Genomic DNA, 55,178 nt, shown 5'->3' with positions numbered 1-55,178 from the left:
GTCCCACAGGGACCAGAAGCGGTCCTGTCCAGGGGTACCGAAGACATACAGCGGCAGGCCCGACCGGATGGTGATGCGGCCGAAGTTCATGGCAACGGTCGTCGTGGTCTTCCGGTCGATGCCCTCGGTGTCGTCCACCGACTGGCCTGCTTCGCTGAGCAGTTCTCGGTGCGCAGGGGGCGGATCTCGCTGACCGCGCCGACCAGGGCGGCGGCGAGGCCAATAAGAACGGCGGCCCTGCAGGGGTGAGCACACTGTGGGTGAACGGGTTGGCCCGGTCCATCGCGCCACCGGCCGCTTGGTCCTGGATCGCCTGGAGCTCTTTCCGCACGGCCGCGTAAGCCCTGTCCCAGGCCCGCCCGGGGGCCGCGGCCATGGCCTTGCGGACGGGCTCGGCGGCCAGCGCCTTGTCTTCCGCCGCCTGTACGCCGCCGTACGCGCTTCACTCCTCAAGGCTGCGCCAGGCGGCTCGTTCGGGCCCGCGCAGGTCCGCGACCGCCGCTTCTGTCAGTGTGCGGCGGGTATCGACGGCTCCGGTGAACAGCCGGAGCCGCTCACCGTCCAGAGCGCCGGTCAGGCGTGCGCCGGCGAGGGCGGTGTTCTCGCGGGCCAGCATTTCGCCCGCCCTGGAGAATTTCGAGCAGCACGCGCGCGTGGGATCCCGGCCCGGCGTCCTGCATACCGCGTCCTGCATACCGGTGAGCGCACCGCCCGCTCCGAAGGCCTGCGAGATCCTCTTCGTGTATTGGCCGTACGTCGCGTCCCAGCCGGTGCTGCGGTTCAGCACGTCGCTCCGGAAGGAGGGCAGTTCCTCGGCTGCGGTCACGAACGCGTCGAGCCGGTCCGCCACGTGTTCCGGCAGGCCCGCACCATCGACGACGGTCCGGTCGTCGCCGAGGCGTAGTTCCACCACGCGCGGTCAGTTCGCACCGCCCGCTCTTCCAATGCCTCACCACGGTCGGCGCCAGGTTCGGTCGCGTAGCGCGCGGCGGCGACGCGTTCGGTCTGGAGCGAGGCGAGAGCCGCCTCGACAGGGACACGCACCTCGGCATGCACATGCTGCAAGTCACGCAGACGGGCCACGTCCTGTGCCGTGCTGACCGTCGCGTACCCCCAGAGCGCGAGCAAGGAGATGACCGGCACCATATGCAAGCACACGATCTTGGCGCGTACGGTGCCGGGCCGTATCCGCCACCGCCCCACGCGCGTGGGTGCCTCGTCCGTGAGCGGTTCGGTGAACTGCTGCTCCTCTTCGGGGCGTTCGTCGGCGGGTGGCCCGGCGTGGGCACGGCGGCCACGTGCCGGGGCGACGGTGCGGTGCCGTCGGCGGGACCTGGGGTGCGCAGCGCTCTCCACCGGTCGCTGGGCGGACGCGGAGGCCTCGCGCTCGCCCGCGGTGGGGAACAGCGCGACAAATGCCGAGGTCAGGAAGAGGTAGGGCCCGAGACCGGCGGCGAGGAGAGTCCGACGAGCACCGCGTCGTACCGGACGTCCCTGTGCAGGCCCAGCGGCGTGGTCCAGGTGTCCCATGGCCCAGGGACACCAGTCCGGCCAGCGGCGCACAGCAGGGGCGTATTTCGAAAGCTGATGGAATATGACAGAGGGAGGGCCCTGAACGATCGCGTCACGCTCGAACGAGTGCGCCCAACGTGCTGCGTTTCTTTGCGGGATCATGGGTCGCATGAGCGACGACCACACACAGGTCCAGGACTTCTTCACGGCTCGCGCGGCCGACTGGGACGCCCGATTCCCCGACGACGGGCCCGCCTATCAGGCCGCCGTCGCAGAGCTAGGACTCCGCGCGGGCTCCCGCGTCCTCGACGCGGGCTGCGGCACGGGGCGCGCCCTCCCGGCCCTCAGAGAGGCCGTGGGGCCCTCGGGAGTAGTAATCGGCGCCGATCTGACGCCCGCCATGCTGGAGGCCGCGAGGTGCGCGGGCAGGGACCGTGACGGGCAGCTCCTGCTCGCCGATGTGGCACGGTTGCCGCTGCCCGCCGAGTCACTGGATGCCGTCTTCGGTGCCGGTCTGATCGCGCATCTGCCGGACCCGGCTGACAACTTGCGGGAGTTGAGGCGGGTGGTGCGTCCCGGCGGGCTGTTGGCCCTCTTCCACCCCATCGGCCGGGCGGCGCTCGCGGCCCGGCAGGGGCGGCAGATCACACCGGGTGATCTGCGGGCGGAGGGCAATCTCGGCCCTCTCCTCGCCGGTTCCGGCTGGCGCATGACGTCGTACGTGGACGAGGATGCCCGCTTCCTGGCCCTGGCCGTACGCGAGGGCTGAGCGAGGCCGGCCCTCAGATGCCGGTCAGGGGCGGCCCGCGACCGCGGTGGCGAACGCGTCGGCGTTGTCGAACATGACGTTGTGCCCCGCGTCCGGCACGGTCACCACCCGAACTCCGGAGGCCTTCAAGGCGTCCTGCCCCGGGAGTTCACCGCTCGACGCGCCCTGCAAGTAGACGCGGTCCACGGTCAGCTCCATCAGCATCCGGCGCATCGTGGGCCGTGTCCCGGCCATGAGTCCGACCGCGCTTCGATGCAAGGCCCGGGGATCGGTGAGCCGCATGGTGGCCCCCCACGTGGGCCCCACTTTCTCCAGCACGCGCGCGTAGCCGCCGCCACCGACGAAGTCCTCCTCCTCGTATGTGGCGATGCCGCTGCTGCCCGCCGTCTCAGGTGGGTTCGGGTCGAGGTTGGCCTCTGTGAGGACCAGCCGCGACACCAGATCGGGACGTCGGTGCGCGAGCACGATGGCGACGGATCCGCCCATGCTGTGCGCGATGATCTCCGCGTCGGTGACCTGGGCCTTGGTGAGGACCGCGACCAGTGCGTCCGCGTGGTTCTCAAGCGTGTAGCCGAAGTCGGCGGGCCGGTCGCTGATGCCGTGCCCGGGGAGATCCACGAACAACGAGCGACGGCCGACAAGTTCCGGCCTGGCGGCGATGTGGGCGTGATACACGGTCGAGGCCGAGCCGAGACCGTGCACATACACCCTCGTCGGCTCGGCCCCGTCGACCTCTGTCCACCGCACGCGGCTTCCCCGCGCGTCGAACCGTGCCTCACGCATGGCCGTACCCCGTCCCTGTCGTCGTCATGCCCAGCGCCCGCCCGCTGCGATCCACCACTGAAGACGATACATCGTGCCCGATGTATAGCGTCTCAGATGTACCACTGAGAGCGACAACGAATGCGGCAGAATGCGGCCCATGCTCGAACTGGCCATCCTTGGTTTCCTCTACGATGCCGCCCTGCACGGCTATGAGCTGCGCAAGCGCATCACCGCACTGACCGGGCATGTACGACCTGTCGCGGAAAGCACGCTGTACCCCGCCATCAAGCGGCTGGAGAAGGCGGGACTGCTCGCCCGTGAGACGCAGCCAGGGGCCGTCGCGGCGCCGCGCCATGTCCTCACCCTCACACCGGACGGCAGGCAGGAGCTGCGCAAGCGCCTCGCGGAACCGGCACGGGGGGACATCACCGACGAGAACCGCTGGTTCACGCTTCTCGCGTTCCTGCGCCACCTGGACGACGAGGCGGCCCAGGCAGCGGTGCTGCGCAGGCGGCTGGCCTTTCTGGAGGAGCCCGCGAGCTTCTTCTACGACGGCGAACGGCCACTGCGCGCGGAGGAACTCGACGACCCCTTCCGGCGCGGCATCCTCACGATCGCTCGCGCGACGAGCCAAGCAGAACTCGTCTGGCTGCGCGACACCTTGGCGTCACTCGGTGGGAGCAGTCGCTGACCTGTCCTTGTGCGGCACCGGGCATCCTCGGACGCCGGGCACCGGGAAAGAGCCGAGTTCGGCGATCTCGTACCCGTCGGGGTATCCCTTGATCTCCCGGTTCTGCCGCGCGTGATGCGGCGTGCTCCGCGGCGGCATCAGGCGTACGGCGCGCCCCCGCAGTCGCACCGCGCCCCGGACCAGGGAGCGGGCGAGCGCACCTGGTTGTTCGTAGCGGAACGCGCGCAGCAAGGGCTCGTCGAGCAGGGCGAGGGTCGCGGAGCGCAACATGGGCGCCAGGGGGCGCGGATACCAGGACGCCATCAGGTCGAGCGTCGCGTCGGACACCTCGCGCGCGCCCTGGTCCCAGCCGAAGTTGGCCTCTTCGTAGTCGTCGAGGCAGCTTTCGAACTCTTCGTAGGAGCCGGGGATCTCCTTGATGCCCATGTGCTGCCCGAGGGTGCGGTAGTACACGGCAGCGGCGACCGTCTCGTGGCGCGAGAGCCTGCGCCAGCCGTAGGCGTCGATCCACCGCTTGGGCATGACCACGAACGTGCACAGCACGTAGCGCATGTCGTCGTTGCCGATGTCGTAACTGCGGTGCATCTGGTTGATGCGACGGATGGCTGTACGGCCCTCGTCGCTGCCGAATCCGTGCTCCACGACGGTGTCGAGGAGCAGAGCCGTGTCGTCGTACCTCTTCTGCGCACGGTCCGTCAGTTCGGCGGTGTCGGCGAGCAGTCGTCCGATACTGGGCACGGCATAGGTGCGGTAAAGGGCGAGTTCGAGCGCGCGCGTATAGTCCCAAGGGAATTCGAACGCCGCGGCGAGCCGGTAGATCTCGAGGAAGTCCCTCTCCGGGTCGAGGCGCCTGATCTGCTCGAGCCGCTCGAAACGCTTCACCGCGTAGTCCCCTTCTATGACCGAAGTACTAACTCTACGTTGGTGAGCAGTAGATGAGTGAACAGCGGCGGAAGCCATACCGGGGGAAGGTTGCTCACATGTTTGACAGGCTCCGCAAGTTCTGGCGCGCCGACAAGCGGGACGCGGACGAGCGCGCACAGGACGTCGACAAGCACAAGCGCACGCACAACCTCTTCGAAGCGGCCGCCGTCTATGTGGCTGCCTGCGCCGAGGACGATCAGGAGGCGATGGACGAAGCCAGGGGGTGGGTCTCTCCGGAGGCTCTCTCCTTCGGTGTCAATGAGCTGGCGTGCCGGGCTGTCATTGCCCTCGCGCGGGAACGCGACGAGTCGCCTCGTGACGTGGCTCGTACGCTCATGGGCCTGCCCGCCGCTTGAGCCGTCGGCCGCCCGTGGAAGCCGAGACGGGGCGGCCCCTTGGTCAACCACCCCTCGACGATCTCTCAGGCGACTGGTTAGGGTGCGCCGACGGATGAAGCGATGGGAGGCTGACATGGCCGGGACGGACGACGCTGTCGCCCTCGATGACGACGCGCTCTATGTGCTGACGGCTGTCCTCCTGACGCCCGCGAAGTTCCCCAGTGTGCTGGGCGACGACTATCCGGAGGCGTGTGCGGCGCTCGGCCTCGCGCCGCTCGCCGCCGGGTACGGGCTGGTGCTCGGCCAGGACAGCGAAGGCGCGCGCTGGACGGTCGTCGTCGACGACGTGTCACTCGTGGCGGTGGCGATCGCCTCCTGGGACTGCGGCATGGAGTACGACCTCTCCCCCGACGCGCGCACGGTCGTCGCCGCGCTGCCCGGCTGGCCCGTCGCGCTCGCTGTCGCGGCCCCCGGCGTGCCGGCTCCGCACGACCCGGAGCCGGACCACGAGGACAGCGACCGGCAGCCGCTCACCCCGCCGCAGTCGGACATCTGGGGGCCGGCTCAACGGAGGCTCGGCGCCGATGAGATAGCACTGCGGTGGGCGGCCTGGCGGGATCAGATCGACGACGCCGACTTCACGGCGGACGGCTCCCGGGACACCTCCCCGGCACAGTCCGAGGAGGCACCGCTGACCGGCGTCCGGCGTGTCCTCGCCGAAGCCCGTGCGTACCTGGAGACTCCCCCGCCCCTGGGCCGCGTACGGTCGGCCTTTGCGTCTGGGGACGTCCGTACTCTGCGTGCCGACGGTCCCGGCTGGTCCATGGTCGCCAGGACCGACGACATCGCGTTCGTACTCCTGGACGATGAGCCCGGCGAAGTGCTGCCGGTGGGCCGGGGGCCCGAGCTTCCCGCGCTCTTGGAGGCCCTCGACAAGATGGCGGTCCGTCCCTCCTGAGCCCAGTCGACGGCTCGCCGTGAGCTCCGTCCGTGGCCGGTCACCCGGCCGACTCAGCGGCAGGGCGGGCCTTCTCGACTCAGTGGCCGATCTCCTTGCGCGTGACGCGACGCAGCCTGCGCCGCTGGCCCGGATCGAGTGTCAGATAGGCCGCCGCGGGAACTCCCAGCACGATCAGGAGTGCGGCCCACCAGGGCAGCCAGATCAGCATGATGAGCCCGGCCGCCACACCTCCTGCGGCGATCTTCGCGTTCCTCGACATGTGTGTCGCCTCCTCTGCGGCTGGCGCCGCTCTCTGTCTGGGAAAACGGCGTCGAGCTTGCTGTGGTTCCTGATCGCGACCCTGAGAGACCCCTGAGTCGGCCCCCTACTGGTCTCCGATCGCCGTTCCGCCGGCTACTCGACTCGCAGAGGCTCACCGACTTCATACATGTGGCGCAGCACCTGGCGGTAGGAGTCGACGAACCCGGCTTCCGTGTAGGACATGCCCACCGCTGCGCAGTGGTCGCGCACGACGGGCTGGACGAGCCGAAGATGAGGGCGGGGCATGCTGGGAAACAGGTGGTGCTCGATCTGATAGTTGAGTCCGCCGAGGAACCAGTCGGTGAGCGGACCGCCGCGGATGTTGCGCGAAGTGAGGACTTGGCGGGGCAGGTGTCCCCAGCGCTCCCCGTCCGGGTCGGGCATCTCCATGCCCTTGTGGTTGGGCGCGAAGGCAAGTCCGAGGTGCAGACCGAACAGCGCCTGGTGGATGGCGGCGAACACGATCGCGTGGCCGAGGGGCATGGCGGCAAGCAGCAGCGTCACGTATCCCACGAGGTGGGCGACGAGGAGCGCTCCTTCTACGATCCGCTCACGCGGGGACTGCCGACGCAGGTCCTGGAAACCGTAGATCTTCATGGCGATGCCCTGGAGGAGCGTCAGCGGGAAGAAGAGCCAGGCCTGGTTGCGGGTGAGCATGCGCCGGAAGCCGACACGGAGCCTTGCCTGCTTGCTGGTCCACACGAGGACGTCCGCGGCGACATCGGGGTCCTTGTCGATGTGGTTGGGGTTGGCGTGGTGCCTGTTGTGCTTGTCGTTCCACCAGGCGGAGCTCATTCCGAGCAGGAGATTGCCGTGTATCAGGCCGATGGCGCGGCCGACGCTTCGGTTGCCGGTTATCTGCGAATGTCCCGCGTCATGGCCGAAGAACGCCGTTCGGGCGCACAGGACCGACAGGACGGGGGCGAGCAGCAGCACCCACCACGAGGCTCCGATGGAGAACATCCCGGCGCCCACCGCTACCAGCGCCAGGGCGTTGACCGCGATACTGCGGATGTACCACCCGGTGCGGCGGCCCAGGAGGCCCTGCTCCTTGACGGTGCGCAGGAGTGGAGCGAAGTCGCTTCCGGCGGGCTTGCCGACGCTGGCTGGGGGGCGTTCCGCGACTGCTGCTGCGGCCTGGGGCATGGGCGGGTCTCCGGTCTCCGTGACAACGGGGCTGACCTGACAAAACGTACGGATCAGTGACCTGGCGCGACCATGGCGCCACCACCCGTGTGCGGCCGGGGGTCAGCACCGCCTGACAGGGGGGTTGACTACACCCCCCTGCGGCGAAGTGATCGGCATCACCGTCGAGACCCATCCGGGAAACCCTTGATGTGATGTACTCTCGGCCGCTCCGGTCTCAGTAGTCAAATTTGAGGAACGCGTCATCGCTGTGCACAGGCTCCCTGTGGTCTCCCCCTCCGAGGTCTCCGAACTGTCGTGCTGTTCCATGCTCTTCGTGCCCGCCGATCCCGCGCGCGGGGGTCACATCGCCTTCTGGCGCCCCGACGGCACCGAGCCGCCTTCGATCGCCGGTGGCGCCTTCGAGGAACTGGCCGTCGCCGTCCCGGGTGACGACGGCGCCGAGCTCCGTTCCGTGCCTGCGGTCCTGCTTCCCGTACGCGCCGCGCTGCCGGTCCTCACGCGCGCGCGTGCCGTGTCCGGAGCCCACCCGACGGCTGCCTTCTGGGGCACGGCAGGGGTCCTCGCCCTGCAACTCGCGGCCCGCGGTCTGCTGTTGCCCGGACTGACGGCCACGGACCACGACTCCTGGCGGGCCGGCCCGCTGGGGGCGGAGGATCTGCAGCGACTGCGTGACCTCGCCGCAGCGATGCCGCCAGCCGCCCACGCCCTGCCGTTGGACGCCGACGTGCCGCTGCGACTGCCCGAGCCGGAAGTGCTGCTGCGCCAGTTCCTCGACGCCGTGGCCGATACGCTGCCGCGCTCCCCCGCCGCGGCGTCGGCAGCGGGCGGTCCTGTCTTCGCGTCGACGGAGCCGCAGCACGTTCCCGAGCAGCGGGCCTGGGCCGGCGACGTGGCAGCGGGACACGACGCGGGGGTCCGGATCTCGCTGCGCGTGGAGATCCCCGGCCTCGTCTCGGTCACCGAGGACGGCACCCGACTGCCCTTCCGTGCCGTTCTGCAACTGCACAGTGTCAGCGATCCCTCCCTCGTCGCCGACGCGGCCGAGGTATGGGCCGGGGCCGGCACGACGGGGCAGGCATTCGGGCCGCGGTCACGCATGGACGCTCTCCTCGCGCTGCGTCGCGCCACGCGCGCGTGGCCCCCGCTCGCCCCGCTGCTCTCGGCCACCGTGCCGGACGCGATCGAACTCGCCGACGAAGAAGTCTCCGAACTCCTCGGCGAGGGTGCCCGGATGCTCACTGTCGCGGGCGTGGACGTGCACTGGCCGAGGGAGTTGGCGCGCAACCTCACCGCGCGCGCGGTCATCGGTCCACCGGAGGACGGGCAGAACGGCGACGAGAAGGTCCCGGACAAGCTGTCGTCGGACGCGCCCTCGTTCCTCTCCGCCGACGCGCTGCTCGCCTTCAACTGGCGCTTCGCGCTGGGCGACCAGCAGTTGACGCGCGACGAGCTCGACCGCCTCGCCGAGGCGAACCGCCCCGTGGTGCGCCTGCGCGACCAGTGGGTGCTCATCGACCCCGAGGAGGCGCGCCGCGCCCGCGACCGGCAGGACCGCAAGGTCACACCGATCGACGCCCTCAGCGCCGCTCTGACCGGCACCACCGAGATCGGGGGCCAGCGCGTCGACGTGGAGCCGACGGGGTGGCTCGCCACGTTGCGTGAACGGCTCGCGGATCCGGAAGGAATGGACCCGGTCGGCCAGCCGGAGGCGCTCGCCGCGGAGCTTCGCGACTATCAGCTGCGCGGCCTGAACTGGCTGGCGCGGATGACGTCGCTCGGTCTCGGCGGCTGTCTGGCCGACGACATGGGTCTCGGCAAGACGATCACACTGATCTCGCTGCATCTGCACCGTCGGACCCAGGCGGACACGGCGGGCCCCACCCTGGTGGTCTGCCCGACATCGCTGATGGGCAACTGGCAGCGCGAGATCGAGAAGTTCGCGCCCGGCACGCGCGTACGCCGGTTCCACGGGGCCCAGCGCAACTTGGAGGGCCTGGAGGACGGCGAGTTCGTGCTGACGACCTACGGCACGATGCGGCTCGACACCGAGAGGCTGAACCAGACGCCTTGGGGCATGGTCGTCGCCGACGAGGCCCAGCACGTCAAGAATCCGTATTCGGCGACAGCCAAGCAGCTGCGCACCATCGGGGCACGCGCGCGTGTGGCGCTCACCGGCACTCCCGTGGAGAACAACCTCTCCGAGCTGTGGGCCATTCTCGACTGGACGACTCCGGGGCTGCTCGGCAAGCTCGGCACCTTCCGTACGCGTTACGCCCAGGCCGTGGAGGGCGGTGCGGACCCGGGCGCCGCCGAGCGTCTCGGGCAACTCGTGCGTCCCTTCCTGCTGCGTCGGCGCAAGTCGGACCCGGGAATCGCGCCCGAGCTGCCGCCGAAGACGGAGACCGATCGCGCCGTCTCGCTCAGCGCGGAGCAAACCGGTCTCTACGAAGCCGTGGTACGCGAGACGCTCGCGGAGATCTCCGGAGCCGACGGTTTCGCGCGCCGCGGGTTGATCGTCAAGCTCCTCACCGGCCTCAAGCAGATCTGCAACCATCCCGCGCAGTACCTCAAAGAGGACAAGCCCAAAATCCCCGGCCGGTCCGGAAAGTTGGAGCTGCTCGACGAATTGCTGGACACGATTCTCGCCGAGGGCGCGAGCGTGCTCGTCTTCACGCAGTACGTCCAGATGGCGCGGCTCATCGAGCGGCATCTGGCGGACCGCGGCGTCCCGTCGCAGTTCCTGCACGGTGGCACGCCCGTCGCGGCGCGCGAGGTGATGGTGCAGCGTTTCCAGGACGGCGAGGTTCCCGTCTTCCTGCTGTCCCTGAAGGCGGCGGGAACGGGGTTGAACCTGACTCGTGCCGAGCATGTCGTGCACTACGACCGCTGGTGGAACCCCGCCGTCGAGGCGCAGGCCACCGACCGTGCGTACCGCATCGGGCAGACGCAACCGGTGCAGGTGCACCGGCTGATCGCGGAGGGCACGATCGAGGACCGCATCGCCGACATGCTGCTGCGCAAGCAGAAGTTGGCGGATGCCGTCCTCGGTTCGGGCGAGGCCGGTCTGACGGAGTTGACCGACGCCGAACTGTCGGACCTGGTGGAGCTGCGAGGGGGCACGCGATGAGCGACATACACGACGAGGCGTACGGACCGGCGGACGGCCGCGCTGAAGGAGCTACGGAAGAGCGCACATTCGAGGCCGTACCGCCCGCGCATGGGCGGGGCTTCGCGGAGAGCTGGTGGGGCCAGGCGTGGCTGAAAGCGCTTGAGGACACGGCTCTGGACCTCGGCCAGCTCAAGGCGGGACGACGACTCGCGCGCGCGGGTGCTGTGGGCGCGGTCTCGGTGCGGCCCGGCCGCATCACAGCGGTCGTCCAGGGCCGTGACGGCACGCCGCACCGCTCCGACGTGCTGTTGCAGCAGCTGAGCCCTGAGGGGTGGGACCGCTTCCTTGGGATGGCCATCGAGCGGGCCGGACACATCGCGGCGCTCCTTGACCGTGACATGCCGCCGCACCTGGTGGAGGACTCCGCGGCAGCGGGCGTCGAACTGCTGCCGGGCATCGGCGACCTGGAGCCGGAGTGCGACTGCGACGCGTGGGACCACTGCGGGCACACGGCCGCGCTCTGCTACCAGGTGGCGCGGCTGCTGGACCAGGACCCCTTCGTGCTCCTGCTGATGCGTGGCCGCGGGGAGCGCGAGCTCCTCGACGAACTGCATATGCGCAGCATCGCGGGCGCCGATGCCCCGCAGCGCGGTGAAGAGGCCCAGGACGGCGCCCCAGAGGGCGTGAGCGCCGCGGAGGCGTACGCGGACGGTGCCATCCTGCCTCCGCTGCCGGCACTGCCCACGCTGCCCTCCGAGCCGGGTCTGCCGCCGACGCTCGACACGGAGGCGGAGCCCACGCAGGGCCTCGATGTGGCCGCGGTCGAGTTCCTGGCGGCGCAGGCGGCCGTCGAGGCGTACCGGCTGCTGGCCGACGCGCTCGCCCCCGGGCATGAAGGACATGCCGTCGAGGATGAGCTGACGGTGAGTGAGGATGCGGTACGCCTGGCCGCGGCGGCTCCGGGTCCGGCGGTCGAGGCCCGGCTGGCGGCGGCGTCCGAGCGCGGCCGTGACGGTCTCGCGCTCGCCGTGCGGGCCTGGCGGTACGGGGGGCGAGCCGCGCTCCGCGTACTCGACGAGGAGTGGACGCCCAAGGAAGATGTGCTGGCACGCGCGCGTGCCGCGCTGGAAGCGGCCTGGGACGAAGGCGAGCGCCCGCAGCTGCGGGCGGCCCGCAATCGGTGGACCGTGATCGGTGCGGACGTTCAGCTGCGCCACGGGCGTGACGGTCGATGGTGGCCCTACCGCAAGGAACGCGGCCGCTGGACCCCTGCAGGGCCGGCGGCGCACGATCCGGCGACGGCTCTGGTGATGGCGAGCGGCAACGAGTGACGAGGGCGCGTGCGGTCCGGCTCAGGGAGGCCTGGCCGCACGAGCCTTCCCGGGGCTGACCAGCAGGGCATCGTATGCGTTCTGTTCACCTGACAGCCCCTGCGTGTTCGTGGCGGCGGCGAAGTCTGGCCGCTGTCACCGAACTCGTGCCCCAAGAGGCCCCGATGTTCCCGCACGCTGTCCGTAAGCGCCGTGTCCGCCGCTCCATAGCCATCGGCATACCGCTCGCCGTGATCGCCTCGCTCGCGGCGGCCGGCACCGCGACGGGCAACCCTGCGAAAGAGGGCCGCAAGAAGGCGCGCATCATCAGAGCGGCCACTCTCGGAGACATCCCCTTGGCCACGTTCAGCAACACTCTGCTCCCGGGGACGGTGGGAGACGATCGCGGTGTGGATCTCGGTGGCATCGGCAGCGACCTGTATCCGGTCGGCCGCAAGGGCGAATTCTGGACGGTGACCGACCGGGGGCCCAACGGCCAGATCCAGGTGGACGGCAAGAAGCGCCGCACCTTTGCGGTTCCCGGCTTCGACCCGGCAATCGTGAAGATCAAGGTTTCCCGGGGCAAGGTGAAGGTCGTCTCCGCGCTGCCGCTCACCACCTCCTCCGGAAAGCCCGTCACGGGACTGCCCAACCAGGAGGGGCGCGATGAGGTGCCGTACTCCTATGACGCGAAGAAGCCGCTGTCGTACGACGCGAACGGGCTGGACACCGAGGGCATCGTGCGAGCCGCCGACGGAAGCTTCTGGCTGGTCGACGAGTACAGGCCTTCGCTCATCCACGTCTCCGCGCGCGGGAAGGTGCTCAAGCGCTACGTTCCACAGGGGCTGAAGCTGCGCGGCGCCGACTACCCGCTGGTCGAGGCGCTGCCCGGTGTCCTGCTGCACCGCAAGGCGAACCGCGGCTTCGAAGGGCTCGCCCAACTTCCCGGCGGGGACCTGGTGATGGCCGTGCAGAGTCCGCTGTCCCTGCCGGACGAGGAGGCGGGCGAAGGCTCGCGCACGGCGCGGCTGCTGCGCTTCTCACCGAAGAAGCAGATGGTCACCGCCGAGTACGTCTACCGGTTCGACGCGGTGGATGTCGTCGACCCCTCAGAGGACGACACCTCCGAGTTGAAGATCTCCTCCGTGGTGGCCGTCAGCCGTGACCGGCTGCTCGTGCAGGAGCGCACCGACAAGGCCGCCCGCCTTCAGACCGTCACCCTGAACCGTCGGGCGGACATCCTCGGCGGCAAGTGGGACAAGGCCACCACGCGGCCGTCTCTGGAACAGCTTGAGGATCCCGCCGCCTCCGGGGTGCCCGTCCTCGCCAAGCGTCTGGTGGTCGACTTGGGCGCCGTCGACGGCGTGCCCGACAAGGTCGAAGGCGTCGCCAGAGTGGACGGACGCACTCTGGCTCTCATCAACGACAACGACTTCGGGATGACGGACGGGGCGGAGGCGTTCGACAAGAACGGACGGCTGGTGGACAGCGGCGTGGAGACCTCGGTGACGTACGTGCGGCTGCCGCGGAAGTACTGACTTGGAGCGCCGCGCAAACCCTCAGCCGCGCGCGCCCAGCAGGTGATCCATGGCCAGCAGGTCGAGGTACTCGAAGGCCATCCCGCGCGCGGCGGCCGCTTCCACATCGAAGGCCTCGTAGGCGCCTCGGTCAGCGAGCAGCCCGGAGAGCCCGTCTTGGGCCGAGGGAAGCGCCAGCTCGTCCAGGCGTGAGGCGCTGAGGGTCTCACGCACCTCGGGATCGGCGCGGAAAGCGGCCGACCGTTCCCGCAGGATCAGGTAGTTGCGCATGCACCGGCGACCGAGGCCCAAACCCCTTCGTAGTCCTCCGTACGGGGCGGCTTGGAGTCGAAGTGACGCGGCCCGTCGTAACCACCCCTCTCCAGGAGGTCCACCAGCCAGAAGGCGCTGCGCAGGTCACCCGCGCCGAACCGCAGGTCCTGGTCGTACTTGATGCCGGTCTGGCCGTTGAGGTCGATGTGGAAGAGCTTGTCCGCCCATAGCGCTTGGGCGATGGAGTGCGGGAAGTTCAGTCCGGCCATCTGTTCATGACCCACTTCGGGGTTGACGCCGAACAGTTCGGGCCGCTCCAGGCGCTCGATGAAGGCGAGGGCGTGGCCGACGGTGGGCAGCAGGACGTCGCCGCGCGGCTCGTTCGGCTTCGGCTCGATCGCGAACCGCAGGTCGTAGCCCTGGGAGGCCACGTACTCGGCGAGCAGGTCGAAGGCCTCCTTCATCCGGTCGAGCGCGTCGCGTACGTCCTTCGCGGCGCCGGATTCCGCTCCTTCCCTGCCACCCCACGCGACGTAGGTGCGTGCGCCCAGTTCGACCGCGAGGTTGATGTTGCGGATCGTCTTGCGCAGCGCGTAACGACGTACGTCGCGGTCGTTGGCCGTGAATGCGCCGTCCTTGAAGACGGGGTGCGTGAACAGGTTCGTGGTGGCCATCGGCACGACCAGGCCCGTCGCGTCCAGCGCCTGCCGGAAGCACTTGATGTGGCCTTCACGTTCGGTGTCGGACGACCCCGAACGGGATCAGGTCGTCATCGTGGAAGGTCACTCCGTGGGCGCCCAGGTCGGCAAGACGGCGCACCGAGTCGACCGGGTCGAGTGCGCCTCGGGTGGCGTCGCCGAACGGGTCACGACCCTGCCACCCGACGGTCCACAGACCGAAGCTGAACTTGTCCTCAGGAGTGGGCTGATAGCTCATCTACGACTCCCAGACAGTTCGTCATGTGGCTTAACAAATTAGTATCCGACGGCTCCGCTGGGAAGATCGGGGGAGACTCCGGGGCGCACCCGGGCGAGCCGCAGGAACGGAGACCGGTATGTCATCAGCACCATCGGCCCAGGGGCCCCTTGTCGTCGGCGTGGACAGCTCCACTCAGTCCACCAAGGCCCTGGTCGTCGACGCGGCCACCGGCCAGGTCGTGGCGAGCGGTCAGGCAGCGCACCGGGTCAGCTCCGGCGAGGGACGCGAGAGCGATCCTCAGGAGTGGTGGGAAGCGCTGTGCGCCGCCCTGCGGCAGTGCGGTCCCGCCGCGCGAGAGGCCTCGGCGGTGTCGGTCGGCGGCCAACAGCACGGGTTGGTCGTGCTCGACAAGGAGGGCAAGGCGGTGCGGCCCGCACTCCTGTGGAACGACGTGCGCTCCGCAGCGCAGGCCCGGGACCTTCTGGAGCGGCTCGGCGGCCCCCAGGAGTGGGCCGATCGGGTCGGCAGTGTGCCGGGGCCCTCCTTCACCGTGACGAAGTGGGCCTGGCTCGCCGAGCACGAGCCGGCAGCCGCCCGCGCCACGGCCGCCGTGCGCCTGCCCCACGACTACCTCACGGAGCGCCTCACAGGGCTCGCCACGACCGACCGTGGCGACGCCTCCGGAACGGGGTGGTGGGCGTCGTCTTCGGAGGCGTACGACGAGGAAATCCTCGGCATGGTGGGTCTGGATCCGGCGTTGCTGCCCCGCGTGGCCCGGCCCGGCGAGGTCGTCGGCACCGTGCGCGGCGGTGGTGAACTGCCCCTCTCCAAAGGCACGCTGGTCGCTCCGGGCACCGGTGACAACGCCGCGGCCGCCATGGGGCTCGGCCTGCGCCCTGGTACCCCGGTGCTGAGCCTCGGCACCTCGGGCACGGTGTACGCGGTCTCGGAGCACCGCCCCGCGGACCCGACCGGCACGGTGGCGGGCTTCGCCGACGCGCGTGGCGCGTGGCTGCCCCTGGCCTGCACCCTCAACTGCACGCTGGCCGTCGACCGAGTGGCCGCGCTGCTGAACCTGGACCGTGAGGCGGTGGCACCGGGCGGCGCGGTCACACTCCTGCCCTACCTGGACGGCGAGCGCACGCCGGACCTCCCCCTCGCATCCGGGATGTTGCACGGCCTGCGGCACGACACGACACCCGGACAGCTGCTGCAGGCGGCATACGACGGGGCCGTGCACTCACTGCTCGGCGCTCTCGATCTCGTCCTGGACACGGACGCCGACAGGTCGTCCCCTCTGCTGCTCATCGGAGGCGGAGCGCGCGGTGCCGCTTGGCAGCAGACCGTACGTCGCCTCTCCGGCCGCCCCGTTCAGGTACCCGAGGCCCAGGAACTGGTCGCACTCGGTTCCGCCGCGCAGGCGGCGGGCCTCCTCACAGGTGAGGACCCGAGCGCGATCGCTCGGCGTTGGGGCACCGCTCAGGGGCCGGTGCTGGACCCGGTGGGGCGGGACGAAGCGACGCTGTCGCGGATCTCGCAGGTGCTCTCCGACGCTGCGCCGCTCCTGGACGCGGCGCCCCATGCAGAGTGAGGGCTGACCGAGGCGTGATGAGAAGGCGGTGACTCAGCGACCTTCCTGTCCCCCGTTCGGGTGGCCGAGATATCCACAATCACACGGCTGTGCACAGATGCGAGCCGCGCCCTTCCGACCCAACCGGCAAGCGCCGTAACGTGATTCACGCGAGGTGCCGCCGACCTGGTGACGGTGGTGTCCCCGCGGATCGGGGGATTCACGTGTCGCGCTGGTGGCCTGCCTCTTCACCGCGTCGTGCGGGGCCGAACTGGCCCGGCAGCCGCCCGCGGCGTTCCTCCTCCTGGCGACGATCATCGTCACCACGCGGCCTGTTCCATCCCCTACGACACCTGGTGTTCCCGCTGCTCGGCATCGTCGCCTTCGTGCCCGCTCTGCTGACGGCGGCGGGACGGCCAGTCTTCTACGCAGGCCCGATCGTCGGTGTGTGGATGGTGGCAGGAGTCGTCGTCCTTGCCATGCTGTTGCGGCGGCATCCGGAGCGCATAGCCGAAACCGGCCGCGTTCATCTCGCGACGTGCCCGAACCGATCCCCGGCCAATTCGACCAACCGACCGGGGCGCACCGAGCGCCCCGGGAGACCAGAGCAGCGCGAGCAACAAGAGCGACAAGAGCGACAAGAGCAACCGGAACGGCCCGCCCGGCCAGAGTGGAGCAGTGCAGCAATGAGCGACCCCCGGATCCTGACCGTGCGGCCCGAGCCGGGCGAGTACGCCTGGACGTTCGGCGGTGCCCCGCCCGTGGCGCGCATCGCGCCGGGCACGGTTCTCGACCTGTTCACAGAGGACTGCTTCGCCGGGAACGTGCGCTCGGAGAAGGACCTTGTCTCCGAAGTCTGCGAGTTTCCGTTCCTGAATCCCCAGACAGGGCCCTTCTATGTGGAGGGCGCGGAGCCCGGCGACACGGTGGCCGTGCACTTCGTGTCGATCGAGCCGGCCCGCGACTGGGCGGCCTCCACGACAGTCCCCCTCTTCGGCGCCCTCACGTCCACACACTCGACCGCCTCGCTCCAGGCTCCGCTGCCCGAGGTCGTGTGGATCTGGCAACTCGACCGTGCCCGCCGTACCGCGCAGTTCAGCGCGCGGGACAGTGACATCCAGATCGAGCTGCCCATGGATCCCATGCACGGCACGGTCGGTGTCGCCCCCGCCAACCTGGAGGTGCGCTCGGCGCTCGTGCCCGACGCCCACGGCGGCAACATGGACACACCCGAGATGCGGGCGGGAGTCACCTGCTACCTGGGGGTGAACGTGGAGGGTGCTCTGTTGAGCCTGGGTGATGGGCATGCGCGGCAGGGCGAGGGCGAGACGTGCGGGGTCGCCGTCGAGTGCGCCATGAACACCGTGGTGATTGTCGAACTGCTCAAGGGAGTAGCCACCCCCTGGCCCCGTCTGGAGTCCGACACGCACATCATCTCGACCGGGTCGGCGCGCCCTCTGGAGGACGCGTTCCGCATATCCCAGCTCGACCTCGTGCACTGGCTGGTGCGTGATTACGGCTTCAGCGAGTTGGACGCCTACCAGTTCGCGACGCAGACCGTCGAGTCGCCGCTCGCCAATGTCTGCGACACCAACTACACGTGCGTGGCGAAGCTCCGCAAGGAGTGGCTGCCCGCGCGCGAGACGCACCGCGGTCTGCACGCGCGGCTGCGTGAGATCGCGTCCGCGCTTCCCCACTGAACGGCTGTGTGCAGTGCGCCAGTCCAGCCGTTCCCCTCACCGAGAGGCAGGTCAGTCATGGATCGAACGAGACGCTTCCCGAGCCGGCGCCGGCTGCTGCAGGGCGCGGCCGCCGCCGTGCCCGCGGCGCTCCTGACCACCACCCGCGCCACCGCCGGGGCCCGCGCGGTCGACTACCCCCTGGCCGAGTGGGTGCCGGCCAGCACGTCCAATTACACGGCCGCCAACCGCCCCAGCACCTATCCCATCGACTACGTGGTCATCCACGTCACACAGGAGACGTACGCGGACACGCTCGCCATCTTCCAGAACCCGGCGAAGAAGGTTTCGGCCCATTACGTGGTGCGTTCCAAGGACGGTCACATCGCGCAGTGCGTCCGCGACCGCAACGTCGGCTGGCACGCGGGCAATTGGACTTACAACACGCGCAGTATCGGCATCGAGCACGAGGGGTGGGTCGACAAACCCCAGTACTTCACCAACGCGATGTACGAGCAGTCCGCCGCGCTGACCGCCGCCATCTGCTCGAAGTACGGCATCCCCAAGGACCGTGAGCACATCATCGGTCACCATCAAGTCCCCGGTTCGGACCATACGGACCCCGGCCCGTACTGGGACTGGACGCGCTACGTACGCCTCGTCAACTTCGCCTGACGGCGGACTCGGCACACCGTGTCTCAGGGCGAAGAGTCCCGTCCAGTGCGGCACGCTTGTCGGCCTCCGATCCTGGGGCGACGATGGCACCACCGCATCGCCGTCCCGGGAGGCCGAGTTGACCGATCCATGGGTGGCCCTGGAGCCGGGCGTCGATCCCGCCGAGCGGGTGCGGGTGCTGCGCCGGGCGCATGAGAGATTCACCGCGGCCGGGACGGTTGTGTGTCCGGTGCGCCCGGTGGTAGCCGACTCCTGGCGCAGATCTGCCCGGGCGCGCGTCAGTCCGGAGGGTGTCGGCGCGGCGGTGGAGCTGACCGACGGCGACCTGGGGGCGTATCGGGCGGAGCATCCGCTGGCGAGGGTGATGCCGTTGTTCCGTGAGTTGATGGGCACCTTCGCGATGGACGGGGAGCATCTTCTCGCCGTGTGTGACGCGCAGGGCAGGCTGTTGTGGGTCGAGGGCCATGCGGTGACGCGGCGGCAGGCGGGGCGGATGAACTTCGTGCCGGGTGCGCGGTGGGCGGAGTCCGCCATGGGGACCAATGCCCCGGGGACGGCGGTCGCCGTGGACCGGCCGGTGCAGGTCTTCGCCGCCGAGCACTTCATGCGGCGTGTACAGCCGTGGACGTGCGCGGCGGCTCCGGTGCACGATCCGCGTACCGGGAGGCTGATCGGGGCGGTCGACATCACCGGCGGGGATGGCCTCGCGCACCCGCACAGCCTCGCCTTCGTGCAGGCGGTCGCGAAGGCCGCGGAGTCCCAACTGGCGCTGCTCGCCCCACCGGCAGCGGCCGGGGATTCCGTCGAGCTCTCGGTGCTCGGCCGGGACGAAGCGCTGCTTCTGGCGGGTGGGCGAAAGGTGCGGCTCAGCCGCAGGCACAGCGAGATCGTGGTGCTGCTGGCCCGCCATCCGGAGGGCTTGAGCGGGGACGAGCTGCTGTATGCGCTGTACGAGGACGAGTCGGTGCCGCAGGTGACGTTGCGGGCGGAGATGGCTCGGCTGCGGCGTGTGCTCGGGGCGGAGCTGTTGCGATCGCGTCCGTACCGTCTGGCGGTGCCTGTCGAATGTGATGTCGACACGGTCGAGCGTCGGCTGGGAGCGGGTGCGGTGGCGGCGGCCGCCGCCGCGTACGCCGGGCCACTGCTACCGCAGTCGCAGGCGCCCGCGCTGGTCCGGCTCCGCCGCAGGCTCACCGACCAGTTGCGGGCGGCGCTGATCGACCGCAACGACCCGGATCTGCTGGCCGACTGGGCGCGCGCTCCGTGGGGCGAGGACGACCTGGCGGTGTGGCGGGCGCTGGCCGCGCTGCGTCCCACGCCTTCCGTCCTGGCCAACCTCCGCGACCTCGACGCTGAGCTGGCCTTGGCCGGACGGGGCCCGGAGCGGACGTACTGACGGGGCGGAGCTGACGTACTTCCGGGGCCGGAGCAGACGTACTAGAGGAGGCCTCCGCGCAAGTCGCGGCAGGAACCACCCCTCACCCACCACCGGCCTACCCACCACTCACCACCCACCACAGCATCGTGACGAAAGGACGCAACGTGGATGCAACGTCCGGGGTTCTAGCCTCCGGGCGAGAGCTGCCCAACGGCGGGCAGCCTTCCCCGGGAGGCCAGCCAAGATGACCCGTTACGCAGCGCCCGGCACCGAGGGTGCGATCGTCTCCTACCAGTCGCGCTACGACCACTTCATCGGCGGCGAGTACGTGGCTCCCGCCCGTGGCCAGTACTTCGACAACCCCAGCCCGGTCAACGGGAAGCCCTTCACCGAGATCGCCCGGGGCACCGCCGAGGACGTCGAGCGTGCGCTCGACGCGGCGCACGCGGCAGCGCCCGCTTGGGGTCGCGCCTCCGTCACCGAGCGCGCGGACGTGCTGCGGAAGATCGCCGACCGGATGGAGGCCAATCTCGAACAGCTCGCGGTCGCCGAGAGCTGGGAGAACGGCAAGCCGATCCGCGAGACGCTGGCGGCCGACATCCCGCTCGCGATCGACCACTTCCGCTACTTCGCGGGAGTCATCCGTGCGCAGGAGGGGTCGCTGAGCGAAGTCGACGAGGACACCATCGCGTACCACTTCCATGAGCCGCTCGGCGTCGTCGCGCAGATCATTCCGTGGAACTTCCCCATCCTCATGGCGACGTGGAAGCTGGCGCCGGCGCTCGCCGCCGGGAACGCAGTCGTCCTCAAGCCCGCCGAGCAGACGCCGGCCTCCATCCACTACTGGATGAGCCTGGTCGCCGATCTGCTGCCGCCGGGCGTCATCAACATCGTCAACGGCTTCGGGGTCGAGGCGGGTAAGCCGTTGGCCTCCAGCCCGCGCGTCTCGAAGGTCGCCTTCACCGGGGAGACCACCACGGGGCGGCTGATCATGCAGTACGCCTCCGAGAACATCAAGCCGGTGACGTTGGAGCTGGGCGGCAAGTCGCCGAACATCTTCTTCGACGACGTATGGGCTGCCAACGACGACTTCCGGGACAAGGCGCTGGAGGGCTTCACGATGTTCGCCCTCAACCAGGGCGAGGTCTGCACCTGTCCGTCGAGGGCGCTGGTGCAGCGCGGGCACTACAGCCAGTTCCTCGAAGCGGCGATCGCCCGTACCGAGCAGATCAAGGCCGGGCATCCGCTCGACACCGACACCATGATCGGCGCGCAGGCCTCCAACGATCAGCTGGAGAAGATCCTTTCCTACCTGGACATCGGTCAGCAGGAAGGCGCCAAGGTCCTGACGGGTGGACAGCGGGTCGAGTACGACGGCGAGTTGGCGGGCGGTTACTACGTCCAGCCGACGATCTTCGAGGGCGACAACCGGATGCGGATCTTCCAGGAGGAGATCTTCGGCCCGGTCGTCTCGGTCGCGTCGTTCAACGACTTCGACGACGCCATCAAGATCGCGAACGACACGCTCTACGGGCTGGGCGCCGGGGTGTGGACTCGGGACATCAACACCGCGTACCGGGCGGGCCGGGCGATCCAGGCGGGCCGTGTCTGGACGAACTGCTACCACGCCTATCCGGCGCACGCTGCGTTCGGCGGCTACAAGCAGTCGGGTATCGGCCGCGAGACGCACAAGATGATGCTGGAGCATTATCAGCAGACGAAGAACCTCCTGGTGTCGTACTCACCGAAGAAGCTCGGCTTCTTCTAGAGGCGCGAAAGAAGGCGCCTGACCTGCACTTTTGCCGGTCAGGCGCCTTCCGCTCGGCCCGCTCAGAGCAGGGCCCGGTTTGCGTCGTAACTCCCAGTTCCTCCCACCGCTATCCCGCTTCTGACCAGCTCTTCCGGACCAGTCACGGACCAAAACCCCGACTCACCCCGCAGGCGCCGAGCCCTGGCTGACGCGGTCCCACTCCTGCATGGACTGCTCAACCAGCCGGTTGGCCTGCTCCCTGACGCCGTCCAGGAACTTGGCGTAGTGCCGGAAGAGGACCTCGATGCTCTGGCCCGCGCGGCGAGCGCATTCGGCCGGGTCCACACCGGAGTACAACCAGAACGAGATTCCGGCGGCGCCGGAGATCGTAGGGCTGCTTGGCCAGCCCGGAGGCGAGTTCCGTGCGGGTCAGGACATGCTTCCGTGCACGCGCCCACGTAATGCCATACGCGGACGCGTCCACGTAGTTGCCGGCCTGGTTCCGGAACAGCCGACCGTCCGGCGCCACGCCGAACCGTTTGATGTGCGCCCGCAGGACGCGCACGAACTTCGGCGGGATAGGCACCGGCCGGGTCGCGGTAGCCGCACGGCGCTTGAGCGAGTGCACCTCGTGCACCGCGCCGTCGTCCGTCCACTCCTTGCCCGCGGTGATGACTCCGCCCGACAGGTTGAGCATCCCCCATCCGGTCTCGGGCAGATGGCACTGTTCGAGCCGGAGGTGAATGACCTCCGCCGGCCGCATGGCCGCGTAGTACATACAGCCGAAGAACGCCTCCAGGTGAGGGCCGCGCCCGCGCTGCTGAGCAACCGCCGCAAGCAGCCGGTCGACTTGGGCCGGATTGGGGACGGCAGCCGGGTCCACCTCCTCACTGACCGCCGGAGCGTTCCACCTGGGCCCGTTGAGGGGATTCTCCGCGAAGTAACCTTTCTCCACGGCAGTGTTGAGCACCTCGTTGAACGCAGCCCGCTTGCGCCGCGCTGTCTTGGCCGCAGCCGCTGTGCCGTCCAGCTTGCGACACAAAGCGTCCAGTGCCCGTCGCAGCACGTCGGCTTCCGCGAGAGCACTAACGGGCAGGGAGTTTCGCTTCAGCCAGTCCAGGGCTTTCCGCCACTCCTCGGTCGGCTCTTGGGTCCATGCGTTCTTGTTGAACGCCCACGAGTACAAGGCGCGCCGCAGCACCCGTGGCTCCGGATACGTCGCGCCAGGCTGCACCAGGGCAGGTGTGATGGTGGCGAATGCGTCGGCCAGGGTACGGCGGATGTTTCCCGGTGTACGGTCCCACCGTTGATCGATGTATTCATGAGCAAGGTCGTACCACGTCGTCCGCTGCTTGACGGCCCGCAGCTCGGACGCCGGCAGACCCGTGTGCTCATCGAACGGCTCGCCCTCGCGCGCCGCCGTCATCAGCTTCGCATGCCGGCTCTCGGCGAGTCCGACAGTGCTGAACGATTCCGCATTCTCCCACCCGTTGACCGTCCATCGCACCTGAAAACGACCGCGCCGACCAGGACGCTCGCGTATGTCCCAGAAACGGACGTGGTAACTCATCGCCAAGTGTCAAAATCTCTCTCGCACGCGTCCCACCAGGCATCGAGATCTGTGCGACGGCACCGGAGTTCGCCATTGGGCAGCTTGATCATGCGGGGGGCTTGCCCGCGGGCGCGCATGCGGTAGAACGCCGACGGACTCATGCGAATCTCCGCAAGAACCTCGGCCAGCTTTAGCGCAGGAGGACGAGCCATGCAGTTGCACCTTCGTATTGAGAAAAGCTTCATGTCAGAAATCCGGGCGCGCGTTGATACGCAGCACAGACCACACGTCTTGCAAGGTCATCCGTTTTGGACTGACCGATATGACACAGCGGGGCATCACGGATCGGCACAGTTGGGATGGCCCTCACGGCACGCAGGAAAGCGGCCAGGGAGGAGGTATGGCGGAGCGGGGAGCCAAAAAAGCCACGGCATGAAGACACGGTCATTGATATGACAGCAGGCGACAGCGCCCTATACCTCCTCGCGAATGTGTGCGGCACTGCCAACTGTGTCCGCTACGACTCCACCGCCAAGCACAGCCGTGTGCGAACACCATCAATGCTCTGCACGATCCCCGGTTTCGCTAACCGGGGATCGCCTGCTATGTATCGCGCAGCAAGAAAAGAGCACGCCCATGGGCACCCCTGTCGTCTCCGTCAGGACGACAGCCGGTAGGACCGGAGAGCGGGGGTCGCTCCATCCCTGACGAGCATCAGAAGCCGTCTTCGGTGAGTCGGCTGAGGCTACGGGCCACGACACGATCGGGGGCGCCAACGGCTCGGGCGACTTGTCGGGGTGCGGCTCCGGGGTCCACCGCGACGTGCGAGACAACCGCTCGATCACGACGGTAGCGCCGTTGCAGCAGGCCCCTCGAACAGCCGGACCACGCAGACACAGAGACACAGCGCCATGGAAAGCGCCATAGTCGTGCGTCTCCTGAGCAGTCCACGCTTCAGAACGCCGAGCGCCAAGAGGATGGGAGCAGTGAAGCGAGCGCATCGGAGAGCGAGATCGACAGACGGGCCTCCTTAGAACGGGTTTTGGCGGCGAGACCGAGCAGGGCGGGAGTACGGGCCCCCAAGGCGTCCGGCTTGCATGCCGGTCGTCCCAAAGCCCGCACCCCTTCACTGACCTGGTGTTTTCCGGGACGTTGTACGTTGACATGGTCTCGGAGGGGGTTCCAGCCCTTTGGGGTTCTTTCTCGTCTGCCGTGGGCGGATCTGCCCTTCGACGGCGAAGCCAGTCGCTCAGTCATCCAATCGAGGCGGTTGACAGCGAACCCAGCCGTTTCGGTTCTCTGACAGTGAATCTAGTCGTGAGGGGTAAGCAGGCTGGGGGTGTTGTATGGCCGTACCAGCTGGGGCGGACGGGTGCCGTGCCGTACGTCGAGGTGTCGTGTGTCGAGGGCAGGCGCGGGCGTCGACGGCATCCGTTGTTGGCTGCGTGTCGGCCAAATTCGATAACGCGGTTCCGGTACGGCCATTTCGATGGCCGCCGGATGGGCGTCACTTCCCGGGCTGGTATCGGCCAGCGACTGCCAGGCAGCAGCACGTCAGTTTGAGTCGTGGCTGGAGCGGGACCGTCTCGTGCCGTGCGTGTCAAGGTCGACCAGAACGGCATCGGCCACGGTGTGGTCAGCATGCTGGAGCGGTGGGCCGATACGGGCCGGCACCGCGCGTAGATCGTCGGCGTCATGGTGTCGGAGTCGCCGAGCCAGGACGACCGCGGCGCCGTCATGCGGCCCTGGCGCAAGCGGGACGAGATGTGGCTGGCGACCCGGAGCCTCCTCCAGCCGGACCCGTCCTCCGGCCGCGGGCGGCTGCGCCTCCACGTCGACAAGAAGGCCGCCGCACAGCTCTCCACCCCGAAGCTGCTGTCGAAAACGAACGGCTACACCGAGGCCAAGTCGAAAAGGGCGATGAGGGCCCGCGGCATGAAGTCACCGGACCGGGCCGAAGCCATCCTCTTGAGCCCTGTACGAGCCGGAGCCCCTGCACGAGCCGCGCTGCCGCGGCCTACTGAACTGAAGGACACCCCTGGCGCCGCCCACCCTGCGCACTTCCTGGCAGCCCACGCCGGACCGCGGCGTACCGGCCGAGGCCTCCACCACCGACACCGAACAGCTCCGCCTGGCCCTGCGCGACTACCGCGAGACGGCCGAGCGACTTTGCGGATCTGACAGCCCGACAGACGGAGCGGGGGTGCCAGGAACTGCGGTTCCCGGCACCCCCGCTCCGTGTGTGAAGCCGCAGGACGCTGGGCCGCCGCGGCGCGTCCGTTCACCCGGCCCGCAAAGAATCCGGCGAAGCGCCATGGTCTGCGCCCCGGCGGCCCCTACCGTGTACAGAACGCAGCGCTTCTCGTGCCGGGGCGGCGCCAAAGGGGGCTGGGCCATGTCCAAGGGAGAGTCCCCGCAGCGGTCCGCGCGGCCGCGCCGCCGCCCGATGGCGGTGGCGGTCGCCGTCGGTCTGGTGGTCGGCGCCGTGGGAGGCCTCGCCGCCCACCTGTGGTAGCCCGGCGAGGACGGCGAGTCTGAGCCGTCCGCCGCCGCACCGGCCGGTTCCCGGGCCGAGACCGTCCGCTCCGCGATGCTGGGCCAGCGGCGGGTCGGTGTCGACGTCCGCGCCCGCGAGCTTGGTGCCCCCGACTCGTTCCACGGCCAGGCCCGCCTCGACCTGGTCGACGCCGGCACCGCGAAGGCGGCGACCCATGTCGCCTATGACGGGGGCGAGGGCCACCCCTGGTATCCGCCGGAGGTGGTGCTGATCGGCGACCGCGCCGCCATCACGCCCCACGAGGCGGTGGCCGGACCCGGGTCCGGCCCGGACGGCGGATACCGCACCGAGCCCGACGCGACTGCGGCGGCCGAGGACGACGCCGACGTCCACGCCGCCCTGGAAACCCGCTGGCTGGCCCAGCCCGCCCACATCGAGGCGCTCCTCGACGGCGCCACCAGCGTGCGCACCGAACGGAACGGCGGCACCCGCACCCTCACCGGCAGCACCCCGCTGCGCGCCCTGGCCGCCGACCCGGCCGTCGGCGCCCTCTACCTCCCCTACGCGACCGACCGCCCTGGCTGCACCGTCCGCTTCACCCTGGTCGTTACCGCGCGCGACCTGCCCAAGAGCCTGAAGACCCGGGTGCCTTCGGCGGCCGACACGGCGGCCGGCGACGAGTCCTTCCAGGTGAAGTACCGCGATTGGGCCGAAGGCGAGCCGATCACCGCCCGCCCCGGCCCCACACCCGCACCCCAGTGGACCGCCACCGACTGAGGCGGGCCGACTCGTGCGGCTGCGAGCCGCAAGAGCAGGACGTCAGCTCGGCCGGCCAGCGGTTTTCGCGTGTGTCACCAACAGCGTCGACGCACCCGAACCCGGTGCTGGCCGTCGAGGACGTTGCCCTGCACGTCGACCTTGATGGCTTCGCCGTTGAGGGGCCAGGTGTTCGCCTGGATGTCGCGCGGTAGTCCTCGACTGTGGCGGCCCTCACGTTGCGGTTCTTGGTGTTGCGGCGCAGCACGCAGCTGGCCAGCTGGGATGAAGTTCGATGATGTGAGCGCTGGGGCCGTTGGGGTTCGCCAGCAAGCCGTCCAGCTCCCGGAGCGTCTTCGGTGCAGGGTAGAGCGGGGCGACAGTTGCAGCAGTCATCGGAGGGGCATCTCCTCGTATTGGAGCTGTACACGTGGCGGGGGCTCCCCAAGCGGAACCCCCGCGTCTATGTACCTGCCATCCGAGTATTTGTTACGCCACCCTCATCACCGCAGTTCAGGTGCTTGGTGCAATGATCTTGACTATCACAAGGGAGATGCGGGTACCGCCGGTCGTCACGAGCGGCCCCATCTCCAGCTACGGGCCGAGGAGGTGAGCCGAGTTGTCGTCGGGAAGGAGCCCGGCATCGACCAGCCCGTCCACGTACGCCTTGGCGGTCGGCGCCCAGTTCCCTGGATCGCGCTTCCGCTTGATGGGCCGCGGGTGCAGCACGTAGTACACGGCCGCCCGCTCCAGCCGTGGTAGGCGCCGGGCCCTCGCGGTCAGTGACGCCTCCTGCCGCAGCCGCTTCTTGAGCCGGTGCTCCGCCATGTGGTACAGCCTCTGATTGCTCGACGGGAGTCCCCGTACGGCATGAGCATCGTCCACGACCGCCGTGCCCCGGTAGAGCGGCAATGCTCACGCTCATATCGGGGGCGCCGGAATTGATGGCGGTCCGAGCCCGGAGGCGTCCGTACGGCGGCTACGCAGCTTCGCCGTAGTGCCCTATATCGGCACGGCCGTCCCGCCCGCAGGGCCGCGAACTCCTTCTCGGTCACTCGGACTGTCACGGTCGATCCCCTGATTCGCTGCCGGTCTGCCTCGGCGAGGGCTCTCCGCCGACTGGCAGGTTCACCGCTCGCTGGTCAGGGGAACGGCGCGGCGGGCTCCGGTGTGACAGTCCGGCGCAGGCGTCGCGAACGGGTGGTCGGGGCGGCCTTCTCCGGAGAGGGGAGGTCAGCGCTGCTGGTCTGCGATCACGAGCAACGTGTCCGCCGCGCGCGGCCCGTCGGGCTTTGCCGGAAGCACGTCGACGGCGACGTTGGTGAACCCGGCCTCGTCGAGGGCCTTCCCCCATACCTGCTCCTGGAGGACCCACCGGCGCAGCGAGGCCTTCTCGCCCTCGGGGGTCTTCGCGGGGATGTTGGCTGCCACCAGGTCCGGCTGGGCAGGAGCGCCATTCAGGTAGTGGGCCAGGGTGGAGAAGACCAGTCGCCCGCCCGGCTTCAGCGCAGCGGCGGCGGCCCGCAGGAGTGCGCGCGGATCAGTAAAGTCGACGGCCCCGAACACGCTGTACAGGACGTCGTAGACGCCTTTCGCCGCCTGGAGGTGGTGTACGGCGTCGGACAAGGTGATACGCAGGCGCGGAGCGAGGTGGGCGAACAGATCGGTGGCCATCTCGTACTGCGCGGCGGAGGCGTCGATGGCGACAATCTCGGCGGGCTCGTGGTGGACGGCCAGATGCGCGGCGTGCCGGGCGGCTCCGGCACCGAGGTCGCCGACCACTCGTCCCGTGAGATCGCCCAGCACTTCGCAGCCGGGGCCGCCGTCCTGACTCCAGATCCAGTGGAAAGCATCGGGGACGGCGCGGTCGCGCTCGGCACGGGTGCGGCCGTAGTGGTGCCAGAGGTCTGCCGTGGTTGTCATCCGCACCATGTTGGCGGGCGCGGGCTGGCGCCGGGGTGGGTTCCGGCGAAGCTCACCCGGCCGAATGCCGTGCCCCGGCCTGGGACGGTCGGGGCACGACTGTGTCGCTGGTCAGTGCGAGTCGTTGCCCGGGTGGCAGGGGCCGCACGGGGCAGCGTCCGCCCACAGCGGGAGGTCGACGTCCCACCCGTCGGCGGCGACGATGTGGGCCGTCCGCATCACCGAGCCGTCGTTCTTCATCTCGACTTCGGGCACGTGGTGCAGGAAGCTGCCGCCGTTGAAGCGCTCGCACAGTTCGGCGTACGCCACGGTGTCGAGGATGATCGTGTGGACGCCGATGTCGACGAGCTTGCTGGGCGCGAGCCCCAGCCCCTCGCCCTGGTGCCGCATCGCGGTCAGCAGGTAGGCGTAACCCTGTTCGAGAACCCGGGCCGCCATGATCGAGTCGTACGGGTAGTCACGCACGAGCAGCCCGACCTGCTTATCCCACAGACCGCTCGATACGACCTCCCGAGCAGAGCGGACCGGGCCGCTCATCGGGCCCGTGGCCAGAGGAGCTGCAACAGCCGTTGCCATGATGCCTCCGATGGACGTGCCCCGTGGTTCGAGGCGCTGCACCCAGCACACCGCACCGCCTCCTCCTACGGTGATCGCCAACCATGTCGTGCAAGGGCTTTGCACGTCGTGCAAACAGCCTCGACCGCGACAAGAACCGTCCGTACCGTTGAGGGCCCCGGTCGTGCGGCGTGGGAGGACCTGTGCCCGTTGACCCGTTCTGGAGCACCCCCAAGGCACGCGAGTTAGCCGAGCAGCGGCGCGCTGGCGCGCTCATCCGTCTCGGCCGTGAACATCTCTCCTGGACCCTCGCCGCCCTCGGCGACCGGATCGGCTGCGCACCCGCGACAATTTCCCGGCTGGAGCGGCGCCGCAGGGTCGTCGACCTGGACCTGGTCCACCGCGCCGCGCAAGAGGTCGGCGTTCCGCCACACATCCTGATGACTTCCCTGGCGCCACCCGCCCCGAAGGTGCCGACGGCCACTAGAGTGACGGCCAGTCCGCACGCCGAGGAGGACCCGATGCGCCGCCGTACGCTGCTCACCGCCACGGCTGCAGCCGGGCCAGTCGCCCTGATGATGGGGCTCGACGAGGCCCTGGCCGACACACCAGCCTCGACCGGGCAAGGCCCCCTGGATGGCCGGATGGCGGCCGCCCGCGAGTTGTACGACAAGGGCGCGCACTCCCGTCTCCTCGCCGCGCTGCCCGGCCTCATCGCTGACGGACATGCCGCGGCCTCCTCCCGTCGCGAACTCGATCAGGCCAGGCTCTCCTCCGTCTACAGCCTGGCCGCTGCGGTGCTGACCAAGCTCGGCTCCTACGGCCAGGCCCGGCTCACCGCGGACCGGGCCCGCACCTGGGCCGAGGTCGCCGGTTCTCCGCTCGCGTCCGCGGCCGCCGCCCGGGAGCTGGCCATCGTCCTGCGCCACCAGGACCGCGGCGCCGAAGCCCAGCGCCTCATGACGACAGCAGCCTCTGCCGTCGAGGCGACCGGCCTGCGCACCGATGCGACCGTGTCGGCCTATGCACAGATGCTCTGCACCCTGGCTTACACCGCTGCTCGGGGCGGCCACCGCGCCGAAGCCCTGTCGATGACCGAGGAAGCCCGCCGCGCCGCTCGTCGGCTGCCGGCCACCGCACCAGCGGGCAGACTGTTCCCCATCAGCCCGGCCGCCGTGGACTTGTACGCCGTCGGCGTGCACTGGGCGCTCGGAGATGCAGGAGGCGCCCTGGAAGCCGGGAAGAACCTCCACCCCGCCCAATTCCCCACGGCTGAACGCAAGGCACGCATGGGCACCGACATGGCACGCGCTTGGTGGGCCTGGGGACGGCCAGAGCAGACCGCCCGCTCCCTCCTGGACGCCTACCGAGCCAGCCCCGGCGAAGTCCGAGACCGCCCCGCGATCCGCAGCATCGTCGACCAGCTGGCACAACGCCACCCCCACACCAGCGGAGTCAAGGAACTCCATGCCGCTACCGCTCGGCAGGGACGCTAACTGGTGCGACTTCCCGCGAGCACAGATCACTGAAAACGTGCGGGGCCTTCGTCAGAGAATGCGCCAGCGCATGCCCAAGTCTTCACTCTCGAGGCCGTGTACGCGGCGCAGAACTTCGTGGACGCTTTCCGGCGCGTGGTGCATTTTGCGCGCATTTGTAGTGACCATGCGCAATTCGCGGAGGTCACGCAGGGTCGGATAACCGGCCAGCGTAGTGACGTCGTACCCATAGCCCGTGGCGAAGTCCTGGTAGTGCTCCGGGCCGTAACCGAAGCGTCGGCAGTGAACCTCGATGGTGACCAGGTCCCACTCCGGGTGGCCATACGCCACGGTGTCCCAGTCACACAGCACCGCTTCATCGCCATGATGCAGGGCGTTGCGGTGCTGAGGGTCGCCTTGCAACGGGCCGGTCGGCAAAGCGAAGTTCACTTCGGCGAGTTCGGCTTCGAGCCGGTCGACGCGTTCGGTGAGGAACCGGAGGGTCGCTGCGGGGAAGGCGGTGATCGCGGCGATGGACTTGCGGATGGCGCGGACGTTGTCGTGTTCTGGCAGCTCGACGGGTGGTGTGGGCAGGTTGTGGAGGTGGAAGAGGGGCTTGGCGATCTGTGCGGCGCTGACTGGGTGGTCTGGCTGCGGGAGGTAGGTCCAGATGGTGACGGCGTGTCCGTCCACCAGGAGAGGTTGTTCCGGTCCAGGGTGCAGCGGCACGGTGGGGAAGCCGCGGTCCATCAGCCAGCGCGTACGAAGCGGGTGGTGCGTTGCACGTTGCTGGCCGGGGTGCCGCGGCGGGCGACCTTGACCACTGCGGCGGCCTCGGGTAGCAGGATGACGGCGTTGGTGTGTCCGCGCAGGAGGCGTGCGTTCGACCCGTCGAGGTCTGCTACCTCGCAGGTGTGCTTGACGATGTGGCGCAGTTCGGATTCGTCGAAGCCGCCGGGTGCCGGTGCTGGAGCTGTCATGGGGTTCAGGCTGGCCGACGATCCCGGGCGCTGTCACGCGGGTCCCTTGGGCAGCGCGAGGATTTCGGTGAGTTCGCGTGCGGCGCGTCCTCGGCGTATTCCTGGTGGGAGCACTTCCAGGACGTCCCGGGCCCGCTCCTCCAGGATGTGAGTGCGGTGGCCGGCCGGTACCCGGAGGTAGGTGGTGCCGGCGAGTTGGCATGCCTCGGCTGGACTGCGGTCGTGTGCCAGGCAGATCGCCGCCTTCAATTGAAGGAGGGCAGGATCGATTCCCGTGCGGGCCGGGTACATGGCGAGTGCTTCTTCCTGCACTCGGCGGGCCTGGCTGCTCCGGCCCAGGGCGGTGAAGGCGCCGCTGAGGTACAGCAGCATCCGCCGCTCAGGGAAGCTGAAGGCATCGTCTTGGTCGCCGGGGTCACAGCGGTCGTACAAGCGCTGGGCAGCGGCGATGGCGGTTTCCGCTGCGGCGGCATTCCCTTGACGGGCCAGGGCTCGGGCTTCTGCCGCGGTCGCGAAGGCGGCTGTCGCGGTCTGTCGGCCTCGCGAGAGCAGACGGGCTTCCCGGCCCAGGGTGACGGCACCTTCCAGGGGCCCGTAGTAGTACGGCAGCATGGCGCGCTGGGCGCGGACCCGGGCCCTGAGTTCAATGTTGCCGCTGTCGTCAGCCGCGCTCTGCGCAGTGTCGTACCAGGCGCGAGACGGTGAGAGGCGCCCCAGCTTCATCAGGGCATCGGCGACCAGTGTGGCAAGCACCGCCGTCATCTCCGACAGCCGGACTTGCACCGCGGCAGGCTGCCGGTCCACCGCCAGGTTCTTGACTTCCTCCAACTCATCGAGGAGTTCGGTGAGCATCTTCGCGGGCGGGGCGTAGAGGTACTGCCGCCGGACATCGAGGATGCGTTCGTCGAGCAAGTCCATCTGCGCGGCGGTGACACTGCCCAGCGCCAGAGTCCGGTCCATGGAACGGCGGGCGGCCTCAATCCGGCCGTCGATCAGATCGACCGGTGCGCCAGCCCTCTCGGGCTGCTGTTCCGGCGTCCAGGCGCTCCCCGCCGGAACAGCGAAGCCCAGATCATGGGCCGAGCAGTCGTACAGGCGGCACAGCAAGGAGATCGCTCCCTGTCGTGGCTGGTGCATGCCCATCTCCCACAGCCGCAGTTGGTCGGCATCAGTACGTGGCGCGGTCAGCCCCAGGTCTTCCGCCAAGGCGCGTAAATGATCAACGGCTTCGGTCTGAGTCCACCCGCGCGCAAGCCGCTGGGCGCGGAGCAAACTGACGTGGCAGCACTGGTGAATCTCTAAGGCGATCTGGGACAGCCCGTATCCCGCCTCGGACCGTGTCTCGCGGATGCGTTTGGCGCACGAGGGGCTGTGCGATACCGAACGCTGGTTCATGAGCGGGCCCTTCTCCGTACGCGGTGACCCGCCACGAGCGTAGTGAGCAGACCGCAACGCTGCGTTGATAATCCGTGACTTCTTCACGGTCCCGAGGCGCGAAACCGTGAAACGGACGGCGCACCCGTAAAACGCCCTCGGGTCACGGTTGTTGCCGACTGCCCTCCTGACGACCCTTACACCCCCGAACCTCGCAGGCCGGACCACCAACGTCGGCGCTCAACCGTTACGTACGGATGCCGTTGGCGACCACAGCCACGGGAATCGGTGCAACACCTTGCAGGGTCCCCCGCACTGAGCAGATGGGAAGTTCCCCCATGACGCCCATCACCGACGTCACCTTCAAAGCCACGAAGCCGACGCTTCAGGAGTCGTGGATACCGGCCAACACGAGCACAGCGCCTCGTCCCTTGGGCACGCTGCCCGTGGGCGACGAGCACACCCATTCCGCACTACGCAGCGGCGATACAGCGGAACCCGGTGTCGTTGTCCTTCATGCTCGCGTTGGCGGCGTTCCGCAGCGAGGGTGTGCAGCGCTCGAACGGGCTGGTGAAGGCCGAGCCTTTCAGCTCGTACCGGCTGTTCCCCGCTGTTTCCTCGGTGGAGCACCACTCCCAGACGTTGCCGCACATGTCGAAGACACCGAACGGGGAGACGCCGGACTGGTAACGGGCGACAGGCGTGGTCGCGTCGATGCCGGCTTCGGCGACGTTCGCCTTCGCGGCAGTCGGTTCGTTGCCCCACGGGTAGATGCGTCCACGGGGCCCGCGGGCGGCTTTCTCCCACTGCCGGGCGGTGGGCAGCGCCTTACCGGCCCAGCGGGCGTAGGCGGCGGCGTCGTGCCAGCTCACCCACACCACCGGGTGAGTGGCCAGCGTGACGGGGCGGTTCCCTCCGGGCCAGTGCTGGGGCGGACGGTGTCCGGTGGCACGCACGAAGGTCGCGTAGTCCCCGTTGGTCGTCGGGTAGACGTCGATGAGGTAGGCGTCCAGCCACACCGAACGGTTGTCGGGGCCGGACAGGTAGATCCCTTCCTCAACGAGGGTCATGACCTTCCCGTCGATGGGGTGCCTGCGGGTGTGCGGGTCGTTGCGCAGCAATTCCTCGGCGCCCTCGTCGTGCTCGGCGGCGGCACGTTCGGTGAGGAGCGCGGCGAACCGCTGCTGCACGAGAGGGTCGGCCTGGGCAAGGAGCGTGTCCAGGGCCGCCTGGTTGTCGAGTCCGAGTTCGACGGTCTCCCCCCGGCCTTCCCACCGTGGGATCTGGCGGGGGTTCACGCCAACGAGGTCGGCAAACGCCTTACCCGTCTTACGCATGGCCTTGCGCAGCAGTCCGGCCTCGCGGCCGGTCCACATGGTCACCCCCGCCACGGTGCGCTACAGGGTCTCGCCGGGGATGGACAGGTACGCCTCCTGGAGCTGTCTCAAGACGGGGTGGTAGACGGGGAATTCGACGTCGTCGATCGCGGACAGCGGGCGGACGCCGATGCTGGTGTTCGTGGCAAAGGCCGCGGCCATGCCCTTCGCCTGTTCCAGGGTGACGGTGGCGATGCGGTGTTCGGCGTGCTGTTGGAGCAGGGCCATGGTGACCCCGGGCAGGACGGGGGCGTCTGGCCACACGACGGTGCCCTCCTGGTCGACGAAGGCGACGTTCCAGGTGCCGCCCTCGGATACGAGTCCATCCTTGCCGACGAAAAGGGCGTCGCCGAAGCCTGCTCGTTGGGCCGCACCGCGGGCGTGCAGGGCCCCGAAGAGGCCGACGTGCTTCACCTCGGGCAAGTCTCGCTCGTACACCACGCTTTGGGCCCGCAGCGGTTCGGGGGGGAAGGGTCCCGGCGCTGCGCACGGACACCAGGACATGGGGGTCCTCGGCGTCCGCGGGGCGGCCCATCCCGACCTTCGGGTCATAGATAGTGACGCGGACGACGCAGGGACGGCTCTGTCCCTCCAGGCCCTGGCGGACGTAGCCGCGGACGCGTTCAGGGTCCAGCTCCGCGCCCCACACGATCCTGCAGTCCCGCACGAGGCGTTCCATGTGCAACGTCAGGCCGCGGATGCTGCCGTCCGCAGAGACGCGCATGGACGTGAAGTGGCCTGTGTTCGTGAGCGCCAGGGCGAGCAAGTCGTCGGCAGACACGGGCTTGCCATCGAGAGTCACCATGCGGCCCAGCATGGCAGGAGCGCCCGCTCCGGCGGCACCCCAATCATAGTTACTGAGGGGTCAACGTCATCGCAAAGTCATTCCCAAGCCTTCCCCGGCAGGTGTTCGCTGGTCACCGACCGGACACGCCGAGTGACTGGCGGGACGGCCTGCCCTGCATTGCGTGACGGCGCAGAAGGCCCCCACGCTTCTCCCCACCGCCCACCCGGGAGACCCCCGATGAGCCCCATTCCAGCCGCTGCTGCAGGTACGAAGCCGATGCCGCAGAAGCCGTGGATACCGGCGCACAAGGAGGCGCCCCCTCACCCCGTGGGTGCCCAGCCCGTTGCCGACAGTGGAAATCCCCGAGGGCGGAAACTGATGAGCACCGTGACGGACCTTCTCGACGGCTACCTGCCACTGGACGCTAAGCGTGTGCTCGACGAGGAGAGCTTCACCATCCAGTTGGCACCCCGGGAACCGGGCGCCCCCGTACCCCCGCATGAGGAGGAATGGGTCGGACGCTTTCGCCGGATCACCGTGGCCAAGATGACCTATTGGGGAGTACCTACCGCCCTCATCGACGACGCAACACTCGTAGTCAGCGAGCTGTGCACCAACGCGCTGCGGTACGGCAACGTCCTTGGGTTCCGCCTGATCATCGCCACGGACAAGGTCGGGGTCGTGGTGACCGACGGCTCGGTCAGTACGCCGTACGTACGCAGGCCGTCTGCGGAGGAAGAGCACGGCCGCGGAATGCTCCTCGTCGAGACCTTCTCCAGCGACTGGGGGCTGCGCCCCGACGGCAAGGCGACCTGGTGCACTTTCACGATTCCGGCGAGGCAGTCGTGATGGCCGCGCCCAGAACCGTCCCGCGATGGGTACCGAAACATGACGCCGCCGCCCTGGCAGACATCCTGGCCAAGGCAAAGGCATGGCAGCCGCTCGTGGTCGCGGGCATCTTCGAGGACCTGGACCTCGCGCTGGAGAGCCCGCAACCGCCACCCGCTAAGGATCTGACCGCGCTTATCGGTCGTCTGCGCGAACACTTCAGACGGTTACGCGACATTGCGGTGGCTGATCCGAAGTTCCCGCCTTCCGACGAACTGGAAGCGGTCATCGAGCAAGGCACGCCGCTGTACGAGGCGGAGACGCCCGCGGGCTACCGGCCAGCTCTGGGCCTCGCCCGGCGCTTGGGCTACACGGTCCACGACCTGCTGGATGAGCTGATCACGACCCTCCAGGACACCGAATGATGGATTCCCCCACGACCTGCAAACACCCGCCTGTGGCTGTTGTCCTGATGTCTCCGTGGGAGGCGTACGACTTTGAGTACTACGCGCAGCGGATCGCAGAGCCGGATCTGCTGAGGGAGAGCTGGGCGGTGCGCATGATGCGCATGCCGCTGCTCGCGGCCCGAGTCGGAGGCACCCGCCGCGGCGGGTACTACCCCGTGCCCTGCCCTGACTTCGCGCTGGCCGTACGTGACGCGCTGCAAGGTCGGCCCGGCTACCCGCACCTGCGGATGCGGCGGTCTACCTGCCCCGACGAGAACTACGTCGTCGAGTGGGGCGAGATGCCACCGACGCTTTGGCCGGACGCCGACGATGACGACGTGGGGCGCTTCTACGGCTACAGCGAAGCCGCCATCAAGCAGTACACGGCGGCCCGGCTCACCCGCGTGCCGACTGAGCCCCCCGTCTCCTGCTCGGTGTTCCCGCCCGAGCGGCCCATTGTCTGAGCACGTCCGAGAGGAAGAGCACGATGTCTGTGTACAAGCCCTCCAGCACCGACTTCGACGCGGCCGACCACGAAGCTGGCAGGGGCCGCCCATGGGGACTACGTCCGCGGCTGCGTTTCGCTCTGCGACGGGGCACGGCCTTTCGACAGCTCCGGCGGCCCACTCCCCGTCGGGAGGTAAGCAGTCCCGCACCGGCTGGACCGCACGGCAGAAGCAGCAGCGGCGGCGGTACCACGCGGGCGCGGGCGCAGATCCCCTACATCACGGCCCGCGAGGGCGAGGTGGACGAGTCCTTCCCCGCCTTATGCGCCTCCTTCAGCAGTGCCGGGGGCAGCCGCATCAGCTACGCGGACGAAAGGTGGAGGGACCGAGACGTGCAGGGCGTCTTGTGGGCGCGGGTCTCGCAGTCACTCGACGAGCACGGGGTGCTGACTGGCGCGCCGCGCTGGAAGATGATCCACCCGGCCCGGCAGCGCGAGACGATGTCGCAGCTGTTGTGCCAGTTCTGCCGCGAACCGGCCAGGACGGACGAGGGGATCTTGTTCCTCCACAGCACCGAGGAAGGTTTGCCCGACCCCAGCATCTCGGTCCGCACCACCCAGCCGCCGTTCTGCCGCAAGCACGTGCGCATGGCGCCGAAAAGGTGCCCTCATCTGGCCAAGCACGGCGTCGCGCTGCTGGCGCAGAGCGCACCCCTGTACGGCGTCGTCGGCACACCTCACCGGTACACCACTGACCGCACTATCCAGGTCATGGCGTGCGACGGCGCCCCGGTTCCCTACGGCCATGCCGACCTGGACTGGATGGTGGCCGCCCAGCTCGTGCGCACCTTGCGAGCCTTCACGGTCGTCAATCTGGAAGACCTGTGACAGCGCGCGGCCACCACAGACCGCCGCTCGGTGAGCCGGAGACTTCGCGCCCGGCTCATCGAGTGGCCCTCAACCCGGTATCTGAAGAGAGGACTGACGTGTCCGCTGACACCACGACCGCCTCGTACACCCGCCGCGAGAAGCAGGTGGTGCAGGGCCTCGCCGAGGGCCTGACCGACCACGAGATCGCGCATCGTCTGAACCGTGAGGTGCGTACGGTCCGACACCACATCACCTGGGCGGCGAAAAAGGTGGGGGCGAAGGGGCAGGTAAGACTCGTCGACTGCTCCTACAGCCAGGGGCTGCTGACCCCGCCGGCCTCCGAAATCCACACGATTTACGTACCGGATCAGCTCCGGGAGCTGATTCCGTTGGTCGCGCGAGGGATGAAAGGGACGCGGATCGCGATCGAGACGAACAGGGCGCCGGTTCACAGCAACAGAGACATCCGGCAGCTGATGCAGATCCTCCGTGCTCGTACCCGGCCGCACCTCGTGACCCGGGCTCTCCAGTACGGCCTGTTGAAGACGGCGCCGCGCACCGTACGCACCTGACTTCCCAGACTGGGCTTCCTCCCGGTCTCGCTGGCCCACCGTGCCCCCGTGCGGGAGCGGCCCGAGACCACCGCGGGGAGGAAGCGGCGCTCCCGTAGGACCTGCGGGAGATGCCCCGGCCGCCGCCCTTCTGGGGTGCGAGGCGGCGGTCGGCCACCCCCATCTTTCTGCCGCACCCGTGCACGCTCCCCGATCCGATCTGACCCAGATAGGCCATACGATGTGCCAGCACAAGCCGCCATGCCCGAGCGCCGAGTCCCCCGACCGGGAAGCCGCTCTCGCCTTGACGAGCCACCCGGAGCAGGGCTGGAGCCTGCTGTGCAACGGCGTCCTGCTCTTTGAAGTTATGTCGATCTCTGGCGCGGATCAGGCCGCTGAACAGGCTCATTGCCAGATGGACATGTCCTCCTCGCGCGGTGGAAGCCGCCGTATGCCCGGACCAGATCCTGTGTCGAAGCCCCTGCCGGATCGCCTCGACGAGTGCAACGCCCGCAATAGCGAACAACCGTTGGGCCACCTAATCGGATCGGACAGCCCCCTCAACGAAGTAGTCCAGCTCTGGCTTGAACTCCAGCCGGGGGATGGCGGCCAGCACCTGAACTTGCAGGTCATGGGGCACTTTGTATGCCACGCAGGCAAGCCACTCGTCTGTCCCTGCCGGGGGCAGGCGGCGGTCGAAGAGGTCGCGGATGCGCAGGATCTCTTCCCGGCTGAGTTCGGTGACGTGAGCTGGGCGTTCGTCGGCATCCCACCCAGTCATTTCCCAGGTGAGTCGCTCGTAGGTCGTGTCGTTCACACCGGAACGATAGACGCGGGGGGAAGGGCCGAGAACGGCAGGTATTGGTGGAGGGCCCAGGACGCGGAGACGGCGGATTTCGCCGTGGGCGGTCTCCAGTTTCCGGGTGAGGTCAGCGACCTGGTCGCGGAGTTGCCGGTTGCGTTCGAGCACGGTCTCCAGCCTGCGTTGCAGGGAGGCGTCGCTGGCCGCGTGCCGAGGGCTGCCGTGGGGGGCCCGGACGCGCTGCTGGAGCTGGTTGATCGCGGTGATGAGGTCGGTCTGCGTGTATAGCCAGGATCTGGAAACACCAGCCGCGTTCGCGATGCCGACGACGGTGGGCCGTTCGTTGCGGCGGGCTGCCGTTCGGATGGCTTCTTCGGCGCGCTCGCGTGTCTGCCTGCTGCGGTTCTTCGACGCTTCGACGAGGAAATGGGCATTGTCAGCCGGTGACATCGAGATCGGTCACCTTCCCGCCGGCCACGATCTGCTCAGGCCCGGCCTGTTCGAGGGCATCAATGATGGTGTCGAGCTTGCCGAGCGTGCGGGTGTTCTTCTCGACGATGCGCGAGAGTCCGGCCTCCTCGGCATCTCCGATGAGCTTGCGGGTCTCGTCCCGTTGGCGTCTGTGCTGTTCGAGGAAGTCGCCGGTGGTGATGAAGAAGCGGCAGTCCAGGCCTGCATCCGGTGCCCCATGCTCCAGGTCAGCCCGCAGATGATCAGCCGACTTGACGACCTCGAAGCTGACCTCATCACCCGCCGAGCACGTGCCCAAGCCGAGGGCTGGGCCGGGGAGATCGAAGGGCTCGACCTAACCCTCCAACTCCTCCGCGCCAAACGCGACGACACCCACCGTCGGCCCCAACGCCCCACCGTCGACCTCGGGATCCCCACCCTACGAACCGCTCCCTCAAGCCTCTGATCGACGGGATTCTGCAGGCGAAATTCTGTCAGTCGAGCAACTGCCCACCGTGGTCATGGGGCGGGTGGCGCCGTGGTGGTCGTGTTGCCTTCGGTCGAGGGCCTGAGTCTCACGCCTTCTCGGGCAGGTAGGCGGCCAGCGCCCGCAAGCCCGCAAGCACCTCGTCGGCGGTGGGAGCGGACTCGGGGTCGGTGAGATGCTGCATCATCAGGCCACTGACGAGGGCGAGCTGCACCGAGCCGATGGTACGGATCGCTTCTTCGGAGAGCTCGGTCTCTACGGTTCCGGTGACCTCTCGTGCCATGCCGCTGCGCCCCTGCCGCAGCCCGGCGGCCACCTGCTCACGCAGTTCCGGATCGCGCTGCGCGCGCAGGACGGTCTCCAGATTGGCGGTCCAGAAGGTCTTGTTGGCAGAGAACGCCTCGATCAGCACGCGCCATAGTGCGCCGAGGTCGGTGTCGCCCGCCGACGGTCCGAAGAGCTGGTCTCCCGAGTCGAGTGCCTCGAAGAGCGCCTGGTTGAGCAGCGCCTCCTTCGAGCCGAAGTGATAGCCGATCGCCGCCATGCTGACGCCCGCCGCGGAGGCTAGGTCGCGGACCGTCGTGCGCTCGTAGCCCTTCGCGAAGAGGCACTGCCTGGCGGCCTCCAGCAGCTTCTCCCGATTTCCCATGACGCAGACCCTAGCAACGATCGGCACGTTTGCACCAGGCGAACGCCTCAGACGATCGACTTAGGCAAACGTCTTGCGCATTTGCCCAAATCCTGGCTACCGTTTCGGACATCGAAGATCACGCCGATCCTTGGAGCCCGGATGAACACCAGGAAGTCCCGCGTCGCAGCCCTTGCTGCGGCCACCGTCTCCGCGACGCTCGCTGTCACGGTGATCACGGGCGGCCTCGCCTCCGCGGACCCCGGCGCCCAAGTCGTCCCCACCCGGGTGACGACCGCCGAGGGCCCGGTGCAGGGCACGGCCGCCGGGGCGGTGCGCACGTTCCAGGGCATCCCCTACGCGGCCCCGCCGACCGGAGAACGCCGGTGGAAGGAGCCGCAGCCGGTGCGCCCCTGGTCATCGCCGCTGAACGCCCGGGCGCCGAAGAGCGCCTGCGCGCAGCCGACCGACCAGCCCATCTCGATCGAGGGCGGCGGGGAGGACTGCCTCTACCTGAACGTCACGACTCCGACCGGGCGGACGACGGGGCGTCTGCCGGTCATCGTCTGGATTCACGGCGGCAGCTTCACCTACGGCGACGGCGCCACCTACCGCGCGGCCAGGCTGGCCGCCGCGCGGCAAGGCGCGATGGTCGTGACGATCAACTACCGGCTCGGCGCGTTCGGCTTCCTCACCGCGCCCGGTCTGCGCGCACCGGCCAACCTCGGTCTTCTTGACCAGCAGGCCGCGCTGAAATGGGTCAACCGCAACGCCGGCGCCTTCGGCGGCGACCCCCGCAACGTCACGATCATGGGGCAGTCGGGCGGTGGCTACAGCGTCTGCGCCCAGCTCGTCTCGCCCGGAGCCCGCGGGCTCTTCAGCAAGGCAATCGTGCAGAGCGCGGGCTGCGTCGGACCGGACGGTTCGTTCACCCGCGAGCAGGCGGAGGCCAACGGGCTCGCCGTCGCTGAGGCCGCGGGCTGCGACGATCCACGCACCGCCGGCTCCTGCCTGCGGGGCAGGTCCAGCGCCGAGCTCATCGAGGCATCCGTCTCCGGGCACGACGGGTATCGACCCGTGGTGGACGGCAAGGTGCTGCCCGAGGCCCCGGCACGTGCGATCGCCGCGGGGCGGTTCGCCCGGGTGCCGGTACTGCACGGCTCCACTCACGACGAGATGAGCGCACTGGCCGGGCTCGACGAGATCATGACAGGGCAGCCGCTGACCGCCGAAGGCTACACCGAGAAGGTCACCGAGCAGTTCGGAAAGGACGCCTCCGCCGTCCTGGCCGAGTATCCGGCCGCGGACTACCCGGCACCCGGAGCGGCGCTGTCGGCCGTGCTGACCGACTCGGAGTGGTCGACCGTGGCACTCGACACCCAGCGTGCGCTGGCCCGCCACACCCCCCTCTACGCCTATGACTTCGCCGAGGCCGAGGCCCCGTACTTCAAGAACGTGCCGCGGCCGACGAGTTTCCCGCTCGGCACCGGCCACATGATCGACCTGGCCTATCTCTTCGATAACGACCTGTTCGAACCGCTCGATGCCACACAGGCCGGACTATCGGACACGGTGGTCGCCTACTGGAGCCGGTTCGCGTCCACCGGACAGGTGAACGGACATGGCCTGCCCATGTGGAAGCGGTCCACTAACCGCGGCCCCTACGTGCAGCGGCTCGCGTCCGGCCGCATCGGTCGCACCGACTTCGCGGCCGACCACCACTACGCCTTTTGGAAGGCACTCGCCCCTCACGGCGAGCTGAAGGGCTCCTGACGGAGTACGCGACAAACGCTGCTGTTTGCAGCCGGTGACGCAGTTCTTACCGGCACCCATCATGACCAGGCGGGCGGCCCCGGTCGGTGAACACCCGCGCGTCACCACTCCCGCTGCGACAGCCCTGACGGGCTGCCGCAGCGACCCAAGTGACATCAATTCCCATTGAAATTGATCATGGGCAAAAGCTGTGAGTGGCTCCCGAAGTCACCTCGAAACGACATCCCACAGAGTGACACAGCCAAAGGGAGCACCCTCTGCGCCTCATTTCCCCTACGCATCCATTCGAGTGAAGTGCAGATAAGCACCGACTGCTGGAAGGCTGCCCGCGACAACTACAGCGTCAGCAAGGAGGAGTGGCTCGCCGCCAAGCGCGCCGCCGAACAGCAGGCCGCCGCCGACTGGGCCGCCCATTTCGATATGCCGCCGCTCGAAGGTCCCGAGAAGGTCCTGAACTGGGGCGAACGTTCCCGCCACCAGCTGGTCACTGCCACCTACGCCGCGCTGGTCAGCGAAGGCATCTGGGACGAGGCGGACTGGGCCACGCTCGAAGAGAAGGTCCGCACGATCACCCGCGCCGGGTGGTGGATCGACCAGCGGGACGCTGAAGGCACTGATCTTCCTGAGCTTCTCGATGCCGCCACGGAGGCCGATCGTGGCACGGAGAACCCCTTCCGCTAGTTGGGCGTGGCGGGCGCGAGGATGCCGTATACCCGACGATTCCCGGTTAGCGAAACCGGGGATCCTCCGGACCATTGTCCTTCCACCGCCGCCCGTGCCGTTCGTGGGAAGGACCCTGTTGTGCCCCAAGCCGCCCGCCCGCCATACGTTCCCGACGACATCCTCACGCCCAACAGGGACATGGCCCATGGCCACTTCCGGCCCGGTGACCAAGTCGTCGTTCTCAAGGGCGTGGCTGGCGGGGAGCTGTGGGGGGATGCCATGACGGTGGTGGCCCCGTCCTGGCACACGCCCACCGACGAGGACGGCTGGCGGCTGCGCGACCCCAACGGTGGACAGCAGACCTTCGTCACCGCCCACCCCCACTATCTGGTCCACCTCTCGCGGCGCTGCCCTGACTGCCTCATCTACCTGCGCGCCCTGGAGGACTACCTGATCCCGAAGTTCGCCGACGCGGGCAGCGTGATCGACTGCGGCTGGTACTCCACCACCTCGCTGAACCAGCTCGTGCACATCGCCGATGCCCGGGGCGGCCGATGATCCCGCTCATCTGCGAGTCGCAGTTCTTCCCCTCCATCTCGGTCTCCGCCGCCCTGGGCCGTCCGATCGCCGAACAGGACGTTCTGGGTGATCTCGTGGTGGCCAGCGCGCCTGTGGACTCCAGCAGCGCCGAGGGCGGCCCCAAGGAGTGGATGTTCGCCGACTGGGAGGAGTACCTCCTCGCACCGCAGTTCCTCCACCCCTACGCGGCCGGGCCGAACGCCAACGCTCCCGAGATCTTCCACATGGCGGTCCGCCTGCACCCCGCTGACCGGGAACTGAGCCCGCCGGAGTGGGCGGAGATCGCCGAGCGGCTGACCCGCGTCACCGGCTTCGCACCCGCCGCAGAGGAACACGCGTGCCGCTGGGCCGCCCTGCAGGCCCGCCCCGGCCGACTCGATGTGATCGCCAACCCCATCCGCGAAGACGGCATCCGAGCTCGACAGCCGTGGCCCGTGCACGAGGCTCTCCGCAACGAGTGCCGCCTGATCGAAGTCGACCTGGGCCTTGTCCCCGCCCAGCCTCGTGGCGGGCGCCCGCTGACCCCGCATTTCCCGGGCCAACGCCCCTCCCTGCCACAGCCGGTGACAGAACAGTCCCCGCCCGCGGTGGCCGCGCAGCTCGCCACGCTGATGCGTCAGCTCACCGACGAGACCCATGGGCCGATCGCCTCGGTGCGTGGCCTGGTCGAGCAGGCCGCCTACCGGCTGGAGGAGCTGCCCCACTCCTACGGTCCCGCAGCGGGGCACCGGCTGGAGTTGATCGCCCGGCGCCTGTACGGCGTCCAGCAGGACTTGAAGGCCGCCGCCGTGGATCTGCCCGGAGCCAACGAGCGCGCCGCCCGGCCCACCCGCATGCCTGCCGCACCGCACCCAGCGCCCGAGCGCCGTTCCCGCTGAACACTCCGAGAGAGCAGTGACCTTGGCCATTGCCGACCGTTACCTGACCCTGCAACGCGACGCGCACTCAGGCGAAGTCCTCGCCCGCGGCGGCGACCCGGAAGCGCACAGCATCTTGGAGCGCACCGGCTTCATCCCCGTCGCCCGCGTGCACGAGCACTACCACCGGCTGCCCACCGGTCTCGACGAAGCCGAGGAGAAACGTCTCACCACCCGGGCCGTGGCACGACTGCGCACCGTCCAGTACCACGTCGCCTGCGACGCGGCGTTCGAGACCGAACGGCGCGAGGCCCACTACCTCCCCCTCGGTGCTTCCGTCGCCCACCAGGCCGAACGCATCCGCCAGGCGACCACCACCGAGGAGGTCGCGGATGCCCTGACCGAACTCACCGCCGCCCACGACGGCGCCCTGGCTGCCCTCGACGATGTCCTCGCGGCAACCATCGAGTTCCATCTGAGCCTTGGCGGACCATCTGACATCGCTACCACCGGGCGGCTGCGCCACCTCTCCGAAGGCCACCTGGACGGCATCCGAGCCGACCTGGCCGCCGTCCGCGCCGACCTCGCCGACCTCGCCGACCGGCACGAGCCTCACCCACAACGCAGCGTATGCAGTGCCGAAGTCGCCCGAACGAGCGCGAAGTCTCCGCCGTCTGCGGCTGCCCGCCCCCGCACCTTCCCACCACCGCATCCAGCCCGCCGCCCACTGCCCCGGCCCCTGCCGGGCGACGGCGCTGACCCCCATCCCGAGGAACCCATGCACGACCCCACCCCTGATCTCGCGTCCTTCGCCATCGCCCTCGCCGACGAGCTCCCCGGCAACTGGACCAGCGAGCACCACACCCATGCGCAGTACCCCGACCAGTTCGCCCGCGCCGAACACCTCTGGGACATGAACCTGGTCGCCCACGCCATCGCCGAGCACGTCCTGGACCAGGACGCGGTCCTCACCCGCGACGACGGCACCCGCCTGTACGTCATCCCGCGCCCCCGCAGCGGCGAGGAGTTCCTCGTCGGCGCCATCGCCCCGGCCGACATCCCTGCGGAAGCCTTCCGTACCGTGCGCGAGCCCGACGGCATCACCGTCCCCGACGACCCGGCCCAGGCCGCCGCGGACATCACGACCACCCTCCTGCCCCGCTACGACAAGGCCCTCGCCCAAGTCCGCGACAACGCCGCCCGCCTCGCCCCGGTGCTGCCCCCGGAACTCGTGGTGATCACGTTGAGCGGCCGGGACTTCCACGTCACCAAGCCCGACCGGGCCGATGCCGCCCAGATCCTCACCGACAACGGCTGTGTCTACGACAAGGACCATGACCACTTCGTGCTGCCAGGCGAGGACACCGCAGCCCAGGCCCAGGCCATCCAGCGGGCAGCAGCTCAGCTCGTCCAGCTCGGCATCGGCATCAGCGTGCGACTCCCGCAGGCCAAGCCCGCCCTGGACACCGCCCCGGTTGCGGCCCCGACCCCAGCCGTCCCTGCGGCGCGGACTCGGTGAACAGGTCGACGGACGACGAGCCGCCGTTCGTCGTCCTCGACTACGTGACCACCCCGCGGGATCCGAAGACGCAGTTGGTCGGCGCGGTCGGCGGTGACGAACGCGCCAAGGGAATCCTGCAGACCGTCGGCAGCTTCATCCTCGCCGCCCGGGCCCCGCAGCCCCTACCAGCGGCGCCAGCCGCACACCATGCCCGTCGAGCAGCAGCGCCAGGGCGCGCGCACCAGTGCACCCGCGCTAACCACCGCCTCGGCAACCACCACGGCCAAGTCGCCTGCCCGGCGGGATAGCCCCCCAGAAGATCGGAGGAGCCCGCCCGTGGGCAACAGAGCCGACGCCGAAGGCAGTGACGTCGAGATCTACCGCAATCCCCTGACCGACACGATCCACGCCGACACCCCCACTGGTGCACCCGAGCAGCTCCTAGCCCTGCTCGACGCCCTCGGGCTGGAACGCAAAACCGAGGTCACGGCCGGCCCCGTCTACGTCTGGCACGAAGTCCCCAGCCACCTCAGCGAGCAGGAGAAGAAGAAGGTCGCCACCCGTGCCTTGCCTTCTCTCCTGCTGGCCGGATACGTGGTCAACATCCCCGACGATCTCTTCGACCCCGTGGCCTACCAGGAAGCGGTCGCCGACGTCCGCAGCCACCGCCACCCGGCCGCCGCGCCCCCGGCCGGAACCCGGCCCGCGCTCAAGGCCCCCAGCCGCACCGCTCCAGCCGCCCGGCGGTGAACCTCAACACCCCGGAGCCTCACCCATGACGCTCGCCGACGAGTACGACGTCGACGTACTGGTCTACCACCGCGACGGCACCATCTACGTCGACAGCCGCACCAGCGCCCCCGAACACCTCCTCGAACTGCTCGATGGCCTCGGCATCGACCGGCACTGCATGCCCGAGGAAGCCGACGCCTGGCACCAAGTCCCCGAGCACTGAGGCGAGATGACCATGAAACAGATGGCCGACCGTGCCATCCCCCTGCTTACCGGCGCCGGGTACCGCCTCGCCATCGACACCGTCTTCGGCGGCACCGCCGACCAGGCCGCCCGCGCCGCCGCACAACCGTCGCCACCGGTGACACCACCTGACGCAGGCAGCCACCGCTCCCGCGCTCCCTATAACCAGCCCCGGCCAGCTCCCGCCACGGAGGCCGGCCCCCGCCACCCGAGAGACGCCACACATCCCCGCGCCCGACCGCACGCCCCCACCCATCACCGCCAGCCGAAACCCGCGCCTGGCAGCTGCCCTGTTCCGTCCCTACCTGCGCGCCGTCGCTGTCGGCAGCTGCGAATGGTCCATCCCTCTGGCTCCGCCCGGCCAGAGGCCGTCCTCAGCGAAGCCCACCGCCTCGGCCGACGCAGTTGACCGCCCCGTTTCTTCGCCCCCAGGAGGCCCATGACCGACCTGTCGTCCTATCCCGTACGCCTCGCCGAGGACATCGCCAGCCTCATCAAGACCCTGGACGACCACCTCGACCAGGCCACCCCGTGCCAAGCGGCCGAAATCCTCGCCCAAGTCCTCGACACCCAGGAGGGCGTCCTGACCCGGGTCACCGATCTGGTCGGCACCGGATCCCGGTTCGCCCAGAACCAGGCCCACCGCGGGATGCTCCCGCCCGAGGTCTGGCTCGCCATGGGCCGGGCCTCCCACGAACTGCACAGCGTCGGCATGGACCTTGACGAGCACGCCGACGCCATCAAGCAGCTCGGGACACCGCCCACCACGGCAAGCACTCTGCCGCCCCAGCCCGTCGCCTCCGCCATGGTCGTCAGGAGGAGCCGGTGAAACAGCAGCAGTGGACCGGCTGGGCCCCCGGCGCCCAACAAGCCGAACAGCACTACCTGGTCCAGCCCCGCTACCTCGCCGGCGGCGGCGACATTCGCTTCGTCAGCGAGTTCCTGCGCGCCTCCGGCTGGAACGACAAGTCCAAGACCGGCGGGCCACTGGTCTTCGACAGCCCGGACAAGTCCGTGCGCATCGGATACGACCCCTTCACCCAGCCCGGCGGCTGGACGATCTCCGGAAAGGCCGCCCCCGGCCAGGAAGCCTGGCATGCGACCTTCACCCGCCAGGTACCCGTCGAGATCGTCGCCGGATTCACCGACGCGCTCACCCGCCCCCGCTCCGCGCACGCCCCCAACGTCTGGGCGCCGCTGCAGGAGCAGCGCTGGAAAACCGAGCAGGGGCAGCACTTCACCGCGATGAGCCCCGACGGCGGCGCCTGGATGCAGTTCCACCAGTCCAATCCCGGCGAGGCGCTGTGGTGGGCCGGGGCCCGCAATGAGCACGGCCGGATCTGGGACGCCTCCTTCACCGCTTCCACGCCGGTGCACCTCGTCCAGGCGTTCAGCACCGCGCTGGCTGACCCGCAGCAGGTCATGCGCCCGCGCGGGCACGTACCGCCCTCCACCCGTATCCGCACCACCTCGGTGTCCGTGCGGCCCGACGAGCTGTCCGCCTGGCAGCAGGCTCGTGTCCGAGCCGCCCGCGCGGCCACCTGGGCCCGCAACTCCTGGGCCTCCACCCGGCCCCGCCGCCAGACGCCCACGGCCGGCCCGTACGCCCAGGCAGGCTCCCGCGCCCGCCGCTGACCGGCTGCCCCCCTCGCCTCGTACTGAAAGCTCACGCCTTGCCCCACCACGCATCCGATGCCCTCACCCTCGACCAGGTCCGTCAGGCCACGAGCACCCTCGCCGACCTCGCCGCCTACCTGCGTACGCATCCCCAGCTCGACGACGTACTGCCGCTGCTCGCGCCGCTGCTCGACGAGGACGACGGCGTCCCGATCCTGCTCGGCGATGCCCTGCGCTGCACCGAGCACCTCATCGGCCAGCAGGCCGCGTTCCCCGTGCCCGACGAGACCCGCCTGGTCATGGAAGCGTTCCGCGAGGCCGCCCCGGAGGTCACGGACTGGCACGTGCTCCACTGGGACGTCCAGCGGCTCCGTAGGCACACCGGCGCCCCGAAGTGACGCCCGACCCCTACCTCCCCACCCGCGCCAATTCCCCGCACGACACCATCTGGTTCGAGACCGAGCCCCGTCACCTGGCCGGACGCGGCGACCCGCGGCACATCACCCAGGCGCTGCGGGCCGCAGGCTGGGCGAACCGCTCCGACCCCGACTTCCCCCACGTCCTGCTGGTCAGCCTCGACTACCGGCACACCGTGGTGCTCGAACCCGACGCCGAGCCCTCCGGGGCATGGTGGCGCATCCGCGGCCAGGAAGAAGAGGTCGGCGCTGGTACACCGAGTTCGGCGCGCACACCCCCGTGGAGATTCTCTCCCACCTCACCGACGCGCTGATCCAGCCCGCGCCCGAGCAGACGCCGCCGATCTGGTCACCCCTCACCGCGGCGGGCTGGTCCTATGAGCGCGACGAACACGGCAACGAGATTGCCCGCCATTCCGACGGCATCCTCAGCCTGGAGCGGTGGGCCGTCGAGCCGGGTGAGAACTTCCACTGGCGGGCCCAGGCTGCCGTGCCAGGCGGCGGGGGTGGCTTTCGCCAAATCTGGCACGCCTACCTCGACGAGCAGATGCCGCCCCACCTGATCGCCGCATTTACCGCTGCCCTGGCCGACACCGTGCCCGTGCAGCGCGGGATGTACGACGTGCCGCACTCCCACCTGGTCACCCAGGAGCAGCGCGGCCCGCAGGGCGAGCAGCTCGCCGAGGCGCACGAGGTGCGGCTCAAGGCGATGCGTGCCGCCGCGCGCAAGGCCCGCCGCACGGCCTCACTCACCACGGGCCCACCGGCGCCCCGCGCCGCACCGGCCGCTCCCGCCTCATGCCGGACCCGCTGAACGAGCCGGGCGGCACCCCGCCCGGCTCACCCCCCCCTTGTTCCATCCTTCGTCTGAGAGCGCTCTTGTCCCCAACTGCCCACGCCCCCGATGTGATCCACCGCGAGCGTCTGCAGCAGCTCGCCGCCTTCCTGCGCGAGAGCGAGCAGATCCTCGCTGACTTCGACGCCTGGCGCGAGGAGCACAGCGACCTCGACGGCTGGCCCCTCGACGACGCCGAGCACAGCCGTCATGCCGTCAAACGCGACGCGGACACCTGGCGGTCCTTCGACCGCGTACGGTCCTTCGCCAAGGACCTGCTGGCCACCGCCGAGGTACAGATACAGCAGCTCAACCCCGCGCACATCCAGTCCCGCTGGCCCTGGCAACTCGGCGTCCTCGACTACGCCCTTAAGCAGCTCAGCGCACTGCAGCGGGAATGGCTCGAAGCCCGTGACGCGCTGCCCCCGACTGCCCGGCCGGGCAGCTTCGCGTACGACGATGCCCTCGCCGAGCGCAACGAGGAAGCCTGGTCCTACCTCGACGACTGGGCCAGCCACGGCCAAGTTCTCCTGGAAATCCAGGCCGCCGTCCAGGACCTCCCGCCACGCTCACCGGCCCTGACCTCAGCCCAGGCGCATGCCCGTCCGGCGCCGCGGGCCGCGGGCCGCGGCGCCGTCCGCTGTGGCCCGGAGGTGACCGGCGTGCCGCACGACATCGACATCGCGCTGGTCGCGCCCCGCTACCTCGCCGGCCCCGGCGATCCGGCCTGGGTCACCGTCCCGCTCCACCGCGCCTGCCGCTGGAGCACCGCCCAGGACCCGCTCGTGCCCCGGGTCATCCTGACCAGCCCGGACCAGCTCGCCCAGCTGTGTATCACCCGGATCCGGACCCGGCCGAACCATGGTGGACCCTGCGTCACGCACACCACGGTGACCAGCGGGCCTGGTCGGTCACCTTCGACGCCCACACACCGGTCGAGGTCATCGCCGCGGTCACCGACGCCCTCACCGACCCCGCCACACCGCCGACGGCGTCGGGCGACCCGTACGAGACGCTGCGCGTGGCGGGCTGGCACGCTCCCCGCCACCACGACGGTCTGACCTCGCCCGAAGGCATGAGCTCCCCCGACGGCCTGGCCCGCGTCGACCGCACCGTCCACGAAGGTGTCCGCACCGCCGGCTGGCTCGTCGAGACCGTCGACACTTCCGTCCACCGCCTCCCCACGCTCTGGCGCGCCTACCTGGACGGCGACACCCCGATCCAGCTGGTCGCCGCGCTCTTCGGCGCGCTGACCGACGAGACGCCTGTGGTCCGCGAACCGCACCGCGTCCCGCACCTGGCGACCGCCCTCTGCCGCACCACCACCGGCCGGGTGAGCGCCGAGAGTGTCGCCTTCGCCCTGGAGCACCGCGTCACCGCCCTGGCCCAGCGCAACACCCCGCCGTCACCGGCCACGCCGCCCCCGGGACCGCACGTGCCCAAGCAGCGCCGGGCCCGCTGACCGACACCCGCACTCCCCTCTGGATCCGCTTTCTTGCCCCAGCCCCCCTCCAACCAGTCCACCGACGCCACGGAAATCGCCTTCAAGATCCTTCTTGGGGTCCTCGCCGTCGCTGTCCCCCTGTCCAATCTCGCCTGGCTCGGCGGGCAGCTCACCGCCTGGGCCACCGACTCCGGGTCCGGCGCCCCCTACCAGCCCGTTCAAGCCCTCCTGCACCCCGAGCAGCTCTGGCCGGAGCTGGGGGAAACGTCCCTCCTGATCGGCACCCGCATCCTGCCCAGCGCCGTGCTGCTCGCCCTCGGTATCACCGCCGCCGTGCTCTACAAGCGGCACAAGGGCACCAGCGGCGGGCGCAAGAAGCGCATCGACGGCATGGCCAAACGCACCGACATCGAGCCGCTGCTGTCCAAGGCGATCACCTCCAAAGCCCGCTCGCTGCGCCCGAGCCTCAAAGACGCCAAGCACATCGACGCCAACGACACCGGCATCCTCCTGGGCAACCTCCAGGGCACGAAGTACGAGGTGCGCATGGGGTACGAGGACGTCGCCGTGGCGATCATGGCGCCGCGCTCCGGCAAGACCACCTCCCTGGCGATCCCCTCCATCCTCAACGCGCCCGGCCCGGTCCTGCTGACCTCCAACAAGGCGGCGGGCGATGCCTTTACCGCCACGCTCGACGTGCGGGCGGCCGTCGGCCGGACCTGGTCGATGGACCCGCAGCAGATCGCGCACGCCAAGCGCGAGATGTGGTGGAACCCCCTGGCCACCGCCAAGACCCTCGACGGGGCAGGCAGGCTCGCCGGGCACTTCCTCGCCGCCTCGGTCGACGCCTCCCAGCAGTGCGACTTCTGGTCGAAGGCCGGCAGCAACATCTTGAGCCAGCTGTTCCTGGCCGCGGCCCTCGACGAGCGCCCCATCACCGACGTGATGCAGTGGCTGGCCTTCCCCGCCGACCGCACGCCGCTGGACATCCTGCGCGACCACGGCTTCACCGCGGTCGCCGCCCAGCTCAAGGGCACCGTCGAAGGGCCGCCGGAGACCCGTGACGGCATCTACGGGACCGCCCGGCAGTACGCCGCCGCGCTGCTGAACTCAGAGATCGCCGCGTGGGTGACCCCGCAGAAGGACGTTAAGGAGTTCCGGCCGGAGGCGTTCGTCACCTCGACCGACACCCTGTACCTGCTCTCCAAGGACGGCGGCGGTGGAGCCAGCGCACTAATCGCCGCGTGCGCGGACTCGGTGATGTGGGCCGCGACCGCCCAGGCCGAGCGCGCCGGCGGACGTCTGGACCCGCCCATGCTCGCGATCCTGGATGAGGCCGCGAACGTGTGCAAGATCAGCGATCTTCCGGACCTGTACTCCCACCTCGGCAGCCGCGGGATCATCCCGATCACGATCCTGCAGTCCTACCGCCAGGGCCAGAAGGTGTGGGGGGACGCAGGCATGGACGCCATGTGGTCCGCCTCCACGATCAAGGTCATCGGATCCGGCATCGACGAGCCCGACTTCGCCGACAAGCTCTCCCGACTGATCGGCGACCACGACGTCGAGACCACCTCCACCTCACACTCGGAATCCGGCAAGAGCACCTCGGTGTCGATGCGCCAGGAGCGCATCCTGGCCGCCGACGCCATCCGCGCCCTGCCCAAGGGCACTGCCCTGTGCTTCGCCACCGGCATGCGCGCCGCGATGCTCGACCTGCGCCCCTGGTATCTCGAGCCCGGCGCCGACGAGCTGTCCGCCGCCTCCGCCCGCGCGTCGAAGGGCATCACCGAGCGGGCCGTCGCCAAGGCCGCCCCCAAGCAGTCCGACTTCGGCACCGCCGCGTAGAAGTCACCTTCCCTTCGCCCCTTGTGCTGCGCGCGGCGTCCCTCCACCTCGCCGCACCGGCCGCCAGCGCACCTGAAACCGCCTATGCCACAGATCCACGCAGTCCCCGACGACTGGGGCCCCCGCCACCGCTGTTGCCTCGAATGCGGCAACAGCGAACCCGAGGTCACTCTGCGGGCCATCACCCACTCCGCGACGACCCAGCAGGCTCTCGCCTGTACCCGGCACATCGCGGACGTGACCGCGGTCCTCGATTCGAACGCCTCCGCTCCGCGCACTCCGTCAACGCAGTCGCCGACGCCCGCCGTCGCACCGGCCCAGTCCTCCGCACGCGCCCCCCCCAACGCCGCCCGCACACATGACGCCCTGCTGTTCGAGGTACCCCCGCCGCCGACACCCGTCGAGCGCCTGCTCTCCCTCGCCGCCCACTACACCGAGCACAACGACCGGCTCGACCTCCTGCTCGCCGACCGCGCCAAGCCCGAACCGGGAGCGCATGTCACCGCCGCACAGGACCTGGCCACCGAGACCCTCACCGCCATCAAGGCCGTTCACAACGAACGGCTGTATGCAGGCGCCGAGTTGGCTGACGCCGTCGTCCGGCTCAAGCAGCTCGCCTACCTGTGCACCGCCTCCGCCGACCATGGCCCTCAACTGGCACGCGAGCTGACTGCTCTGGCCCCCGAAACCGTCCTGGACAGTGCGACGCGCGTTGCCGGTGAGATACGGCGAAGGCGCTGGAGCAACGCCCCACGGCCCGATGAACCGCTCTCGGCCGCGCAGCACACGGCTCTGCACGAGATCGCCCGCGGCCACGTCGTGGTCACCGGCTCCGCTGACCGGCAGTACGTCCACCACCGCACGACACACGTCCTGATCAGCACGCTGCGGTCCCTGGAAGCCAAGGACCTCATCGCGCGCAAGGCCAAGCCCGCTGCGCCCGCATACATCGTGGGACCGCCGCAGGACCGCGTGCACCTCACCTCTACCGGCGTCACGGTCCTGGCCGCCGTCCTCGTCCTGCCTCCAGCCACCACGGCGGGCCCCTCGCCCGGGCCCGCACCCCGCACGCAGACGGCCACCCGAGGCCGCTGACCCCCTCCCGGAGCCCCATGCCCCCGCTCGACCTGAACGAACAGCCAGACCAACTCCGCTCCCTGACCCGGAGATTCGAAGAACTCCACGACCGCGTGCGCGACCTCTCCTACACCCCGGGCACCGACGCACTTCACAAGATCACTCCGCTCCTGCTCGCGGCCCAGGAACTGACCGCGACCACGCTCGGGCACCTGAGGGCCCTAGGGCCTGTTCCGGAAGTGGACCTGTAGATGACTGCCGACCGGGCGGGCGCCCGAGGGCGTCCGCCCGGGAGGTGTCAGAGTTGGCGGAAGTAGACGGTGCGTGGGTGGGGAGTGCAGTCGAGCGACTCGTAGAGGGCTCGAGCCGGAGCGTGGAACTGGTCTCCTCCGGTGCCGATCTCGACGACCTCGGCTCCGAAGGCCCGCATCTGGTCGAAGGCGTGCTCGCACAGTGCCGTGCCCACATGGTGACGTCGGTGCTGGGCCGAGACGGCGAGGATCTTGACCTCACCCTTCTTGCGGTCCGGGACGACGTTCCACGCCACGTAACCCGCGATGGTGCCTTCCACTTCGGCGATGGCGACGTGCGAGTGCCGTTTGGGAGAGTGGAGCTCGGCGACCTGTTTGCGGTAGTCGTCGCGCCAGCTGCCGTGCTGAACAGCGAAGACGGCCTCGCCCATCAGGGGCGGAAGGGATTCCTCATAGAACGGCCGGAACGTGTCGATGGTCAGTTCGGTGAGTGGTGCCAGGTCGTGCTGGGTGAATGCGCGGATGAGCACGGAAGTGTGCCTCTCAGGCCGAGGGCTTGATACCCGGGGCGGAACACGGACATCGTTCAGCCCGCCCCCTGCCACAGAATCGGCGGTGAGACGGGCTCCTCAGCGACGTGTACGCCGGGCGTCAAAACACTCCATGGCCCGCATCGTAGCGCCCAGTGTGTACTCCCAATACTTCGATCACAGCCACTCGTTGATGGCTGCGATAAGAACGGCCGCCTCGTAGCGGACCGCCAGCTTGTCGTATCTCGTGGCCACGGCGCGGTGCCTCTTGAGGCGATTGATTCCGCACTCGACTGCGTGGCGCTCGCGGTAATCGACCGGGTCGAACTTCGGCGGCCGGCCGCCGCGGGAGCCGCGCTTCTTGCGGTTGCGGGCCTGGTCGGCCTTGTCCGGGATGGTGCAGCGGATACCCCGTCGACGCAGGTAGGCGCGGTTCTTGAGG

Annotated in this window: 57 protein-coding genes and 6 pseudogenes (1 of these 63 running past the window's edge); 38 read left to right on the top strand and 25 right to left on the bottom strand. The window is 69.3% G+C overall.

What is annotated here, in order from left to right; genetic code table 11:
• The 3 genes and pseudogenes from ACWDVB_RS28170 to ACWDVB_RS28160 form a co-directional block, all read right to left on the bottom strand.
• Positions 1-224 (bottom strand): annotated as a pseudogene (locus ACWDVB_RS28170) (GTP-binding protein) (it extends 303 nt beyond the left edge of the window).
• A gap of 218 nt (positions 225-442) precedes the next feature.
• Complete coding sequence (locus tag ACWDVB_RS28165) at positions 443-826, bottom strand: nitrate- and nitrite sensing domain-containing protein (RefSeq protein WP_451612000.1); 384 nt, start codon at positions 824-826, stop codon at positions 443-445.
• Positions 827-1,341: 515 nt separating this feature from the next.
• Positions 1,342-1,458: pseudogene (locus ACWDVB_RS28160) on the bottom strand (MHYT domain-containing protein); the annotation flags it as partial.
• Between the two features lie 223 nt (positions 1,459-1,681).
• Between ACWDVB_RS28160 and ACWDVB_RS28155 the strand changes: the two are divergent.
• Positions 1,682-2,281 (top strand): class I SAM-dependent methyltransferase, encoded by a 600-nt coding sequence (locus ACWDVB_RS28155; RefSeq protein WP_451516104.1) that lies wholly within the window; start codon positions 1,682-1,684, stop codon positions 2,279-2,281.
• Between the two features lie 24 nt (positions 2,282-2,305).
• Here ACWDVB_RS28155 and ACWDVB_RS28150 read toward each other — a convergent pair whose 3' ends face one another.
• A complete protein-coding gene (locus tag ACWDVB_RS28150) occupies positions 2,306-3,064 on the bottom strand; it encodes an alpha/beta fold hydrolase (protein ID WP_451516105.1) in 759 nt (252 codons plus the stop codon).
• A gap of 139 nt (positions 3,065-3,203) precedes the next feature.
• Between ACWDVB_RS28150 and ACWDVB_RS28145 the strand changes: the two genes are divergently transcribed.
• Positions 3,204-3,737 (top strand): PadR family transcriptional regulator, encoded by a 534-nt coding sequence (locus tag ACWDVB_RS28145; RefSeq protein ID WP_451516106.1) that lies wholly within the window; start codon positions 3,204-3,206, stop codon positions 3,735-3,737.
• Here the strand turns inward: ACWDVB_RS28145 and ACWDVB_RS28140 are convergent.
• Positions 3,714-4,619, bottom strand: coding sequence for an oxygenase MpaB family protein (locus tag ACWDVB_RS28140; RefSeq protein WP_451516107.1), 906 nt, complete (start codon positions 4,617-4,619; stop codon positions 3,714-3,716). The genes ACWDVB_RS28145 and ACWDVB_RS28140 overlap by 24 nt on opposite strands.
• Before the next feature lie 98 nt (positions 4,620-4,717).
• On the opposite strand from ACWDVB_RS28140, the gene ACWDVB_RS28135 reads away from it, so the two are divergent.
• Together ACWDVB_RS28135 and ACWDVB_RS28130 are read left to right on the top strand one after the other, a co-directional pair.
• Positions 4,718-5,017: a hypothetical protein gene (locus ACWDVB_RS28135; protein ID WP_451516108.1), complete on the top strand. Its 300-nt coding sequence runs from the start codon at positions 4,718-4,720 to the stop codon at positions 5,015-5,017.
• Between the two features lie 115 nt (positions 5,018-5,132).
• Complete coding sequence (locus ACWDVB_RS28130; RefSeq protein ID WP_451516109.1) at positions 5,133-5,957, top strand: hypothetical protein; 825 nt, start codon at positions 5,133-5,135, stop codon at positions 5,955-5,957.
• 79 nt (positions 5,958-6,036) lie between these two features.
• Here the strand turns inward: ACWDVB_RS28130 and ACWDVB_RS28125 are convergent, their stop codons facing one another.
• Both ACWDVB_RS28125 and ACWDVB_RS28120 read right to left on the bottom strand, forming a co-directional pair.
• Positions 6,037-6,219, bottom strand: a complete 183-nt coding sequence (locus ACWDVB_RS28125) for a hypothetical protein (protein WP_451516110.1) — start codon at positions 6,217-6,219, stop codon at positions 6,037-6,039.
• A gap of 134 nt (positions 6,220-6,353) precedes the next feature.
• Positions 6,354-7,406 carry a fatty acid desaturase family protein gene (locus ACWDVB_RS28120; RefSeq protein WP_451516111.1) on the bottom strand — a complete coding sequence of 351 codons (1,053 nt, stop codon included), beginning with the start codon at positions 7,404-7,406 and terminating at the stop codon, positions 6,354-6,356.
• A gap of 307 nt (positions 7,407-7,713) precedes the next feature.
• On the opposite strand from ACWDVB_RS28120, the gene ACWDVB_RS28115 reads away from it, so the two are divergent.
• The 3 genes from ACWDVB_RS28115 to ACWDVB_RS28105 all read left to right on the top strand — a co-directional run bounded on the left by ACWDVB_RS28115 (position 7,714) and on the right by ACWDVB_RS28105 (position 13,366).
• Positions 7,714-10,536 (top strand): DEAD/DEAH box helicase, encoded by a 2,823-nt coding sequence (locus tag ACWDVB_RS28115; protein WP_451516162.1) that lies wholly within the window; start codon positions 7,714-7,716, stop codon positions 10,534-10,536.
• Entirely contained in the window at positions 10,533-11,849 is a 1,317-nt protein-coding gene (locus tag ACWDVB_RS28110; RefSeq protein WP_451516112.1) for an SWIM zinc finger family protein, read from the top strand. Before ACWDVB_RS28115 ends, ACWDVB_RS28110 begins: the two co-directional genes overlap by 4 nt.
• A gap of 164 nt (positions 11,850-12,013) precedes the next feature.
• Positions 12,014-13,366, top strand: a complete 1,353-nt coding sequence (locus tag ACWDVB_RS28105) for an esterase-like activity of phytase family protein (RefSeq protein ID WP_451516113.1) — start codon at positions 12,014-12,016, stop codon at positions 13,364-13,366.
• A 21-nt stretch (positions 13,367-13,387) separates the two neighbouring features.
• Here ACWDVB_RS28105 and xylA read toward each other — a convergent pair.
• Positions 13,388-14,554 (bottom strand): annotated as a pseudogene (gene xylA, locus ACWDVB_RS28100) (xylose isomerase).
• Positions 14,555-14,672: 118 nt separating this feature from the next.
• On the opposite strand from xylA, the gene xylB reads away from it, so the two are divergent.
• Positions 14,673-16,127: a xylulokinase gene (gene xylB / locus ACWDVB_RS28095; protein ID WP_451516114.1), complete on the top strand. Its 1,455-nt coding sequence runs from the start codon at positions 14,673-14,675 to the stop codon at positions 16,125-16,127.
• A gap of 323 nt (positions 16,128-16,450) precedes the next feature.
• Here the strand turns inward: xylB and ACWDVB_RS28090 are convergent, their stop codons facing one another.
• The gene (locus tag ACWDVB_RS28090) at positions 16,451-16,636 is read right to left on the bottom strand and encodes a hypothetical protein (protein ID WP_451516115.1); all 186 of its coding nucleotides are present in this window, start codon (positions 16,634-16,636) and stop codon (positions 16,451-16,453) included.
• 156 nt (positions 16,637-16,792) lie between these two features.
• Here ACWDVB_RS28090 and ACWDVB_RS28085 point away from each other — a divergent pair, with 156 nt between their 5' ends.
• The 4 genes from ACWDVB_RS28085 (at position 16,793) to exaC (ending at position 21,606) form a co-directional block, all read left to right on the top strand.
• Entirely contained in the window at positions 16,793-17,806 is a 1,014-nt protein-coding gene (locus ACWDVB_RS28085) for an acetamidase/formamidase family protein (protein ID WP_451516116.1), read from the top strand.
• Positions 17,807-17,863: 57 nt separating this feature from the next.
• Positions 17,864-18,460, top strand: a complete 597-nt coding sequence (locus ACWDVB_RS28080; protein WP_451516117.1) for an N-acetylmuramoyl-L-alanine amidase — start codon at positions 17,864-17,866, stop codon at positions 18,458-18,460.
• Between the two features lie 118 nt (positions 18,461-18,578).
• Positions 18,579-19,856 (top strand): GAF domain-containing protein, encoded by a 1,278-nt coding sequence (locus ACWDVB_RS28075; RefSeq protein ID WP_451516118.1) that lies wholly within the window; start codon positions 18,579-18,581, stop codon positions 19,854-19,856.
• A 226-nt stretch (positions 19,857-20,082) separates the two neighbouring features.
• Positions 20,083-21,606: an acetaldehyde dehydrogenase ExaC gene (gene exaC, locus ACWDVB_RS28070; RefSeq protein ID WP_451516119.1), complete on the top strand. Its 1,524-nt coding sequence runs from the start codon at positions 20,083-20,085 to the stop codon at positions 21,604-21,606.
• Between the two features lie 217 nt (positions 21,607-21,823).
• On the opposite strand, the gene ACWDVB_RS28065 is transcribed toward exaC, so the two are convergent.
• Together ACWDVB_RS28065 and ACWDVB_RS28060 are read right to left on the bottom strand one after the other, a co-directional pair.
• Positions 21,824-23,158, bottom strand: coding sequence for a tyrosine-type recombinase/integrase (locus tag ACWDVB_RS28065; RefSeq protein ID WP_451516120.1), 1,335 nt, complete (start codon positions 23,156-23,158; stop codon positions 21,824-21,826).
• The gene (locus ACWDVB_RS28060) at positions 23,155-23,352 is read right to left on the bottom strand and encodes a helix-turn-helix transcriptional regulator (RefSeq protein WP_365357412.1); all 198 of its coding nucleotides are present in this window, start codon (positions 23,350-23,352) and stop codon (positions 23,155-23,157) included. The genes ACWDVB_RS28065 and ACWDVB_RS28060 overlap by 4 nt, the downstream gene beginning before the upstream one ends.
• Before the next feature lie 2,378 nt (positions 23,353-25,730).
• Here ACWDVB_RS28060 and ACWDVB_RS28055 point away from each other — a divergent pair.
• A complete protein-coding gene (locus tag ACWDVB_RS28055; protein WP_451516121.1) occupies positions 25,731-26,414 on the top strand; it encodes a hypothetical protein in 684 nt (227 codons plus the stop codon).
• A gap of 573 nt (positions 26,415-26,987) precedes the next feature.
• On the opposite strand, the gene ACWDVB_RS28050 is transcribed toward ACWDVB_RS28055, so the two are convergent.
• From ACWDVB_RS28050 to ACWDVB_RS28040, 3 genes are all read right to left on the bottom strand, one after another.
• The gene (locus ACWDVB_RS28050) at positions 26,988-27,221 is read right to left on the bottom strand and encodes a hypothetical protein (RefSeq protein WP_451516122.1); all 234 of its coding nucleotides are present in this window, start codon (positions 27,219-27,221) and stop codon (positions 26,988-26,990) included.
• Between the two features lie 405 nt (positions 27,222-27,626).
• Positions 27,627-28,316, bottom strand: coding sequence for a methyltransferase domain-containing protein (locus ACWDVB_RS28045; RefSeq protein WP_451516123.1), 690 nt, complete (start codon positions 28,314-28,316; stop codon positions 27,627-27,629).
• 111 nt (positions 28,317-28,427) lie between these two features.
• A complete protein-coding gene (locus ACWDVB_RS28040; protein WP_451516124.1) occupies positions 28,428-28,892 on the bottom strand; it encodes a hypothetical protein in 465 nt (154 codons plus the stop codon).
• Positions 28,893-29,074: 182 nt separating this feature from the next.
• Here ACWDVB_RS28040 and ACWDVB_RS28035 point away from each other — a divergent pair, with 182 nt between their 5' ends.
• Entirely contained in the window at positions 29,075-30,367 is a 1,293-nt protein-coding gene (locus ACWDVB_RS28035; RefSeq protein ID WP_451516125.1) for a helix-turn-helix domain-containing protein, read from the top strand.
• Between the two features lie 51 nt (positions 30,368-30,418).
• On the opposite strand, the gene ACWDVB_RS28030 is transcribed toward ACWDVB_RS28035, so the two are convergent.
• The 5 genes and pseudogenes from ACWDVB_RS28030 to ACWDVB_RS28010 all read right to left on the bottom strand — a co-directional run bounded on the left by ACWDVB_RS28030 (position 30,419) and on the right by ACWDVB_RS28010 (position 34,755).
• On the bottom strand, positions 30,419-31,096 hold the full coding sequence (locus tag ACWDVB_RS28030; protein WP_451516126.1) for a phosphotransferase family protein: 678 nt from the start codon (positions 31,094-31,096) through the stop codon (positions 30,419-30,421).
• Positions 31,096-31,326 (bottom strand): hypothetical protein, encoded by a 231-nt coding sequence (locus tag ACWDVB_RS28025; protein ID WP_451516127.1) that lies wholly within the window; start codon positions 31,324-31,326, stop codon positions 31,096-31,098. Before ACWDVB_RS28025 ends, ACWDVB_RS28030 begins: the two co-directional genes overlap by 1 nt.
• 33 nt (positions 31,327-31,359) lie before the next feature.
• A complete protein-coding gene (locus tag ACWDVB_RS28020; protein WP_451516128.1) occupies positions 31,360-32,721 on the bottom strand; it encodes a helix-turn-helix domain-containing protein in 1,362 nt (453 codons plus the stop codon).
• Between the two features lie 452 nt (positions 32,722-33,173).
• The gene (locus ACWDVB_RS28015) at positions 33,174-34,076 is read right to left on the bottom strand and encodes a formylglycine-generating enzyme family protein (protein ID WP_451516163.1); all 903 of its coding nucleotides are present in this window, start codon (positions 34,074-34,076) and stop codon (positions 33,174-33,176) included.
• Between the two features lie 21 nt (positions 34,077-34,097).
• Positions 34,098-34,755, bottom strand: a pseudogene (locus ACWDVB_RS28010) (aminotransferase class IV).
• 486 nt (positions 34,756-35,241) lie between these two features.
• Between ACWDVB_RS28010 and ACWDVB_RS28005 the strand changes: the two are divergent.
• The 6 genes and pseudogenes from ACWDVB_RS28005 to ACWDVB_RS27980 form a co-directional block, all read left to right on the top strand.
• Complete coding sequence (locus ACWDVB_RS28005; RefSeq protein ID WP_451516129.1) at positions 35,242-35,712, top strand: ATP-binding protein; 471 nt, start codon at positions 35,242-35,244, stop codon at positions 35,710-35,712.
• Positions 35,679-36,116, top strand: a complete 438-nt coding sequence (locus ACWDVB_RS28000) for a DUF6415 family natural product biosynthesis protein (protein WP_451516130.1) — start codon at positions 35,679-35,681, stop codon at positions 36,114-36,116. The genes ACWDVB_RS28005 and ACWDVB_RS28000 overlap by 34 nt, the downstream gene beginning before the upstream one ends.
• 47 nt (positions 36,117-36,163) lie before the next feature.
• Complete coding sequence (locus tag ACWDVB_RS27995) at positions 36,164-36,601, top strand: DUF6302 family protein (RefSeq protein WP_451516131.1); 438 nt, start codon at positions 36,164-36,166, stop codon at positions 36,599-36,601.
• A gap of 374 nt (positions 36,602-36,975) precedes the next feature.
• Complete coding sequence (locus tag ACWDVB_RS27990) at positions 36,976-37,470, top strand: hypothetical protein (RefSeq protein WP_451516132.1); 495 nt, start codon at positions 36,976-36,978, stop codon at positions 37,468-37,470.
• Between the two features lie 98 nt (positions 37,471-37,568).
• Positions 37,569-38,024, top strand: coding sequence for a LuxR C-terminal-related transcriptional regulator (locus tag ACWDVB_RS27985; protein ID WP_451516133.1), 456 nt, complete (start codon positions 37,569-37,571; stop codon positions 38,022-38,024).
• Between the two features lie 220 nt (positions 38,025-38,244).
• A pseudogene (locus ACWDVB_RS27980) lies at positions 38,245-38,367 on the top strand (DUF5999 family protein); the annotation flags it as partial.
• 174 nt (positions 38,368-38,541) lie between these two features.
• Here the strand turns inward: ACWDVB_RS27980 and ACWDVB_RS27975 are convergent.
• From ACWDVB_RS27975 to ACWDVB_RS27965, 3 genes are all read right to left on the bottom strand, one after another.
• On the bottom strand, positions 38,542-39,255 hold the full coding sequence (locus tag ACWDVB_RS27975) for a DUF6262 family protein (RefSeq protein ID WP_451516134.1): 714 nt from the start codon (positions 39,253-39,255) through the stop codon (positions 38,542-38,544).
• Complete coding sequence (locus tag ACWDVB_RS27970; RefSeq protein ID WP_451516135.1) at positions 39,242-39,574, bottom strand: hypothetical protein; 333 nt, start codon at positions 39,572-39,574, stop codon at positions 39,242-39,244. The genes ACWDVB_RS27975 and ACWDVB_RS27970 overlap by 14 nt, the downstream gene beginning before the upstream one ends.
• A 256-nt stretch (positions 39,575-39,830) precedes the next feature.
• A complete protein-coding gene (locus ACWDVB_RS27965) occupies positions 39,831-40,391 on the bottom strand; it encodes a TetR/AcrR family transcriptional regulator (protein WP_451516136.1) in 561 nt (186 codons plus the stop codon).
• Positions 40,392-40,532: 141 nt separating this feature from the next.
• Between ACWDVB_RS27965 and ACWDVB_RS27960 the strand changes: the two genes are divergently transcribed.
• From ACWDVB_RS27960 to ACWDVB_RS27900, 13 genes are all read left to right on the top strand, one after another.
• Positions 40,533-42,143 (top strand): carboxylesterase/lipase family protein, encoded by a 1,611-nt coding sequence (locus tag ACWDVB_RS27960; RefSeq protein WP_451516137.1) that lies wholly within the window; start codon positions 40,533-40,535, stop codon positions 42,141-42,143.
• A 294-nt stretch (positions 42,144-42,437) separates the two neighbouring features.
• A complete protein-coding gene (locus ACWDVB_RS27955; RefSeq protein WP_451516138.1) occupies positions 42,438-42,824 on the top strand; it encodes a hypothetical protein in 387 nt (128 codons plus the stop codon).
• Positions 42,825-43,004: 180 nt separating this feature from the next.
• A complete protein-coding gene (locus ACWDVB_RS27950; RefSeq protein WP_451516164.1) occupies positions 43,005-43,364 on the top strand; it encodes a hypothetical protein in 360 nt (119 codons plus the stop codon).
• Positions 43,361-44,263, top strand: coding sequence for a hypothetical protein (locus ACWDVB_RS27945; protein ID WP_451516139.1), 903 nt, complete (start codon positions 43,361-43,363; stop codon positions 44,261-44,263). Before ACWDVB_RS27950 ends, ACWDVB_RS27945 begins: the two co-directional genes overlap by 4 nt.
• Before the next feature lie 22 nt (positions 44,264-44,285).
• Positions 44,286-45,761: a hypothetical protein gene (locus ACWDVB_RS27940; RefSeq protein ID WP_451516140.1), complete on the top strand. Its 1,476-nt coding sequence runs from the start codon at positions 44,286-44,288 to the stop codon at positions 45,759-45,761.
• The gene (locus tag ACWDVB_RS27935) at positions 45,758-46,051 is read left to right on the top strand and encodes a hypothetical protein (protein WP_451516141.1); all 294 of its coding nucleotides are present in this window, start codon (positions 45,758-45,760) and stop codon (positions 46,049-46,051) included. Before ACWDVB_RS27940 ends, ACWDVB_RS27935 begins: the two co-directional genes overlap by 4 nt.
• A 28-nt stretch (positions 46,052-46,079) precedes the next feature.
• Entirely contained in the window at positions 46,080-46,493 is a 414-nt protein-coding gene (locus ACWDVB_RS27930) for a hypothetical protein (protein ID WP_451516142.1), read from the top strand.
• A 25-nt stretch (positions 46,494-46,518) separates the two neighbouring features.
• Positions 46,519-46,698, top strand: coding sequence for a hypothetical protein (locus ACWDVB_RS27925; protein ID WP_451516143.1), 180 nt, complete (start codon positions 46,519-46,521; stop codon positions 46,696-46,698).
• A gap of 459 nt (positions 46,699-47,157) precedes the next feature.
• The gene (locus tag ACWDVB_RS27920) at positions 47,158-47,547 is read left to right on the top strand and encodes a hypothetical protein (protein ID WP_451516144.1); all 390 of its coding nucleotides are present in this window, start codon (positions 47,158-47,160) and stop codon (positions 47,545-47,547) included.
• Positions 47,544-48,353 carry a DUF317 domain-containing protein gene (locus ACWDVB_RS27915; RefSeq protein WP_451516145.1) on the top strand — a complete coding sequence of 270 codons (810 nt, stop codon included), beginning with the start codon at positions 47,544-47,546 and terminating at the stop codon, positions 48,351-48,353. Before ACWDVB_RS27920 ends, ACWDVB_RS27915 begins: the two co-directional genes overlap by 4 nt.
• A gap of 38 nt (positions 48,354-48,391) precedes the next feature.
• Complete coding sequence (locus ACWDVB_RS27910) at positions 48,392-48,733, top strand: hypothetical protein (protein WP_451516146.1); 342 nt, start codon at positions 48,392-48,394, stop codon at positions 48,731-48,733.
• A complete protein-coding gene (locus ACWDVB_RS27905; protein WP_451516147.1) occupies positions 48,730-49,065 on the top strand; it encodes a hypothetical protein in 336 nt (111 codons plus the stop codon). Before ACWDVB_RS27910 ends, ACWDVB_RS27905 begins: the two co-directional genes overlap by 4 nt.
• Complete coding sequence (locus tag ACWDVB_RS27900; protein ID WP_451516148.1) at positions 48,963-49,565, top strand: DUF317 domain-containing protein; 603 nt, start codon at positions 48,963-48,965, stop codon at positions 49,563-49,565. The genes ACWDVB_RS27905 and ACWDVB_RS27900 overlap by 103 nt, the downstream gene beginning before the upstream one ends.
• A gap of 26 nt (positions 49,566-49,591) precedes the next feature.
• On the opposite strand, the gene ACWDVB_RS27895 is transcribed toward ACWDVB_RS27900, so the two are convergent.
• Complete coding sequence (locus ACWDVB_RS27895; RefSeq protein ID WP_451516149.1) at positions 49,592-50,104, bottom strand: hypothetical protein; 513 nt, start codon at positions 50,102-50,104, stop codon at positions 49,592-49,594.
• Between the two features lie 311 nt (positions 50,105-50,415).
• Between ACWDVB_RS27895 and ACWDVB_RS27890 the strand changes: the two are divergent.
• From ACWDVB_RS27890 to ACWDVB_RS27870, 5 genes and pseudogenes are all read left to right on the top strand, one after another.
• A pseudogene (locus ACWDVB_RS27890) lies at positions 50,416-50,505 on the top strand (hypothetical protein); the annotation flags it as partial.
• Positions 50,506-50,661: 156 nt separating this feature from the next.
• Entirely contained in the window at positions 50,662-51,048 is a 387-nt protein-coding gene (locus ACWDVB_RS27885) for a DUF317 domain-containing protein (RefSeq protein ID WP_451516165.1), read from the top strand.
• 33 nt (positions 51,049-51,081) lie between these two features.
• Positions 51,082-52,878, top strand: coding sequence for a type IV secretory system conjugative DNA transfer family protein (locus ACWDVB_RS27880; RefSeq protein ID WP_451516150.1), 1,797 nt, complete (start codon positions 51,082-51,084; stop codon positions 52,876-52,878).
• Positions 52,879-52,962: 84 nt separating this feature from the next.
• Positions 52,963-53,973 (top strand): hypothetical protein, encoded by a 1,011-nt coding sequence (locus ACWDVB_RS27875; protein WP_451516151.1) that lies wholly within the window; start codon positions 52,963-52,965, stop codon positions 53,971-53,973.
• A 17-nt stretch (positions 53,974-53,990) separates the two neighbouring features.
• Positions 53,991-54,206 (top strand): hypothetical protein, encoded by a 216-nt coding sequence (locus tag ACWDVB_RS27870; RefSeq protein WP_451516152.1) that lies wholly within the window; start codon positions 53,991-53,993, stop codon positions 54,204-54,206.
• A 47-nt stretch (positions 54,207-54,253) separates the two neighbouring features.
• On the opposite strand, the gene ACWDVB_RS27865 is transcribed toward ACWDVB_RS27870, so the two are convergent.
• Together ACWDVB_RS27865 and ACWDVB_RS27860 are read right to left on the bottom strand one after the other, a co-directional pair.
• Positions 54,254-54,736 carry a GNAT family N-acetyltransferase gene (locus ACWDVB_RS27865; RefSeq protein ID WP_451516153.1) on the bottom strand — a complete coding sequence of 161 codons (483 nt, stop codon included), beginning with the start codon at positions 54,734-54,736 and terminating at the stop codon, positions 54,254-54,256.
• Between the two features lie 177 nt (positions 54,737-54,913).
• Positions 54,914-55,178, bottom strand: a 265-nt coding sequence (locus ACWDVB_RS27860; RefSeq protein ID WP_451516154.1) for a transposase, incomplete at its 5' end; no start/stop codon positions are given.

It is taken from the genome of Streptomyces sp. NPDC003379, from assembly GCF_053589195.1.
Note: the sequence above shows the minus strand (reverse complement) of the source record. Positions and strands in the feature narration are given on the sequence as shown.

Coding starts and splice junctions, on each gene's coding strand:
- ACWDVB_RS28155 (WP_451516104.1), top strand. CDS start 1,682: ATGAGCGACGACCACACACAGGTCCAGGACTTCTTCACGGCTCGCGCG.
- ACWDVB_RS28150 (WP_451516105.1), bottom strand. CDS start 3,064: ATGCGTGAGGCACGGTTCGACGCGCGGGGAAGCCGCGTGCGGTGGACA.
- ACWDVB_RS28145 (WP_451516106.1), top strand. CDS start 3,204: ATGCTCGAACTGGCCATCCTTGGTTTCCTCTACGATGCCGCCCTGCAC.
- ACWDVB_RS28135 (WP_451516108.1), top strand. CDS start 4,718: ATGTTTGACAGGCTCCGCAAGTTCTGGCGCGCCGACAAGCGGGACGCG.
- ACWDVB_RS28130 (WP_451516109.1), top strand. CDS start 5,133: ATGGCCGGGACGGACGACGCTGTCGCCCTCGATGACGACGCGCTCTAT.
- ACWDVB_RS28125 (WP_451516110.1), bottom strand. CDS start 6,219: ATGTCGAGGAACGCGAAGATCGCCGCAGGAGGTGTGGCGGCCGGGCTC.
- ACWDVB_RS28120 (WP_451516111.1), bottom strand. CDS start 7,406: ATGCCCCAGGCCGCAGCAGCAGTCGCGGAACGCCCCCCAGCCAGCGTC.
- ACWDVB_RS28115 (WP_451516162.1), top strand. CDS start 7,714: ATGCTCTTCGTGCCCGCCGATCCCGCGCGCGGGGGTCACATCGCCTTC.
- ACWDVB_RS28110 (WP_451516112.1), top strand. CDS start 10,533: ATGAGCGACATACACGACGAGGCGTACGGACCGGCGGACGGCCGCGCT.
- ACWDVB_RS28105 (WP_451516113.1), top strand. CDS start 12,014: ATGTTCCCGCACGCTGTCCGTAAGCGCCGTGTCCGCCGCTCCATAGCC.
- xylB (WP_451516114.1), top strand. CDS start 14,673: ATGTCATCAGCACCATCGGCCCAGGGGCCCCTTGTCGTCGGCGTGGAC.
- ACWDVB_RS28090 (WP_451516115.1), bottom strand. CDS start 16,636: ATGAACGCGGCCGGTTTCGGCTATGCGCTCCGGATGCCGCCGCAACAG.
- ACWDVB_RS28085 (WP_451516116.1), top strand. CDS start 16,793: ATGAGCGACCCCCGGATCCTGACCGTGCGGCCCGAGCCGGGCGAGTAC.
- ACWDVB_RS28080 (WP_451516117.1), top strand. CDS start 17,864: ATGGATCGAACGAGACGCTTCCCGAGCCGGCGCCGGCTGCTGCAGGGC.
- exaC (WP_451516119.1), top strand. CDS start 20,083: ATGACCCGTTACGCAGCGCCCGGCACCGAGGGTGCGATCGTCTCCTAC.
- ACWDVB_RS28065 (WP_451516120.1), bottom strand. CDS start 23,158: ATGAGTTACCACGTCCGTTTCTGGGACATACGCGAGCGTCCTGGTCGG.
- ACWDVB_RS28060 (WP_365357412.1), bottom strand. CDS start 23,352: ATGGCTCGTCCTCCTGCGCTAAAGCTGGCCGAGGTTCTTGCGGAGATT.
- ACWDVB_RS28055 (WP_451516121.1), top strand. CDS start 25,731: ATGCTGGGCCAGCGGCGGGTCGGTGTCGACGTCCGCGCCCGCGAGCTT.
- ACWDVB_RS28050 (WP_451516122.1), bottom strand. CDS start 27,221: ATGGCGGAGCACCGGCTCAAGAAGCGGCTGCGGCAGGAGGCGTCACTG.
- ACWDVB_RS28045 (WP_451516123.1), bottom strand. CDS start 28,316: ATGACAACCACGGCAGACCTCTGGCACCACTACGGCCGCACCCGTGCC.
- ACWDVB_RS28040 (WP_451516124.1), bottom strand. CDS start 28,892: ATGGCAACGGCTGTTGCAGCTCCTCTGGCCACGGGCCCGATGAGCGGC.
- ACWDVB_RS28030 (WP_451516126.1), bottom strand. CDS start 31,096: ATGGACCGCGGCTTCCCCACCGTGCCGCTGCACCCTGGACCGGAACAA.
- ACWDVB_RS28025 (WP_451516127.1), bottom strand. CDS start 31,326: ATGACAGCTCCAGCACCGGCACCCGGCGGCTTCGACGAATCCGAACTG.
- ACWDVB_RS28020 (WP_451516128.1), bottom strand. CDS start 32,721: ATGAACCAGCGTTCGGTATCGCACAGCCCCTCGTGCGCCAAACGCATC.
- ACWDVB_RS28015 (WP_451516163.1), bottom strand. CDS start 34,076: ATGTGGACCGGCCGCGAGGCCGGACTGCTGCGCAAGGCCATGCGTAAG.
- ACWDVB_RS28005 (WP_451516129.1), top strand. CDS start 35,242: ATGAGCACCGTGACGGACCTTCTCGACGGCTACCTGCCACTGGACGCT.
- ACWDVB_RS27995 (WP_451516131.1), top strand. CDS start 36,164: ATGTCTCCGTGGGAGGCGTACGACTTTGAGTACTACGCGCAGCGGATC.
- ACWDVB_RS27975 (WP_451516134.1), bottom strand. CDS start 39,255: ATGTCACCGGCTGACAATGCCCATTTCCTCGTCGAAGCGTCGAAGAAC.
- ACWDVB_RS27965 (WP_451516136.1), bottom strand. CDS start 40,391: ATGGGAAATCGGGAGAAGCTGCTGGAGGCCGCCAGGCAGTGCCTCTTC.
- ACWDVB_RS27960 (WP_451516137.1), top strand. CDS start 40,533: ATGAACACCAGGAAGTCCCGCGTCGCAGCCCTTGCTGCGGCCACCGTC.
- ACWDVB_RS27950 (WP_451516164.1), top strand. CDS start 43,005: ATGGCCCATGGCCACTTCCGGCCCGGTGACCAAGTCGTCGTTCTCAAG.
- ACWDVB_RS27945 (WP_451516139.1), top strand. CDS start 43,361: ATGATCCCGCTCATCTGCGAGTCGCAGTTCTTCCCCTCCATCTCGGTC.
- ACWDVB_RS27925 (WP_451516143.1), top strand. CDS start 46,519: ATGACGCTCGCCGACGAGTACGACGTCGACGTACTGGTCTACCACCGC.
- ACWDVB_RS27920 (WP_451516144.1), top strand. CDS start 47,158: ATGACCGACCTGTCGTCCTATCCCGTACGCCTCGCCGAGGACATCGCC.
- ACWDVB_RS27900 (WP_451516148.1), top strand. CDS start 48,963: ATGGTGGCGCATCCGCGGCCAGGAAGAAGAGGTCGGCGCTGGTACACC.
- ACWDVB_RS27885 (WP_451516165.1), top strand. CDS start 50,662: ATGAGCTCCCCCGACGGCCTGGCCCGCGTCGACCGCACCGTCCACGAA.
- ACWDVB_RS27875 (WP_451516151.1), top strand. CDS start 52,963: ATGCCACAGATCCACGCAGTCCCCGACGACTGGGGCCCCCGCCACCGC.
- ACWDVB_RS27870 (WP_451516152.1), top strand. CDS start 53,991: ATGCCCCCGCTCGACCTGAACGAACAGCCAGACCAACTCCGCTCCCTG.